This is a genomic window from Sinomonas notoginsengisoli (assembly GCF_021554725.1).
In the GTDB taxonomy this organism is placed as follows: domain Bacteria; phylum Actinomycetota; class Actinomycetes; order Actinomycetales; family Micrococcaceae; genus Sinomonas; species Sinomonas notoginsengisoli.
On sequence record NZ_JAIZDP010000004.1, the window covers coordinates 169439 to 224367 of the forward strand.

The following is a 54929-nucleotide window of genomic DNA, read 5'->3' on the forward strand; positions in this document are numbered from 1 at the left end:
ACCGGCCCGCGGGTGCGCGTCACAGGTCCGGACGGCTTCAGCTTCCTCGCCGAACCCACGAGCCACGCGGTCACCTCCACCGCGGCAGACCCGAACGTCACTGTGCACATGGAGTGGCTCACTCCGGATGTACCGGGCGCGGCCGCCGCCCTCGCCGCCATCGGGGGCCGCCCCCGCACCGACTCCCCTGGCCAGCGCGATCCCGCAGAGTTCACGGCGAAGAACGGCGGCGTCCTAGCCGCGCGCGGCCACCGCGTCCTCGGTGCGGGCGGGCTCTTCCTCGAGGACGACGGCGATCTGGGCGCCCTTGCCGACCGGCTTGCCTCCCACGGCTGGTCGCCCCAACCCGAAGCCGGGGGGAGCGGGGCGCCGGGGCGAGCAGACGGCGTCGTGCGTCTGCGCGTGCCGACCTCGGACGGAAGCGAAGTCACGATCCTGACCGCCCCCGGCGCCATGCGGTAGAACTGTAGGCATGGCAGTTCGCACCCCCGACCCGTATCCCGGCTGGCTCTCCCCGGAGGACCTCTACGAGGCACGGAATCGGCTGCCCATCCTGTATGTCGAGGCGCTGCCCGTGCGCCTCGACCCGCTCGGGTACGTCAATGAGGTGGGCCTCCTGCTCCAGGCCGACGACGAGGGCAACATGATGCGCAGCCTCGTCTCGGGGCGGGTGCTGTACAAGGAGACCGTGCGCGCCGCGCTCCTGCGCCACCTTGAGAAGGACCTCGGGCCGCTCGCGCTCCCGCAGCTTCCCGTGAGTCCCGTGCCGTTCACCGTGGTGGAGTACTTCCCGTCGCCGTCGCAGACAGGGTTCACGGACGAGCGGCAGCACGCCGTCGCCCTCGCGTACGTGATCCCGGTGGCCGGCGAGTGCCAGCCGCGGCAGGACGCTCTCGAGCTGACCTGGATGTCCCCCGCCGAGGCGCTCAGCGGGCCGGTGCAAATGGAGTTCGTGGGCGGAAAGGGCGAGCTCGTGCGGCAGGCCCTGGCCTTCGCAGGCATCGCCTTGTAGGTTCGCCTTCTGCCCCGCCTCCCGCGCGCCTGAGCCCGGCCGTTACCAACTGTTTATAAGGTAGAGGCGGACCGAAAGCCACCACGGAGGACCCAGATGCATGACAGCTCGGGGCCGCACGAGCGGCCCGGAACCCAGGAGTTCCACGAGATCGACGCCCACGAGCTCAAGCCTGGCCTGCGCCTGCTCCTGCCTGAGGGCGAGGACAGTGCCGAGATTGTCGAGGTGGACACCGTGCTGGACGACTACGGCCGGCCGGCGCTGTATTTTGCGGTCCTCGACAACCACACGAACCTCCGGGTGGCCCATGGGACCCGGGTGAAAATCTTCCGCGGCCGCGTCCCCCGGCCGGCTGATCTGCTATTCTCCGGGCCCACCGCCCCCGCCGAAGGCACCGCGCCAGAGCGCGCAAGCACCCCGCCTGACGCCGAGGCCGGCACGCCCGCGCACGAGGGTGAGCCCTCGCCGTCGCCCGCGGACGTCACCGTGCCTGCGCCGCAGCCACCCGCACCCCGGGCCCCGGCCGAGATCACCCTGGACACCGGGGACGTCGTCATCGTTCCCGGCTCCGCCCCAGCTGGTCCGGAGGGCGCGGACCCCGACCTTCTCAAGCGACTCCCCGCACCCATGGAGAAGCCCGAGGAGTTCATGCGGGCCATCGACCAGGCCCATCCGGGCCGCCAGGCCGTCCACGAGCTCACAGAACGCCTCGCGAAGGGCATCAACGTCAAGTCCGGAGCCTGCCTCAAGGACCTCAAGGACCTCGCGTACGAGCTGTACGTGGGCCAGTCGGACGTGGACAGCGCCCTCAAGGTCGCTGACATTCTGGCGGTGCTGCCCTACGACGGCAATCCTGCCCGCTGGTCCTCGATCGAGGCGGCGCTCGGCCTCGCATCACATCTGGCCAAGGAGCAGGGCAGCACCGAGCGTTCCGAGGTGTACGACGCCCTGCTGCGCAAGCCTGACACCGCGGAATCCGACCCCTTCCGCGCGAAGATGGCCGAGCGGGTGCGCGAACGCATCCTCAACGAGCCGAACCTGTACGACACGGAGATTTCGCGCGCGGTCGAAGCGAAGGACCACGGCGAGGAGCGCGCGTGGCGGATCCTGCGCCTCGCGAACCTCCTCCACCTGCGGGCGCACGGCGGCTCGAAGGCATTTCCCGACGATGAGCTCGACCGGCGCATCGAGGTCGAGCTGGGTGCCATCCGCGCCTAGCCCCACCGGAGCCCGGGAGCCAGAAGGGCGGTTGCAGGCCGCAAGGTGAGGGGTCATATCCCGTGACGCTCACGCCAGGGATATGACCCCTCAACTCAACGCCTGGGGCTAGGCGAGCGGGCTGGTCGGCCCTGCCGTCGCCTCGATCTGCCTCACCTTGGGATCCGTCTCGTCGGCGGCGTAGTCGGACGACCGGGTCTTGTCGATGCCCTGCGGCACCTTGAACGCCCGGAAGACCAGCGTGAGCACCACGGCCACGATCAGGTTGAGCGCGAACGCGGACACCGCGATGTACACAGGGAAGTCCGTGCCCGGGATCGGGGACACCGACCCGCCGAAGTGTGCGTGCGTGGTCGGGTTGACCACGTTGTACGCCGAGATGGTGCCGAAGGCGATGCCGATAGCCCATCCGATCAGCAGCGCCCACCTGTCGAACCAGCGCGTGTACAGGCCACCTACCACGGAGGGGAAGGTCTGCAGGATCCAGATGCCGCCGAGAAGCTGCATGTTGATCGCCGCTGACTGGTCCATGGCGATGACGAACACGAGCGCCCCGACCTTGACCACGAGCGAAACGATCTTGGAGATGTTCGCCTCGGTCTTCGGATCGGCGTCCGGCTTGAAGAAGTCCCGGTACACGTTGCGGGTGAACAGGTTGGCCGCTGCGATGGACATGATCGCCGCCGGCACGAGCGCGCCGATGGCGATGGCGGCGAGCGCGATGCCCGCGAACCACGAGGGGAAGTGATCCAGGAACAGCTGCGGCACCACGAGCTGCGGGTTGGTGGACCCGTCGAGGTCAATCGGTTTGGTCCCGGCCTTGATCGCCACGAACCCGAGCAGCGCGAGGAACCCGAGCATGAGCGAGTACAGCGGGAGGATCGCGGCGTTGCGGCGGATCGTGTTGCGCGCCTTCGAGGCCAGCACGCCGGTCACGGAGTGCGGGTACATGAAGAGCGCCATCGCCGAACCGAGGGCGAGCGTCCAGTACGCCGAGTAGCTGCTCTCGGACGGGATGAACACGCCAGCCGGCTTGCCGGTGGCCTGGCTCACGGTGCCGAGCTTGGTCTGCGCCGCGCCGAAGATCGTGTCCCACCCGCCGAATTTGATCGGCAGGTAGATCACGGCCACGATCACCGCGAGGTAGATCAGCAGGTCCTTGACTACGGCGATCATCGCGGGCGCACGCAGGCCGGACGTGTACGTGTACGCGGCCAGGACCACGAACGCGAGGATGAGCGGCAGGTCGGTCAGCAGGGCGTTTTCCGCGCTTCCCAGGCCCAGGACCGTCAGGACGGCCTTGATGCCCACGAGCTGCAGGGCGATGTACGGCATGGTCGCCACGATGCCCGTGACTGCGACGGCGAGGGACAGCGCGCGGCTCCCGTAGCGCCCACCCACGAAGTCTGCGCTGGTGACGTAGCCGTGCCGGTGCGAGACGGACCAGAGGCGGCTCATGATGATGAAGATGATCGGGTACAGCACGATGGTGTACGGCACCGCGAAGAAGCCGCTCACAGCGCCGGTGGCCCACATGGCGGCGGGCACGGCCACGAAGGTGTAGGCGGTGTACAGGTCTCCGCCTAGCAGGAACCACGTGATCCACGTGCCGAACCCACGCCCGCCCAGGCCCCACTCATCGAGGCTGTGGAGGCCGGTCTCCTCCTTCGACCTGCGCCACCGGGCGGCCATGAAACCCATCACGGCCACGATGAGGAACAGCAGGATCACGATGATGAGCGCGACCCAGTCGATTGAACGGCTGTTCATCGCTTCTCGCCTCCCTCGTCCGTCCGGTCATCGGACGACGCCGCGTGCTTGCCAGCCGCGGTCGAGCCATCTGCACTGGTGTCGTAACTACCGCCCACACCGGGCGAACCGCCGCGGACGACCTCGCGCCGTCGGCGGTCCTCCTTGGTGACGAGCCAGTAGGCGCTCCCGCTCAACGCCGCGGAGATGGGCACCCAGACGAGCTGGTACCAGTAGAAGAACGGCATCCCGCCCAAGCGCGGCTTGTCGAAGGAGTACAGCTGTGGCACGAGCGGGAGCACGATCGCCGCCGCGAGCAGGATGCCCGCCACGACGTAGGGCAGCGGTTTGGCCGGCCCGCGGGTCGGTGTAGCGCGGGTCGGCACGGTGGATCCGGACACGAGGCCTCCTCTGGTCCCGCCCGGCGGGCCCCCCGGGGTGGAGGATGCCGGACGTCGTTCACATGTCCCCCGGGGCATTTGTACCGCGCGACGTGCTGAAGGGGAAGGGGCTGGGCCTAGGAGAGGTTCCCAGGCCGGCTTCGAACTGCCTCAAAAGGGCAGCAGATCCGTTCGGCTGGGGCAGCCGCGTGTGGGCGAGGACCGCGACGGTGGTGCCCGAGGCTCAGCGCCGCCCGGCCTATCCCAGCCGCCGCAGCGCCTCCTCGGGATCGAGGCCAGCGTCTGCGGCAGCGAGCACCAGAAGTGACCGCGCCTCCTCCGCGCAGGCGGCACACGCAGTCAGATGGGCCCGGAGTCCGGGGAGCGTGTCCGTCTCGCCGTCGAGGAGCAGCTCGACGTACAGGTCAACCTGCTCGAAGCAGTCGTCGCAGGAGAGCCACGGCTCGGCGGCGACGGTGAGCCGCTGGAGGGTATCCGGGCTAATGTCCCGGCGGGGCGAAGTCATGGCGTCACCTTCGCAGGCGTGGGCGGTTCGGGCAGGTAACCGGCGGCGCTGAGGTGCCGTCGAAGCCGGGCCCGGGCGTCGTGGAGGGTCTTGTAGAGGGCGTTGCGGGTGGTGCCGAGCCGCTCGGCGAGGACGTCGATCGGCACCTCGTCGATGAGCAGGGCGATGACCACCCGTCGCTGGTGCAGGGTGAGGGCATCGCGAATCGCGGCGTTGACGGCGGCCGAGAGCTCGAGCCCCTCGGCCAGCTGCTCCGGCGAGGTCATCCGGGCCAGCGGCTCGGGCACCGACGTGAGTTCTACGTCCCGGTGCCGCCACAGGTTCCGCCGGACCCCGACCGCGGCGTACAGGATGCCGAACTTGTACGCCCAGGTCGTGAAGCGACTGCGGCCTTCGAAGGTGGGCAGCTTCGCGAGCACCGCCACCATCGCCTCGTCGGCGGCCTCGTTCACGATCTCCTCGACGCGCACGACGCCGATCGGCGGCAGATGCGCGGACATGAGCGAGATCTGGTGGCGGCACGCCTTCGTCAGGAGCGCGTGGAGCTGCGCGAGGGCCTCCTGGTGCCCCGGCCCGGGCGAGCCGAGTAGCGCGACCCAGTCGGCGCCGTCGTGCGCTCCCCCGGCATGGGACGGTGCTGTGCTGGGGGACCTGATCCCGTCCACAGCCTCACCTCTCGGGTCCGAGGTCGAGCGGCCCGGCGATCCGGACCGCGAGCTCCGGCGGGCATCCCCTGTCCACCAGGTTGAGGAGTTCGTGGATGTCGACGCCCCGCGAGGAGGCCATCCGTGCCGCCAGAGTAGCAGTGAACCCGGCCTCGCGGAGCAGGCGGGCGCGCCAGGCCACGATGTGCTGTCCCTCATCACGGGGCACCCCCGCCCCGCTGCGCGTTTCCGCGTCCCACTGAATGCTCATACGTCGTGAGTGTCACCCGGCGGCCATTTCTTACCCCGGTAAGACTGCGGCCTCGGGCGCCACTAAGGGTGCACGGGCGCGAGCCCCCTCAGAGAAGGAGAGCACTATGGAAACCAGAACATCGCGTGGGCGGCTGGGAGCCGTCGCGCTCGTCGCGGCACTGGCCCTCGGCGGCGGGCTCGCCGGCTGCTCGTCGGGCACGACGGCGGCGGGTCACCTCACCCACGATGCCGCGGCCGTGGCCTCGGTGGGTCAGGTGAGTGACAGCTCCGTCCCCGCGGCGCAGATGCGGTTCCGCATGGCGATGCGCCTGCTGTGGAACCAGCACATGGAGTGGACGCGCATGGCGATCACGGACTTCGCCGCCAGCTCAGGCGGCTTCGGCGCAACGGCCGCGCGGCTCCTGCAGAATCAGGCCGACATCGGCAACGCCATCAGGCCCTTCTACGGCGATGCGGCGGCAAACCGCCTGACCGGGCTGCTCGAGGAGCACATCAACGGCTTCGTCGCGCTCCTGCAGGCCGCCAAGTCCAATGACTCCGCGGGCGTGCAGACGGCGACCGCGGCGGTGTACGCGAACGCCAACGCGATCGCCGACTTCCTCTCCTCGGCCAACCCGAAGAACTGGCCGCAGGCGACCCTACGAGACATGATGAAGGGCCACATCGACCAGACCATCGTGTACGCGACCGACGAGCTCACCGGCAACTACGCGCCCGGGATCACGGCCTACGACCAGGCCGAGGCGCACATGCTCATGCTTGCAGACCTCCTGAGCACCGGAATCATCGCCCAGTTCCCGGGCGCGGTGCGCTGACGTCTAGCCCGAACCATCTGGCCAGCGCCTCCGTGAGCCCGGAACCGTTCGGTTCTCCGGTCCAAGCGGCGTAGCCGTCCGGCCGCACGAGCACGGCATCGGGAGCCTGGACTTCGCCGACCACGGGAAGATGCCACGCGCCGTGGTATGCGGCGTCGACGAGCTGGACCCCGTCCGGCCGCGGCGCCCCGTCCAGCGCGCCGCGCCCGGCGAGATTGAGCAGCACAGGGCGGCCCTCGCGGAGGAGTTCGAACATGCGGCACGGCCCGTCGGCCGTGACGAGGGCCAGGTCGGGCATGCGGCGCCCTACCAACGGATGCCCCTCGTCCGAGGCGCCCAGATCATAGCGGATGTCGAGACCGGACTGCAGGCCCGCGTAGCTCCGGCGAGGCTCATCCATGGCGAGCAGCTCAGTCATCGTGCCGCGGAGGGCGTCCATCCGCGCGTCGCGGCGGGTGAGTGCCGTCTGGGCCATCGTGGCCTGCAGGACGCGGGCCGCGACCGCGTGCCGCTCCGCATGATAGGTGTCCAGCAGGCTCTCCGGCGAGGTGCGCGTGACCACTTGTGCGAGCTTCCAGCCGAGGTTCACGGCGTCCTGCACGCCCAGTCCGAGGCCTTGGCCACCCACCGGGTAGTGCACGTGGGCGGCGTCCCCCGCGAGCAGAACGCGCCCCTTCCGATACGCCTCGGCCTGCCTGGTCATGTCTGTGAACCGGGAGATCCAGGTGGGGCTGTGGATGCCGAAGTCGGTGCCCCAGATCGAGGCGAGGGCCCCGCGGACGTCGTCGAGGGTCGGCTCATCCGCCTGCCCAACAAACTTCTCCGTGAGGACGACGCGTACCCGCGGGCCGCCGCCAATCGGCCCGATCGCCTGCGTTCCTTCCTCGGTGTACCGGATGCTGCGCTGAGGCTGTTCGTCCACCTCGGCCTCCGCGATGAGCGAGCTGACCGACGGGTCCCAGCCCGGGAACCCGATGCCCGCGGACTTGCGCACGAGGCTGCGGCCGCCGTCGCACCCCACCAGATAGTCCGCCCGCAGCTCCGCGCCGTCGGAGAGGCGCACGACGACGCCGCCCGACTCCTGGGTGAAGGCCGTTACCTTGCGCTCCCGGAGGGTGGGAACGCCGAGTTCTTCGACCCACTCGCCCAGGATGCGCTCGATCTCGCCCTGCCCAAGCGCCAGGCTGTAAGGGTGGCGCGTGGGAAAGTCGCTCACGTCGAGCGGGATCCCGGCGAAGCCCGTGATCTGCAGGGTCTGGCCGGCCTCGAGGAACCGCTCGACGACGCCGCGCATGTCAAGGACCTCGAGGGTCCGCGAGTGCAGGCCGCCGGCCCGGGAGCCCTCGACCTTATGGGTGGCGCGGAGCTCGACGATCACGGTGTCGACGCCCGCCAGGGCGAGCTCCGCCGCGAGCATCATCCCCGTCGGTCCGCCGCCCGCTATGACCACCTGATGGTTCTCCGCAGTGTCCACAGCCAGCATTGTCACTCCGCCGGGAGCCTCTGCGGGAAGCCCTGCCGCCGTGCCGCCAATAGTTTCAAAGTGAGGGCGCTGAGAGGTCAGCGGCGAGCGATCAAGTGATCTTCGCGCGGGGGACCTCGGTGGCAGACTAGACGGGTGCCAGATTCCGCCCCCGCGCCCGCCGTGCCTGTCCCGAGCCCCCGGGCCCACCCTCGCCAGTCCGAATTCTCCTTTGAGGTGGGCACACGCCTTGTTGGGCCGGACGGCGCACCCTCGCTCGGGCGCACCGGGACGATCACGACGCCGCACGGCACCGTCCAGACACCGGCGTTCATCGCGGTGGGCACGAAGGCGACAGTGAAGGCGGTCCTGCCGGAGTCGATCGCCGAGCTCGGCGCGCAGGCGGTTCTCGCCAACGCCTACCACCTGTACCTCCAGCCGGGCGCGGACATCCTCGACGAGGCGGGCGGGCTGGGGACGTTCATGAACTGGCGGGGCCCCACGTTCACGGACTCGGGCGGGTTCCAGGTCATGAGCCTCGGGTCCGGGTTCAAGAAGGTCATCGACATGACGGGCCCCCGGAGGGATGGCACAGCCCACGGCGCTGCCAGCGCCGATGATGCAGTCGCCCCGGGCAAGGAGCGTCTGGCCCACATCGACGACGACGGCGTGTGGTTCAAGAGCCACCTCAACGGGGACCGGCACCGGTTCACACCGGAGATCTCGATGCAGGTCCAGCACCAGATCGGCGCGGACATCATGTTCGCCTTCGACGAGCTCACCACCCTCCATAACTCGCGCGGCTACCAGGAGGAGGCGCTCGAGCGGACCAGGAAGTGGGCGGAGCGCTGCGTCGTGGAGCACTTCCGGCTCACCGACGAGCGCGCGGGCAAGCCGTACCAGGCTCTCTTCGGCGTGATCCAGGGCGCGCAGTACGAGGACCTGCGCCGCAAGGCCTGCCACGACCTCGGGGCGATGCCGTTCGACGGGTTCGGGATCGGCGGCGCCCTCGAGAAGGAGAACCTGGGCACGATCGTGGGCTGGTGCTCGGAGGAGCTCCCCGAGGACAAGCCGCGGCACCTGCTGGGGATCTCCGAGCCGGACGACATCTTCGTGGCCATCGAGGCCGGCGCCGACACGTTCGACTGCGTCTCCCCCACCCGCGTAGCCCGCAACTCCGCCTTCTACACCGCCGAGGGCCGCCTCAACCTCTCCGGCGCCAAGTACAAGCGGGACTGGGGCCCGCTCCAGGACGGCTGCGACTGCTACACGTGCGCCAACTACTCGCGCGCCTACATCCGGCACCTGTACAAGGCGTCCGAGATGCTCTCGCACACGCTCATCTCGATCCACAACGAGCGGTTCGTCGTCCGTCTGGTCGATGATGCCCGCCACGCGATCGAGGACGGAACGTTTCACGAGTTCAAGGCCGAGACCCTGGGGCGGTACTACCGCTGACCTCCCACCACCCCCGTTGAGGGGTCATGTCCCTGCGCGGGCCGTCCCGACCGTAGGAATGCCTGGCGCCACGCACGACGCCGGCCGGCGCACCCCCCGCCGCGCGCGCACCTCAGTGGTGCCGCGCCGCGGCCCGGACGGCAGCCGTCGTGCCGACGATGAACGCGAGCACCGACCCCGCCACCACCGCCAGCGGAAGCGTCCAAGACCCGGACGCGGAGTGGATCCACCCGAGCAGCGTCGGCGCCGCGGCCGCCAGGCCGTAGCCGGACCCCTGGACAATCGCGGACATTCGCCCGGCAGAGACCTGGTCCCGGGCGATCACATTGATCTCTGTGAAGATGAGGGTGATCCCGCCGCCCTGCGCGGCACCGCCGAAGGACGACCACAGGGGCCACAGCTCGGGTGCCACGAGGAGCCCCACGGGCACCGAGATCCAGAGGACACCGAGAAGCGCCACGGTCGTCATGGCCCCCGCATAGCGTGCGAGGAGCGGCGCGCCGAGGGCGCCGAGAATCGCGACGATCTGGAAGAGGGATGCGCCCGCACCGGCCGCGGACGGTGTCAGGCCGAGCTCATCGCTCAGGAGGCTCGGGAGCCAGGCCGTCAGCCCATAGTAGGAGAACGCCTGTCCCCCGAAGCCGAGGAGGAGGGCGATGGTCACGGCGGCGAAGCTGCGGCGCGCGGGCGCGGCGGCGCCGTCGTGTGCTTGGGCCTCGGATGCGACCGGCTCGGGCCTGAACGCGCGCAGCCCCGTGGCGGCGGCCCAGAACCCTGCCGCGACCGCCGCGAACACGGCGCTGCCCGCGAGCGCAACGCGCCAGCCGGTCGCCTCGGCCAAGGGCGCGGTCGCCACGGAGGTCACGAAGGAGCCGACGTTGAGTGCCGCCGTGTAGACGCCCATCGCCATGCCCTGGCGCTCCTTGGTGAAGTCGCGCCGGATGATGAGGGGCACCGCGATGTTCCCGATCGTAATGGCGACGCCGAGCAGCGCCGTTCCGAGCATCACCACCGCGGTGCCATCCACCGAGCGGATCACCACACCCGCCAGCACCCCAGCGAGAGTCAGCGTCACCGCCACCTCGGCCCCGAGCTTCCGCGCGGTCAGGGACGCCAGCGGCGCTGCGAGTGCGAAGCACAGCACGGGAATGCCCGTGAGCAGGCCGAGCTCACCCGGGGTGAGGGCGAGATCGGCGGACAGCGGCTTCGCGACTGGGGCCACCGCAACGAACGGGCCTCGCATGTTCACTGCGATGAGCCCGATGGCGACGAGGAGCAGCCAGACGGAGGATGCGCGCCTCACAGAACCAGTGCCGCTTCCCCCTGCGCGGCACCGTAGCTGGGCACGGCATGCTCGATGGCCATGGCCGCGAGGACGATGCCGTGGACGGGGCTGCCGATGGACGCGTAGCGCGGCGGGGAATTCACGGCAGGTATTCTCCCACGGCCAGCTGGAGCGCTGGTGATGCGTTGTCGAGCCGACGCACAGCCCCGCTCACGCGAGTGCCCGCGGCCCCCAGCAGCCGCGAGCACCCGGGATCTGGTGGGCACACGCCCAGGGTCAGCGGATCCGCGCGCCAGAGCGGCCGTCGTCGTCCGCTGGGGCGCCGACCGGATCGACAGGTGTGAGGTCCTCGTCGAGGTGCGTCTCCTTCTGCTTGTTCGGAAGGAAGAAGACGTACACGACCAGCGAGACGAGGATCGTGACCGTCACATAGGTGAACAGCCACTCCTTGTGTCCGGCGCTCGAGAGCCATTCGCCGATGAACGGCACCGTCCCGCCGAACAGGGAGTTAGCAATCGCGTAGCCGAGGCCCACGCCCAGGGCGCGGACCGATGCGGGGAACAGCTCGGCCTTCACGATCGCGCTGATGGACGTGTAGTTGATGACGATCATGAGCGCGGCGAGCATCAGCAGGAACGCGATGAACGGATCCTTGACCCCGGCGAGGGTGGACATGATGGGCCAGGTGAAGATCGCGCCCAGGACGCCGAACACGATGAGCTGTGCTTTGCGGCCGATCTTGTCCGAGAGCAGCCCGAACAGCGGGTGCAGGATCATGTAGACGAACAGCGCCCAGAAGTTGATCACCGAGGTCTGCGTCTTCGGGATGTGGGAGACGTTGTTCATGAAGCTGAGGATGTAGGTCGTGTAGAGGTAGAACGCACACGTTCCGCCCATGGTGAGGAACACGACGATCACGAACGGCTTCCAGTGCTTCGTGAAGAGCAGCTTGAGGGTGCCGGGCTGGATTGCCTCGAACTCCCCGCCCTTTGCCGCCGCCACCTGCTCCTTTGAGATCGTCTCGTCCATGGTGCGGCGCAGCCACAGGACGATGAGCGAGGCAACGGCGCCGATGAGGAACGGGATGCGCCAGCCCCAGCCCTTGAGGTCCGCGTCAGAGAGCACGTTCTGCAGGATCACGAGGGTCAGGAGCGCGAGCACCTGGCCTCCCACGAGCGTCACGTACTGGAAGCTCGAGAAGAATCCTCGCCGCTTGGCCGTGGCGACTTCGGACATGTAGGTCGCGGCCGTGCCGTACTCGCCGCCCACCGAGAAGCCCTGGAGGAGTCGCGAGAGGTATAGGAGCACCGTGGACCACACGCCGATCTGAGCGAGGCCCGGCAGCACGGCGACGAGGAGGGAGCCCACGCCCATGAGGCTCACGCTGAGGGTGAGCGCGGCCCTGCGGCCACGCCGGTCGGCGTACCGGCCAAAGAACCACGAGCCCACCGGGCGCATGAGGAAGGTCAGGGCGAACGTCAGGTACGCGTCGATCTGCGCCTGGACGGGATCCTTGGCGTTGAAGAAGTAGGTCGCGAAGTACGCCGAGAACGCGGCATAGACGTACAGGTCGTACCACTCGATGAGGTTGCCCGCGGACCCCTTCAGGGTGTTGGTGATGGCGCGCCGCGTCGCTGCGGCGCCACCACCGCGAGTCTGTGCAATGGTCATGCCCTCGACGCTAGGGGTGACGCCGGACACAGCCCAAGCCGGGCGGACAAGTCCTAACACTTCCTTAAGTCTTGGCCACAGCGGGTAGTCTCGGCCGTGGACAGCGGAGGGAAACGGGCTATGCGGGTGCTGATCGTCGAGGACGACGACGCCATGGCCTCGGCGCTGCTGGCGGCGGTGGCCTCGGCCGGCCACCGGGCCACCCGCGTGAGCCGGGGTGCGGATGCGCTGCTCTCCCACCGGGAGCATGACGCGATCCTGCTCGACCTGGGCCTGCCGGACATGGATGGCCTCGAGGTGCTGCGCAAGCTCCGGCAGGTGAGCCTGGCACCGATCCTGATCCTCACGGCGCGCGACGACGAGCGCAGCGTTGTGCTCGGCCTGCGCTCCGGCGCGGACGACTACCTCGTCAAACCGGTCAAGCTGGCCGAGCTCCTGGCCCGCATCGAGGCGGTGGGCCGTCGCGCGGCCCGGGCCGGCGGCACCGAGCCGCCTGGGTTCGAGGTCGGCGAGGTGAGCATCGACCTGCACAGGCGCGTGGCCGCCGTCGGCCGCCGGGAACTGAACCTCACCGCGACCGAATTCGAGCTGCTCGCGCTCCTGGCCCGCAACGCCGGCTCGGTCGTCACCCGCGAGCAGATCCTCGACACGCTGTGGGGTGACGCCTTCGTCGCCTCGTCGCGGTCCCTCGACGTCCACCTGACCGGGCTGCGCTCCAAGCTCAAGCTGCCGGGCTTCATCATCAACGTCCGCGGCGTCGGGTACCGGGTCGAGGGACCCCCGGGCCGGGGGCCCGAGGACCAGCCGTGAGGCTGCGGGTCTTGGGCATCCTGAGCCTTTTCGCGATCATCGTGGTCGTGGCAGTGTCTGCTGCGATCCTCGCCTCCGTGGGCCGCGAGCTCACGCAGGAGCTGCAGATCAGCCGGGTAGCGGCCCTGAACCGATTCGCGCAGGTGGCCGACGACGCCGCGTCCAGCGGAGACACCGTCCCGCTCCAGCGCGAGATGGACCGGTACTCGGAGCTCTACGGCGAAGGCGTGGTGGTGCGCACGCCGCAGGCCACGCTCACCTCCGCCGGCCTCAGCGCGGACCGGCCAGACGTCCGGGATGCCCTCGCCCGCGCCCGACTGAACCTCAACGACACCACGCTCGCATCAGTGCAGCCGCTCGGCCCGGGCTCCGAGGTGGTCGCGCGCTCGTTCGGCACAGCGAGCCAGGTCCTCGGGGAGGCCGCGCTCGAGGTCGATCTGAGGACCGCCCAGCAGACACTGCGGGAACGCTGGCTCCTCGTGGTCCTCGGGGCGATCGCGGTCGCGGCCCTCCTCGTGGCCGGCGCGGAGCGGGTCACCGTCTGGGTACTGCGGCCCGTGCACCGGCTCACGGCCGCTGTTGCCGATTTCGAGGAGACCGGGAGGCCCATGCGGCTGCGCGAGGAGGGTCCGCCAGAGCTGCAGCAGCTCTCGCGGGCCTTCTCGGCCATGGCCGAGCATGTCGGGGCGAGCATGGAGGCGCAGCGCCAGCTCATCGCGGACGCGTCCCACCAGCTCCGCAACCCCATCGGGGCGCTGCGGCTGCGCACCGACCTGCTGGGGCTCGCCCTGGAAACCCCGGCGCAGAAGGCCGCCGCCGCAGGCATGACCCGTGAGCTCGAGCACGTCGAGGAGATTCTCGACGGCCTCCTGCGGCTGGCCTCGGCCGAGCACCGGGCGCGCGAGGGCGCCATCCCCGGCGGCGGGACGCTCGGAGAGCGTGCGGGGGTGCTGGACGTGTGGGCGGTGCTCGCCGAGGCCGTGGAGCACACCATGCCCGCCGCGGAGCTCGCCGGCGCACGTCTCGAGCTCGCAGACGCGCCTGCGCAGCCGGTCCGGGTCCTCGCGAACCGTTCCGACCTGGCGGACCTCATCGGCGAGCTGCTCGAGAATGCCGTCAAGTACGGGACCATGGGCGGTGGCTCTCCGGCGCACGTCCGGGCCGCCGCCTCCCTGCACGGCACGAGCGCCGTGATAGAGATTGCTGACCGCGGCCCCGGCCTCACCCCCGAGGAGAGATCCGCCTCGACCACACGGTTCTGGCGCTCGCCGCGCCACCTTGGGACGCGCGGCACGGGCCTCGGCCTGTCCATCGTCGACCAGCTCGCGACCGCCAACGGCGGCCGACTCGTTCTCGCTGACGCGGAGCCCCATGGGCTCGTCGCCCGGGTCGAGTTCCCCGTCCTTCGCCGGGACGCTGCCCCGCACGACGCCGGCCCCTCCGGCGGCGCGGACCTCACCGGCGTCCAGGGGGAGGGAACCGATGCGTGAACTCCCCCGCTTCGCAGACACCGCCTCCTCCCCACCGAGGGTCCTCACGCGCAGGGCCATCCTGCGCACAAGCGTGACTGCGGGAGGCCTAGCCCTGGTCGGCGCCGCCACAGCGGCCTGTGCCCCGAGTCCCGTCCTTGACTCCATATCGGTGGCGGGAGGCGAGCAGGGCGGCTTCTACCTGGAGTTCGCCACACTCCTGGCCCACTCCCTCGAGCGCCATGGTGTGGCCGCACATGCCTCGGCAGTGGAGACCGGCGGCAGCCTGGACAATCTCGATCGCCTAGCCCAGGGCCGGGCCACGCTCGGGATCTCCCTCGCGGACACTGCGGCAGACCGCATTGGCGCCCACGCCTCGTCGTCTTCGCCCGGCACGCCACGGCTCGTGGCGCTCGGGAGGGTATACGAGAACTATGTGCACTGCTTGGTGCGCGCGGACAGCGGGATTGCGGCAGTCACGGACCTCGCCGGGCGCAGGGTCGGTGTCGGCGCGACGGGGGCAGGTACCAGCTTCACCGCGCATCGGCTGCTCGAGGCCGCCGGGACCGTGGTCCAGGAGAACACTCTCGGGCTCAACCAGGGGCTCGCAGCCCTGCGCGAGCGCGCCATCGACGCCCTGTTTTGGTCCGGCGGCGTGCCCACCGCCGCAGTCGCCGCCACGGCACGGGAGGTGGGCCTCGCCCTCTTGGACCTCTCAGCCCTGGTCGTGCCCACGCGCACACGATTCGGGGAGTACTACGAGCGGGTCCGTGTCCCCGCCGGCGCCTACCAGGGCATCCCGTCCACGTGGACGGTCGGCGCCCCCAACCTGCTGCTGTGCCAGGAAAGCCTCTCTGCAGACGCCGTCCGTGCCACGGTCGAGCTGCTGCTCAACCATGCGAGCGAGCTCGTGCCGACCTCAAGCCTCGGCGTGCAGTTCCTGAGCCCGGAGACCCTCATCAGCACCACCGGGATCCCGCTTCACTCCGCGGCAGCAGAGGCCTACCGGGCGTTCCACCGCTGAGCCGGAAACGAGCAGCGAGCGCAAAGACGTTATTGAACACGAGTGCCGCCGACGACGGCACCCGGCTGCCGCGCCCCGCTCACCCCCGCGTCGTGCGTGAGGAGGCGCACGACGTCGTCCTTCCGCGCTTCCGCGGCAATCACGACGGCGGCCTGGCCCGATGCCTGCTGCCTTCCCGTGCTCGGAGACGGCCACACGCGGGATCCCGCTGCCTCTCCCGCTCCCTGAATTCCGCGGTCTTTCGGCGTATGGTGAAGGTGCGAGATGAATCACATCGGGTTCCCCGGAATCCGTCGCCTGGGGAGGACATCATGGGCCTTTTCAAGAAGCACGAGCAGCCCGCGGTCGAGGCCGAGAAGGGTACAGGCACAGACGTTCCCTCCATGCATGCCGAGAGTGGGCCGGGAGGGCACCAGGCGGCGACCCGCAAGCCGAAGAGGGAAGCCCACGCCTTCAGGCAAGTGCCTCCGTGGGAGATGAACGAGGAACTCGCGGAACGTATCGCGATGCGCGCCTACGGCGACGAGGACCATGATGGAAAGCCGGATATCCCGGCACGTCCGTTCCCGGGCTTCTGACGAACACGATGATGACCAACACCGTGCTCTGATGCTCAGGCGCCCGAGTGCGCCTCGAGGAACGAGTAGACCTCTGTCTCGTCCACGCCCGGGAACGCGCCGGGCGGCATGGCAGCAAGCAGGTGGGAATGCGCCCGGGCGGACGGCCACGCGTTGCCGGCCCAGTGGTCGCTGAGCTCGGCCGGCGGGCGGCGGCAGCAGTCCGGATCTGGGCAGCGCGAGACGGCACGCGACGTGGTCTCCCGGCCGCGGAACCACTTCACGTGGTGGTACGGGACGCCGACGCTGAGGGAGAACTCGCCGCTCGCACTGCGCTCCGTACGTGCGGTGCACCAGAAAGTGCCATTGACCGTGTCGGTGTACTGGCTGTACGAGCTGAACTTGTCCGGCACGTCGAACACGGCGCGGCTCGTCCAGGCCTTGCAGGACGGCTGCCCCTCGATGGCACCTGTGTGGTCCATGGGGAAGTTGACCCCGTCGTTCTCGTAGGCCTTGTAGATGATGCCGGACTTGTGGGTCTTCTGGAAGTGAGTTGTGATGCCTAGGTGCTGGGTGGCGAGGTTGGTGAACCGGTGGGCGGCGGTCTCATAGCTCACGGAGAAGGCGTCGCGGAGGTCGTCGACCGAAATCTCCTTGGCGGCCTTGGCCCGCGAAAGGAACTCGACGGTGGTCTGCTCGGGGAGCAGGAGTGCTGCAGCGAAGTAGTTGGTTGCGACGCGTTGGGCCAGGAAGTCCCCGTAAGAGCGCGGGGTTCCGTGGCCCAGGACGTAGTGGCCGAGGGCCTGGAGCAGCACGGAGCGCGGATCGTGGTCGGAGCGCTGGTTGTGCGTGAGGTAGATCCGGCGGTTCTTCAGATCGGTCACGCTCCTCGTCGAGTGGGGCAGGTCCCCGACATGATGGAGGGTGAAGCCGAGGTGCGCAGCGATGTCGGAGATCGTGTGCTGGCTCAGCGGACCTGACGTGTGTCCGACCTGGGCAAGGACCTTCTGCGCCTCCGCCTCGTATTCCGCGAAGTAGTTGCCCCGCTCGCGCATCATCTTGCGCAGCTCCCCGTTGGCCCGTCGGGCCTCCTCAGGGGTGGCGATCTGCTCGTTCATCTTGCGCTCGAGCTCGCGCAGTAGCCCCAGCTGCGACTCGAGGACGTCGATCGGCATGCGCGAGCTGATGCGGATCTTGGGAAGGTTGAGGTTCTCGTACAGGGGGCTGCGCTGGTAGCGCTCGAGCTCGATCTCGAGTGCGGCGCGCCGGCTCGGCGGCTCGGTGCCGAGGAGGGAATCGATGCCGACGCCGAGAGCACCCGCGAGCTGCTGGAGCAGGCTCAGCTTCGGCTCGCGCTTGCCGTTCTCAATCAAGCTCAGCTGGCTGGCGGCGGCACCCACGGCTGCCCCGAGCTCGTCGAGCGTGAGCCCCGCGGCCTTGCGGAGGTGGCGGACGCGCCGGCCCAAGCTGATGACATCGACGCTGTTGCCCTTCCCAGGTGCGGGGGCGGCGGCCGCAGCGGGGCGGGCCCAAGAGGCTTGACGAGGCATTTCTTGAGGATACGTGAAGATTTGCATTTCTTTCCAGTGCTTTTCCCTGTTGATGTGCTTGCAGACACGGAAAAGTTGTTCTCACGAAGAACGAAACGGTGGTCGAGCGAAGCCGATACCACCACGGCCCGGAAGGGCCGAAGCATTGAGTCGAAGGAGACCTGCGATGACCGCACAGCCCGAGCCCCAGAACCAGACCCTCGAGCAGCAGGCCGAGGCCCTCACCCTCGAGTGGTCCGCCGACGCCCGCTGGGAGGGTATCCAGCGCGACTACACCGCCGAGGATGTGGTCCGCCTCCGTGGCCGCGTCCCCGAGGAGCACACGCTGGCCCGCCGTGGCGCCGAGAAGCTCTGGAAGGCCGTGACCGAGGGCCGTGCCGACGGCGAGGGATACATCAACGCCCTCGGCGCCCTCACCGGCAACCAGGCAGTGCAGCAGGTCAAGGCCGGTCTCAAGGCCATCTACCTCTCCGGCTGGCAGGTCGCCGCGGACGCCAACCTCTCCGGCAACACGTACCCGGACCAGTCCCTCTACCCCGCCAACTCGGTGCCGGCCGTCGTGCGCCGCATCAACAACGCGCTGCAGCGTGCGGACCAGATCGAGTTCTCCGAGGGCAAGCAGTCGGTCGAGGACTGGCTGGTCCCGATCGTCGCGGACGCCGAGGCCGGCTTCGGCGGCCCGCTCAACGCCTACGAGCTCATGAAGTCGATGATCCAGGCCGGCGCGGCTGGCGTTCACTGGGAGGACCAGCTGGCGTCGGAGAAGAAGTGCGGCCACCTCGGTGGCAAGGTCCTCATCCCGACCCAGCAGCACATTCGCACCCTCAACGCCGCCCGGCTCGCCGCGGACGTCTCGGGCGTCCCGAGCGTCATCATCGCCCGTACCGATGCCGAGGCGGCCACGCTCATCACCACTGACGTGGACGAGCGGGACCAGGAGTTCATCCTCCGCGAAGAGGGACGGCCGGTGCGCACGGCGGAGGGCTTCTACCGGGTCGCCAACGGCGTCGAGCCGTGCATCGCCCGCGCCAAGGCCTACGCGCCGTACTCCGACCTCATCTGGATGGAGACGGGCACCCCGGACCTGTCACTCGCCCGGAAGTTCGCCGAGGCCGTCAAGGCCGACTTCCCGGACCAGATGCTCGCCTACAACTGCTCGCCGTCGTTCAACTGGAAGAAGCACCTCGACGACGACACCATCGCCAAGTTCCAGCGCGAGCTGGGCGCCATGGGCTTCAAGTTCCAGTTCATCACGCTGGCCGGCTTCCACGCCCTCAACTACTCGATGTTCGATCTCGCCCACGGCTACGCCCGCAACGGCATGAGCGCGTACGTCGACCTCCAGGAGCGCGAGTTCGCCTCCGAAGACCGCGGCTACACCGCAACCAAGCACCAGCGCGAAGTGGGCACCGGCTACTTCGATCTGGTCTCCACGGCGCTGAACCCGAACGCCAGCACCCTCGCCCTCGTGGGATCCACCGAAGAGGGCCAGTTCCACTAACAGCCAGTTCGGCATAGGCACACGACGACGGGTGGGCTGGCTCGCCCAGCCGGCCCATCCGCCGTCGTACACCACCAGGAGACCGCCATGAACACTTTCAGCACCGACACCACGATCAACGGCGTGACCATCACCGCGCAGCCCATCGCACGCCAGCGCGAGATCCTCACCCCGGACGCCCTCGAGTTCGTCGCCCGCCTGCAGCGAGCCACCGCCGAGCGCCGCCAAGAACTCCTCGCGGCCCGCCACGCCCGCCGCGCCGAGATCGCCCGTGGCCACGACCCCCGCTTCCTGCGCGAGACGGCACAGATCCGCGACGACGCGGGCTGGCAGGTCGCCCCGCCCGCGCCGGGCCTGACGGACCGCCGCGTCGAGATCACAGGTCCCGTGGACCGCAAGTCGACAGTCAACGCACTGAACTCGGGCGCGAAGGTATGGCTCGCTGACATGGAGGACTCCCTCACCCCGTCGTGGCGCAACCTCATCCAGGGCCAGATCAACCTGTTCAACGCGCTCCGCGACACCATCGACTTCGCGACTGCCGAGGGCCGGGAGTACCGCCTCAAGCCCTTCTCCGAGCGCCCGACCACGGTGCTACGCCCTCGCGCGCTGCACCTACCCGAGAAGAACATGCTCGTGGACGGCAAGCCAATCGCTGGTGCGATCATGGACTTCGGCCTCTACTTCTTCCACAACGCCGCGCGGCTCATCGCGCTCGGCCACGGCCCATACTTCTACCTGCCGAAGATCGAGAACCGGCTTGAGGCCCGACTGTGGAACGACATCTTCGTCCTCGCCCAGGATCTGCTCGGCATCCCTCAGGGGACCATCCGCGCCACAGTGCTCATCGAGACGATCACCGCGGCCTTCGAGATGGAGGAGATCCTCTTCGAGCTGCGCGAGCATGCCGCAGGCCTCAACGCCGGGCGCTGGGACTACATCTTCTCGATCATCAAGAACTTCCGGACCCGCGGCCCGCGGTTCGTGCTCCCGGACCGCGAGCAGGTCACGATGACCCAGCCCTTCATGCGGGCGTACACCGAGCAGCTCGTGCGGGCCTGCCACCGCAGGGGTGCGATGGCGATCGCCGCCCCGGCTGCATTCGTGCCGAGCCGCAGGGACCCCGCTGCCAACGCAGAAGCGCTGCTGAAGACGCGTGCGGACAAGCTGCGCGAGGCCGAGGAAGGGTTCGACGGCGCTTGGGTGGCGCACCCTGAGTTCGTCTCGGTGGTGCGAGACGCGTTCGACACCGTGCTCGGCGACCGGCCGAACCAGCTCGACCGCCTGCGTGACGACGTGACACCCGACGACCGCGCGCTCATCGATCTGGGCACCTGCCGTGGCACGATCACCGAAGAGGGCATCCGCAACAACATCGAGGTGGGCATCCGCTATATCGAGACGTGGCTGCGGGGCAACGGCGCTGTGACGATCCACAGCCTCATGGAGGACGCCGCGACCGCCGAGATCTCCCGTTCGCAGATCTGGCAGTGGATCTATGCCCGGGCCGTCACCGACCAGGGCGAGATTGTGACCCGCCAGTCGGTGGAGGAGCTGCTCGACGAGGAGTTCCACAAGCTCGAGCGCTTCGATGGCGACCGCTTCCGCGACGCCCGCGAGCTGTTCGGCGAAGTGGCCCTCGGCGCCGACTTCCCGACCTTCCTCACCATGCCGGCCTACGCACGGTACCTGTGCGAGACCGCCGGCAAGGAGGACGAGTACGAGGCGGGGCTGCCCGAGCGCCAGTTCGCCGCAGCCTGAGAACTTCCCGGACCCTGCACGCCTCAATCGCAACAAGGCACCCCGAAGGACGGGGGCAGAGGCACCGGGGAACCCGTTGAGGGGCCGGTCCTACCGTAGTGGTGCTGCGGAGGAACGGCCCCTCAACCCCTGCCCGGGAAGGGCTAGTGCGTGAAGGCGAGCTCACCGGTCGCGAAGTACAGCGCGAACATTGCAGGCAGCAGGGTGATGAGAACCAGCACGGACCGCTCGGCCTGGCGGAACCAGGCCACGACGGCTGCGACGCCGGCCCCGACCATGAGCAGGATTCCAAGACCCGCCGGGATGGCGAGGCTCACGAGGGGCGCCTGGGCAGCCTCACGCAGGGCACCGATCGCCACCGGCACGAAGATGAAGACCGCCAGACCCGCCACCGTGAGCCCTAGGGACCACCACCCCAGTCTGGTCAGCGGCTTGGCCGTCAGCCTCTCGCTGCGCTCCCGGAGCCTGCCCACGGCGGCGAGCACAATGGCCGCCAGCGCCGCCAGGAACGCCGCCGTGTACAGCCGACCGGCCACCAGCTGGGCGGAGGCGAAGAAGAACATGGCGACGATGAGCACCACCGCGAGGATCCCCAGGCCAGCAGCGGCCAGCCGCATCCCGCTTCTTCTTGTCAGAACGGCCATGGTTCTCATCTCCTGTGAAGCTGCTCGGATCCTTCCGGGCACACCACCATCTTCCTACTTTTCTACGTTTTGTAGAAGAGACGGAATAGTTCTCGCTCCCCAGAACTTGTCGCTTGTATGAACGTTGACATCTGGTCCGACATCGCCTGTCCCTGGTGCTTCATCGGCAAGCGCCGCTTCGAGAACGCCCTCGCCGACTTCCCGCACAAGGATCAGATCACGGTCACCTGGCACAGCTATCAGCTGGACCCCACGCTCCCCGAGCACTACGACGGCAGCGAACTCGAGTACCTGAGCCAGCGCAAGGGCACGCCGGCGGACCGCGTCGCGCAGATGTTCGACCACGTCGCCCAAGCTGCGGCCGGCGAAGGGCTCGAGTATGACTTCGGCTCCGTCGTCGTGGCCAACTCCTACGCCGGGCACGAACTCCTCCACCTCGCCAAGGCGAAGGATGCGGAGGCTGGCACCAGCTTGGCCGACGCTGTCAAGGAGGCGCTGCTCTCGGCCCATTTCGAGCACGGGGAGGACATCGGCGCACGGGACGTCCTCGTGCGGATCGGCGCAGAGGCCGGCCTCGACTCGGCGGAGATCAATGCCGCCCTCGACGCCGGCACATACCGCGACTCGGTGGCCGCGGACATCCGCCGGGCACAGGCGCTCGGCATCCAAGGCGTGCCGTTCTTCGTCCTCGACAACAAGTACGGCGTCTCAGGCGCCCAGCCCTCAGAACTGTTTGCCCAGGCGCTCGACACCGCCTGGCGCGAGGCCAACCCGCTCGTCATGGTCAGCCAGCCCGCCGGCGCTGAGGGCACCGCGGAGGGGCTCGACGGCGACGTGTGTGGGCCGGACGGCTGCGCCTAGCCCGCAGCCTTCTCCACCGAGAAGTCGCCGCCCGGGAACACCACGGACTCGTGCCCGTCGTCGAACCGCACGAGGTACGGCGGTTCGCCATTCGCACCCTTGACCTCGATGATCTCCCCGTGCCGGTCCGCCGCGTCCACGGTCCGCCCGCGGATGACGATCCGGTCGCCCTGCGCTGCATTCATCGCGGATCACCTCCTGCTCACGAGGGTACGTAACCCGAGCATCAGGCGGGAAGGGCTCGCGCGGAGAGCGGGGCGGCGTCGTGCGTCAGGGCCTTGCGCGGAATGCGCGGGGGCGGATAGGAGTGGTGCATGGACACCGAACACAAGCCCGGCCCAAGCGAGTTCTGGGACGAGTTCTACAACGAGCGGCAGCGGGTCTGGAGCGGGAAGCCAAACGGCGCCCTCGTGCGCGAGGTCAGCATGGTGGCACCGGGGCGGGCCATTGACCTGGGCTGCGGCGAGGGGGCCGACGCGATCTGGCTCGCCGGGCGGGGGTGGACGGTCACGGGCGTTGATGTCTCCGCCGTCGCCCTCGGCCGGGCTGCCCTGCACGCCGAAGACGCCGGCGTCGCGGAACGCATCACTTGGCTCGCGCGCGATCTGGCCGAGTGGGAGCCGGAGGAGGCCTACGACCTTGTCACAGCCTCCTTCCTGCACTCTCCCATCGAGCTGCCGCGGGAGCACATTCTCCTGGCCGCCGTGCATGCCGTGGCACCCGGCGGGACCCTCTTCGTGGTCGGCCACACTGCGTTCCCGCCGTGGGCGCACCATCCGCTCGACGACGTCCACATGCCTTCCGCGGACGAGCTCGCCGGCGCTCTGGGCCTGCGCCCCGACGAATGGGAGATCGAGACGAGCACGTCCGAGGGCCGGGAAGCGACCGGTCCCGAGGGGCAGACTGCTGTCCTGACCGACGCGGTGCTGAAGGCGCGCAGGCTCGTCAAGGAGTAGCCACTCTGGCGTGATCCCTCCGGGCGGTGCAGACTTCGGCCCGGGAGCCCTCTCGAGTCAGCATGGATGGAAGGGAGAGCCGATGGGCGCTCGTCCCATTGCGGACTACGCGCTGCTCTCGGACTGCAGGTCCGCCGCACTCGTCAGCTCGGACGGATCCGTGGACTGGCTCTGCTTCCCGCACTTCGACGGCCCAGCAGTCTTCGGCCGGCTTCTCGGGGAGGATGCCGGCTTCTGGTCCATCCGCGCCGAACGCGAGACAGCGCGCAGCCGCCGCTACGCCGGGCGCACAATGGTGCTCGAGACCGCCTACCGCACAGAAACCGGGGCTGTGACGGTCACAGACGCGCTGGTGATGGGCGCTGGGATCCGAGGCCACGACTTGGGCACGGGCTCGCCCGGGGCGCTGGCCCGCTGGGCACACTGCACCGAGGGCACCGTCCAGCTTTCGGTGGTCTTCGCGCCGCGCCCGGAGTACGGGCTCGTGGAACCCACGCTGAGGGACGTCCCCGGCGGCCTGCTCGCCCGAGGAGGGGCTGACGTGCTGGCCCTCTCCAGCCCTGTGCCCTTCATTCTGGAGGGGGCCACGGCCAGGGCTGAGGCCGAGCTCGTCGCGGGGGACACGCTCGGGTTCGTGCTCCAGCACCGACCCAGCTGGGATTCATTTCCTCCACTCTGGGATCAGGAGCAGATTCTGGCTCGGCTGGCAGACACGCGCCAGGCCTGGGCAAGTTGGTCCGAGCAGCACCAGAACTATGCCGGTCCGTTCTCCGAGCTTGTCTGCACCAGCGGTCGGGTGCTGCAGGCGCTCACCTTCGCCCCGACCGGAGCCTTCGTCGCGGCCCCCACCACCTCACTGCCCGAAGAGGCAGGGGGCGTTCGGAACTGGGATTACCGCTATACCTGGATCCGGGATGCCAGCATGACCCTGCGGGCACTGTGGGTTGCGGCCTGTCCCCACGAGGCCTGGAGGTTTTTCGGTTTCATCGCGGCGGCAGGAGGCACCCAGATCCACGCCGGAGACCTGCAGATCATGTATGGCATCGGCGGCCAGCGCGATCTGTCCGAACGAGTGCTGGACCACCTGCCGGGGTGGGCTGGCAGCGCACCGGTGCGGGTGGGCAACGCCGCCTGGCGCCAGCGCCAGCTCGACGTGTACGGTGAGCTGCTCGGGGCGGCCGCCCGCCTGCCCGAGACGCTTGCGGACACGGAACCAGAGACGCGCCGATTCCTCGCCGACGTCGCCGACGCTGCGGCAGCCCGCTGGCAAGGCACCGACCTGGGCATCTGGGAAGTCCGCGGGGAACCGCGGCATTTCCTGCACTCGAAGCTCATGTGCTGGGTGGCGGTGGACCGGGCCATCGCCCTAGCTGAAGTCCTCGAGGCCCAGGACCGGGTTGAGCGCTGGAGCCGGGCCCGGTCGGAGATCGCCTCCGCGATCCGCGAGAAGGGGTGGAACGAGAAGGCCGGCGCCTACACCCAGGCCTTCGGCTCCGAAGACCTCGACGCCTCCGCCCTGATGCTCTCCCTCACCGGGTTCCTTCCTGGTGATGACCCCCGCATGCTGGCCACGATCGAGGCTGTGCAGCAGAATCTGACGGACTCCAGAGGGCTCGTCTTCCGTTACCGGAGCGCTGACGGGCTTCCCGGCCATGAGGGCACGTTCCTGCTCTGCACGTTCTGGCTCGCCCACGCCCTCGCCCTGGCAGGCCAGACGGATCGCGCACGGGAGGTCTTCTCGTGTGCCGCCGGGTTCGCCAACGACTTGGGCCTGCTGGCTGAGGAGGTGGCCTCGGGCAGCGGCGAGCTCCTGGGCAACTTTCCCCAGGCCTTCAGCCACATCGGCCTAGTCAACGCAGCCTGGGCAATCGGGGAAGCCGAGGCGAAGGGCCCGGATGCCCAGCGAGGGCAGCGACTCACGTAGCGGATGCCTGGCTCGAGGGGGCCTGACAGCCTGATCCTCATCGGGCACAGTGCCGGCTGTAAAATGGCATTTCGAATACTCAATTGAGCGGGCTTGGAAACACTCCTTCTTCTGAGGTGGTAGCGCATGGCTGTGGCGACAGCGGTCCTGGTGGCGGCGACGTTTGTGTGGCTGGGGATGGTGTTGGCCATCTCGTTCATCGAGGCGCCGTTGAAGTTCCAGGCCCCGGGCATCACCGTCGAGCTCGGCGTGGGCATCGGGCGGCTCGTGTTCAAGGCGCTCAACATCGTCGAATGCGTGCTCGCCGCCGTGGTGCTCGTGATGCTCGCGCTGGGCGGACGGGTGCCAGCGCCCGGGTGGGCACTCGCCGTCGTGCTCGCCGTGATCGTGATGCTCGACGTCGCCGTGCTGCGTCGGAGGATGGACCGCCGTGTGACCAGCGGGAATGTCAGCGACAGCATGCCGCGGAACACGCTGCACTTCACGTACGTGGGCCTCGAGGTCGCAAAGGTGGCCGGCCTGCTCTGGCTCGGGATCCTCGGGCTCGTCGCGTAGGCCGAGGACGGTCTCCGGATCGGTCAGAACCGCCCGCAGGAGTGCTGACGCCAGGCCCGCTCGGCCGAGCATCTCCTCCTCACATCTGCCGCACGCGTCGGGCACGCGCCCGTCACCCGCCCACGCCCGGCTCACCCCGGCTGCCCGCGGGGGCCTCCCGCTCGGGACGCCTGGGAGGCAGACTGGTTCCCATGGCCTACTCAGTCCAGCTCTACTCCGTCCGCGACGCGCTCGACGCCGACCTCCCGGGCACCATCACCCGGCTCGCCGAGATCGGGTACACCCAGGTGGAGCCGTACGACTTCGCCCCCCGTGCGGAAGAGCTCGCCGCGGCGTTCCGCGAGAACGACGTCACGGCGCCGACAGGGCACGCCCCGCTCCTGTCCGCGGACCAGGACGAGATCTTCGCCGCCGCCAAGAAGCTCGGCATCGGCACGGTCATCGAGCCCTACCTTCCGGCTGAGCATTGGCAGGATGTCGACACGATCCGCGATACCGCGGCCCGGCTCAACGCCGCCGCAAAGAAGGGCGCCGAGTACGGGATCCGTGTGGGGTACCACAACCATGACTGGGAGATCTCCTCGAAGGTCGAGGGCACCACGGCACTCGAGTTCTTCGCCGGTCTTCTGGACCCCGAGCTCGTTCTCGAGGTCGATACCTTCTGGGCCGCGGTGGGCGGCGAGGACCCGGCGGCCCTCCTGGCGCGGCTCGGCGACCGCGTTGTCGCGATTCACATCAAGGATGGCCCCGTGAACCACGACAAGCGGGCCCAGCTCCCAGCGGGGCAGGGCGATGTGGGCGTCTGGCGCGTGCTCGCCGCGGCGAAGAACCTCGAGGTCGGGGTCGTCGAGTTCGACGACTACGCCGAGGACATCTTCGACGGCCTCTCCGCCTCGCTGCACTACCTCGAGGCCGGCGCACCCAGCACGACAGACGGCGCCGGCACCGAGACCGCACGATGAGCCGCGGACCGGTGGGCGTCGCCGTCATCGGCGCGGGCGTCATCAGCAAGCAGTACCTCGACAACCTCACAGGATTCCCCGACATCACGGTCCACGTGATCGCTGACCTTTTCCCCGAAGCCGCCAAGGCCAGGGCCGAGGAGTACGGGATCGCCGAGTTCGGCACGCCCGAGCTCGCGCTCAACCACCCGGATGTCGAGATCATCGTGAACCTCACGATCCCGGCGGCGCACGTCGAGGTGGCCACCGCTGCGGTCCGTGCTGGCAAGCACGTCTGGAGCGAGAAGCCCTTCTCCCTCGACCGAGAGAGCGGCCTGTCCCTGCTCAAGGAGGCGCACGACGCCGGCCTCCGCCTCGGGTGCGCGCCGGACACCTTCCTGGGGGCTGGACTCCAGACCGCTCGGCGCGTGATCGAACGCGGGGACGTCGGCGTGCCACTCACCGCCCAGACGGTTCTCCAGACCCCTGGACCCGAGTCGTGGCACCCCAATCCGGGATTCCTCTTCCAGCCCGGCGCCGGTCCGCTCTTCGACATGGGCCCGTACTACGTCACGGCGCTCGTGCAGACCTTCGGCAGCATCCGCCGCGTGGCGGCGCTGGGGTCGAAGGCCCGGGCCACCCGCGTGATCGGGACTGGTCCGAAGGCCGGCGAGGAGTTCACGGTCGAGGTGCCCACTCACGTGAGCGCACTGGCCCAGTTCGAGGACGGCAGGTCCTCGCACAGCATCTTCAGCTTCGAGTCCCCCCGCACACGCATGGGCTTCGTCGAGATCACCGGATCGGAGGCCACGCTGTCCCTTCCCGACCCGAACTACTTCGACGGCGACCTACAGATCTGCCGCATCGGTGAGACCGACTGGACGTCGATTCCCACCGCCGGCCCGGCCAACGGCCGCGGCATGGGCGTGCTCGACATGGCGCGCTCCGTGCGCGCCGGCACGCCCCACCGTGCCACCGGTCAGCTCGCCTACCACGTGCTCGACACGATGGTCTCGGTCTCGGAATCCATCGACTCAGGCGAGTTCGTCGACGTCGCCAGCAACGCGCCGTCGTCCGCGCCCCTGCCTGTGGACTGGGCTCCCACTGACGCGACCCTCGACGGGGTCCGGGCATGAGTTCGACTTCGCCCCCAGCACCGCCTCCTTCGACGCCGCCTTCAGCAACCAGACCTGACTCTGCGCTCCGGTCACCCCTCGAGCAGGGAACGGCCCACGATCAGGCGCATGATCTCGTTGGAGCCCTCAAGGATCCGGTGCACGCGCAGGTCGCGGGCGATCTTCTCGACGCCGTACTCGTGCAGGTAGCCGTAGCCGCCGTGGAGTTGGATGGCCTGGTCTGCCACTGAGAACCCGGCGTCGGTGCAGACCCGCTTGGCCATCGCGCACAGCCGCAGGGCATCCGGGGCACCGCGGTCGAGGGCATCGGCGGCCACTCTGAGCAGCGCGCGAGCGGACTCGAGCTCCATCGCCATGTCCGCTACGGCGAACCTGAGGGCCTCCATGTCCGCCAGCCGCTCGCCGAAGGCGGTGCGGTCCTTGAGGTACGCGATCGTCTTCTCGAGGGCCGCCTGCCCACCGCCAAGGGAGCAGGCGCCGATGTTGAGGCGGCCTCCATTGAGCCCCTTCATCGCGATGCCGAACCCCTGGCCCTCGGCCCCGAGTCGGTTGGCCGCTGGGATGCGCGCATTGCGGAGCACCACCTGCGCGGTGGGCTGGGCGTTCCACCCCATCTTCTTCTCGTTCGCGCCGAAGGAGAGGCCGGGGGTGTCCGCCGTGACGAGGAATGCGGTGATGCCGCGGCTGCCGGCGTCTGACGTGCGCGCCATGACGAGGTAGAGCGCGGAGTGTCCTGCACCGGAGATGAACTGCTTGACACCGTTGAGCACATACTCGTCCCCGTCCAGGACGGCCTTCGTGCTGAGGGCGCCTGCATCGGAGCCGGCGCCCGGCTCGGTGAGGCAGTAGCTGCTGAGGTCCTCCATGGACACGAGGCCCGGGAGCCAGGTCAGCTTCTGCTCGTCGTTCCCGAACGTGTACACCATCCAGACCACCATGTTGTGGATGGAGATGTAGGCGGCCGTGGTGGGGTCCGCCTTGGCGAGCTCCTCGAAGATCAGCACGGCATCCGAACGCTGCAGCGCCGCCCCGCCGTGGTCCTCGCCGATGTAGACGCCGCCAAGGCCGAGCTCGCCGGCCTCGCGCAGCACGTCCACGGGAAAGTGCTTCTGGGTGTCCCATTCGAGCGCGTGCGGAAGAAGCCTGTCCGCCGCGAAGTCGCGGACGGTGTCGACGAGTGCGCGCTGGTCTTCCGTGAGTTCGAACATGTGCCCATCATGGCGGCGCTCAGCCCAGAAATCACGGGTCCGGCCATGGACGCGCGGGGCGCACGACGGCGCCAGTCGGGCCGCCGCCGTCGTGCGCCGCTCCCGCTGGGCTCCCCTACAGGTTCCGGCGCGCGCGGGTGCCTCGCAGTCCGACCGCTACGTTGTCGGACCGATGGAACATCCTGCGCCCCTCGACACCGCCGAACTGGACCCACAGGGTGGACACATCGCGGCTGAGGCCGTCCACGGTCCCTTCGCCGAGGTAGCGACCCTCGGCCACGATGTGCACGCGGGCCCCGCGGCGCAGCTGCCCCCAGGGCACACGCTGAGGGGCCTGGGGGCAACCCGGGGCGCCCGGCGGGATTGGACTCCGACCGATGCCACGGTCACCGGCCCTCGAAGCTGTTGAAGGTGAACAGGTGGATCCCGGCCACGCCCGTCCTTGGTGCTGAGAGGTCGCGCACGAGCGTCTCACAGGAGTACGCGTCCCCGCGCAAAAACCTGCGGGCCAGCGGGCCCTTACGGCTGATGAATTTCAGCGACGGCCCGACGCCGATCTTCGCCGCGAGCGAGATGAGCCGGGTGCGCGGAACTGGGCCGGTCACACCCGCCCAGACCGGCAGCTCCACGCCCTCGCTGCGCAGCAGCCCCACGTAGGCGGTGATCATGCGAGCCGAGAAGCACATCTGAGTGACGACGTTCGCGGCGAGGTGCTGCTTGGCCAGGAGTGCGTCGAGGAGCGCCACCGCACCGTGCGTGGGGTGGCCCTCGGGGTATCCGGCGACGCCGATGCTGAGGCGGCCTCCGGAGAGCTCCGCGATGTCCTCCATGAGTTCAAGGGAGTTCGCGTACGGGCCCGCCGCCTGGACCGCGTCCCCTCCGACCGCGAACACTTCCGTGATCCCAGCGGACTCGAATCGCCGGAGCACCCGCGCGAGCCGAGCCCGGTCGCCGATGCTGCGGGCGGCGAGATGCGGGACTACCTGATAGCCGAGCCCGGCGAGGCGGACGGACGTCTCGGCCGTCGTCTCGATGCCGTGGTGCGGCAGGCACGTCACGGTCAGGGCCGAGCCCTCCGGGACGGTCGTGGCGACCTGGGGGACGATGTCCTCGGTTGGCACGATCTCGAGGCGCATCGGCAGGGGCGCGCCGTCGGCCAGAGTGAGCGGGGCGGAGAGCGGATGGACGGCCATGGGGGATCTCCAGCGTTCGTGCGGCACGTCGGCGTGCCGCGATGGCTTTGGACCCTCCCCGCTCTGTCGTGGACCTGAGAGATTTCGCTTCGCCGCTGTGGCGGGTCGCTTGCACCGTCGGTGAGCCCAGACGAGCCGGGCTGCTTTCCAGAGTTGCCTGTCCGCGGCGGTACTTGGGCCTGAGAGATTCCTGGGGAGGAGTTGCTCCTACGGCACCTGCTGCAGTGGCAGGATTCTCCCGCTGCGGATGGTCGGCATGTTCATTTGTAGGCCGCGGTGGGCTGCGACCGGTCCAGTGTGGTCCGCGTCACGGGAGGGTGTCAAAGTGGCATGTCATACGGCGCCGCCGTGTGACATGAACGACTCTTACTGACACATCGACATAAAGTGAGGTATGCCCCGCATTCAGGCCGAGTCGAACGCAGCACAGCGGGCGGTCACCCAGCGCCGCATCCTCGATGCCTTCGGGCAGCTGCTCTTCACCCGGGGCCTCCCGGGCCTGACGATGACCGACGTGGCCCGCCAGGCCGGAGTGGGCCGCACCGCCGTCTACAACTACTACGCCGACATGGAGGAGCTCCTCATCGGCTACGCGCTCGACGAGACGGGCCGGTTCCTCACAGACCTCAAGGCGCAGTTGGCCGGACTGGCCAACCCGATCGACCGCCTCGCGGTGTACATCCGGGCCCAGGTCGAGGACCTCTCCCGCCGCCATCTGCCCCCAGGGCCGGCCATGCGGGCGGTGCTCTCCGCGCAGTCCTTCGCCAAGCTCGGCGACCACGTGGGTGAGCTCAACGCCCTCCTGGCCCAGATCCTGCGTGACGCGATGGCCGAGGGCTACCTGCCCGAGGCCGACGTCGAAGAGCTCCTCGGGCTGGTCCACGGCTCGCTCACGGCGAGCGCGGACCGCGGACGCGCGGAGGAGGAGGCAGAGGAGGCGGCGCACGACGCCGACACGGACCGGCGCACGGAAGCCACCGTCCGCTTCATCCAGCTCGGCGTCGGCGCACGCTTCGACGACCGGGGCCACCCGCTGCGGTGATAGGTGATGGGCGGCCGGAGCGCGACCGCACCTCTCCACATGTCCGGCAAGCAGACCTAGCATTGACAGCGGGGAAATTGGCACAACCCTTCCATCGCAGAAGTCAGCAGGAGGACATCATGGCCACGAACCAAGACAAGAGCGCGGCAGCTCAGACAGCCAATGAAGAAGAACACCGGGCAGCGGCAGCCGGGACCACGATTACCGTGCCATCGATCACTGGAGTTGCCGACGCTCTTGAGCCTAAGCACCTCCTCTGGTTCGGTGGTCTCGCCGTGGCCGGAGCGATCGGTGTCCTCGAATGGCCGGTCGTCGCTGCAGTTGGAGTGGGCACCTACGTCGCGGAGCGCTTCGCGCGCTCAGGCCGCAGGTAGTCGCACGCGTCCGTCAGCACGAGTTACCGACTAGCGAGGCTGCGGCCTCGGGCAGCCGCAGAAGGAGACGGCATGGCCAGCCTTGAAGCGAGCATCTTCATCGCGGCCACGCCGCAGGAGGTCTTCGACTACGTGCGGGACCCCGGGAACCTCGCCTCGCATCACGGAATCGTCCTGCACGCAGAGACCCAGGGCGACGGGCCGATACGGAGCGGCTCCCGTTTCAGGGGGACGAGCCAGATCCTCGGGCGGACCTACGACTGGACGGCGGAGATTGTCGATCACGAACGGCCGAGTATTATATCTTTCCAAGCCGTAGCGGGCAACATCAGCGTCACTATTTCTTACACGATGATTCCCGAGGGGTCTGGCACGCGGCTCGCCTACCGCGCGGACGCTCGCCCCAGCCCGGGGTCAAGCTTCAGCGTGGTCGCAGAGACGCTCGCTGTAGAGGGCTACCGCCGGCAAGTGCTTGTGGATCTCGCCACCCTCGACCGCATCCTGGCCGGGTCATCCTGACCAGCCGTCGGAGGCCACCAACGAGGCACAGCCGCGCCGCCTTGCCCTCTGAGCACTCGCCCCGCGGCTACCGCACGAGGGCCAGGGCGTCGCCCAGTCCCCGCAGGCCTGCGCTGCGCCTAGTGAGCGCCAGCAGACGAGCCACAACCACGAGCACCGCGAGAGGCCACTCGATCAGGCCGACGGCCGCCAGCAGGGCCGCGCCGCCGAGGAAGGCGAGCGTGTCGACCGGTGGCAGGGTTACGGTGCCGATTCCCTCGAAGTGGATGCGGATCGGCCCTGAGGACCAGGCCTCAGCCAGTTCATTCATGATGCGTTCCTAAGCAATGCGGTGGAGCGCTGGAACCGTACGCCTGTGCGTCGGGCAGTCGCCGTCATCAGTGTCACAAGGACGGTAGCGATCGCTCGTTGCCGCGAGGTTAACGGCTGTCAAACCCGAACCGAGGAAATCTCGTCCAAAGTATTCGCATCTGGCAGCGAGGGTGCCTACTATTGCGTGCTCCATTGATCCGACCGTCGACTAGGAGGATGACATGGCCACGAACACCGGCGCCGGTAACGAGAAGGAAGCATCGTCTACTGGGACTGCAGGCGAGAATCGTCCCGGGGGCCAGGAGATCACCTTCACAGTTCCGCAGGTCCCTGCCATGGCGGAACTGATGGAGCCCAAGCGGCTGCTGTGGTTCGGCGGCCTGGCGGCTGCGGGGGTGATCGGAGTGCTCGAGTGGCCCGTGGTCGCGGCCGTGGGTATCGGCAGCTACGTCGCGGAGCGGTTCGCCGAGTCAAACCGACGCGCGGCCGGCCGCTAGACCAGTAAGGGCGACGTGCCGTTCCTATCGTCGCTTCTGCAGGCGCTCGTCGAGCCAGCCCGGCAGCTGGGGGTGCCCTCGCTTCCACAGCGGCTTCTCGATGCAGTGGTCCCGGACCGCGTCGCGGGGAGGCGCGCTTGGGCCATCGAGGGCAGGGCTGCGATCGAAGCCAAGGGCGTGAACCGTCCAGGCAGCACCAGATACATCGCGGACCTCGAGAGGGCTCTCGAGGAGCATGCTGACGTCACGTGGGCCCGCGTCAATGCGCCGCTCGGGCGCGTCGTCATCTGCTTCCGCCCCAGCGCGGCCGGAGACGACCCCCGCGCCCATGCTCTGCTTACGGAGCTGGTCGCCATCGTCGACCGTGTCGAAGCTGAATTCACCGAATCCGCTGACAACGCTCCGCGGGGGCGAAATGCCCCTGTTGACCGCGTTGCGGTGGAGAGAGCCGCGGTTGAGCTGGCAGCGGACGTTGCCGGCTTGGCCGCGGCCGCAGCCTCGCACCTCCTGAGGCTCAGCGCGCTCCCGCAGGAGATCGCCGCGGCGGTGTCGGTGGTAGACAGCACGCCGCGCCTGCGGGGGGTCCTTGAGCGGCAGATCGGGGAGGGGCCCGCCGATCTCGTGCTGGCCCTGACGAACGCCGCAGCCCAGGCCATGTCCCGCGGTGTCGTAAGCCTGAGCGTCGACGCCGCCCAAAGGTACCTGATACTGGCCGAGGCCAGAGCCGAGTCCGCCGCGTGGAGGATGCACGCGGCCGGTCTGCTCGAATCCTCGGAGCGCGCACGCGCTGCTCCCATCGTCGTGGAACGCCCTCGCGAACTGCCACCCGGGCCTGTCGAGGTCTGGGCAGATCGTGCGGGGCTTCTGGGGGCAGGAGCCTTCGGCATCGCCCTGGCAGCGACACGCCACCCGAGGCAAGCTGTCGGCTTCGCGCTCGCCGCCCTCCCCAAGGCCGGTCGTGCCGGCCGCGAAGCCTTTTCATCCAGCGTCGGCAGGCACCTCGCGTCGCGGGGCGCGATCGTGCTTGACGCGGCAGCCCTTCGACGACTGGACCGCGTCACAGCGATCGTGCTCGACGTCGACCTCCTCACCACAGGCAGGCACCTGCTGGGGCAGATGAGGGTCCTTCCAGGCGCGGATCCCAAAGAGGTCGCCGAAAGGCTGCACGCCCTGTTCAGGCCCGACGACGCCCTTTCGGGGCACTCTGCGGATGGCTGGACCCTTGCTCCACTCGGCCCCGAGCTCTCCGAGCTCTCCGAACTCCCAGAGCAGCGCGGCACGCGGGAGCAGACGCACCGCGGAGACGGGACGGACCCAGTGCTCGGCCTGGTCCACGGTGGGCAGCTCAAGGCCATGGCCGCTGTGATCGACGAGCCTCATGAGTCGCTCGAGGCTCTTGCCGCCGCCGGGCACCGATCAGGCCACCGTCTCGTCCTCGCCGGACGCCCGGGGGCCAATCTGGCACTCGCCGCCGACGATCTCCTTCCCGGGGGACCCCGCCTCGTCTCAACAGTCCGCGACCTGCAGGCGCAGGGCGAAGTGGTGATGGTGCTCTCCGGCCGGTCGCACGCCCTCGCCGCCGCGGACGTGGGAGTGGGCGTAGTGGACCCGCGCTCAGCGGACAAGGCACCGCCATGGGGGGCGCACATACTGGCGGGGCAGGACTATGCCCTCGCCGCTCTCCTGATGGAGGCCTCGGCTGTCGCTGCAGACGTGAGCCGGCGCAGTGTCATGCTCGCACAGGCCGCGACTGCCATCGGGGGCGTCTCCGCGACCGCGGCCGCGGCAGGCTCGGCCGCCGCCCCGCGGTCCCTTCTCGCCGTGAACACCGCCGCAGCAATCTCCCTCGCGATGGGAGTCTGGTCCGCCTCGCGTCTCATCCGCGCACCCATGAGTCCTCCCATATCCCGGGTGCCATGGCATGCGATGCCGTCCGAGGCCGTCCTCGAGGCGCTGTCTACCAGCCGCGGCGGCCTCAGCTCGGACGAAGCGCGCCGGCGGCTGCGGGGCACACACGACGCCCGGCCCCCGATCCTCCGGCTCCCATCCGCGATTGCCGAAGAGCTGAACAACCCGCTGACTCCGATTCTCGGCGCCGGAGCGGCCCTCTCCGCGGCCATCGGCGCCGTCGTCGATGCCGGGCTAGTGGCCGCCGTGGCCCTCGCGAGCGCCGTGATCGGAGGGGTCCAGCGCTCTCGCACGGACCGCGCACTCGAGGACCTGCTCTCGAAGAGCGCCTTGACGGCGCGCGTTTTGCGGGACGACGCAGAGGCTCACGTGGCCGCCGAACAACTCGTCCCGGGAGACATCGTCCTCATCGGGCCAGGCGAAGTAGTCCCCGCAGACTGCCGCATCCTGGAGGCCATCGCGCTGCAGTCGGATGAGTCATCACTGACGGGCGAACCCTTCCCGCTGGCCAAATCCGCGGAACCGATCGTTGCCGAGAGCGTCGCCGAGAGGTCCTCCATGCTCTACGAGGGGACCACCGTGGCCGCGGGCCGCTGCACTGCTGTGGTGGTAGCGACCGGCTTCTCGACCGAGGCCGGCCGCAGCATGGCCGCCACAAGGTCGGGCTCGGCGACGGGCGGAGTTGAAGCTCGGCTGGCGCACATCACCGATGTCACGCTTCCGATCACCCTCGTGTCCGCGGTCGGGGTCATCGCTGCAGGTCTCCTCCGGGGTCGTCCGTTCAGGAGCACGGTGGGCGCGGGCGTGAGCTTGGCAGTCGCTGCCGTCCCCGAGGGGCTGCCCTTCCTGGTCAGCGCCGCCCAGCTCGCTTCGGCGCGCCGCCTCTCGACACGGGGGACCTTGGTGCGGAATCCGAGGACGATCGAAGCTCTCGGCCGAGTCGACGTCCTCGGCTTCGACAAGACGGGCACTCTCACGGAGGGACGCATCAGGCTGGAATCAGCGACCGGCGCTGACGGCAAGCTTGATTCCCTCCACGCGCTGCAGACGCGTAGCCGAGGAGTCGTGGCGGCTGGGCTGCGTGCCACGCCTTCAGCTCGGCGCCCGCTCGCTCACATGACCGACCGCGCCATCTCTTCCGCGGCCCGCGAGGCCGGCATCAGCCCAGACGAGGGAGCGCAGGGCTGGAAGAGGCTCAGCGCGCTGCCCTTCGAGCCATCGCGCTCCTACCACGCGACCCTGGCCAGCACCCACGAGGGCACCCTGCTCAGCGTCAAAGGCGCCCCCGAGACTGTTCTAGCACGCTGCACGGCCGTGAGGTCCGGCAACCGGCGACGAGGCCTCGACGAGGCTCGGCGCCGGCGGCTGACACGGCGCGTCGAAAAGCTCGCCTCAGAGGGGTACCGCCTCCTGGCAGTAGCAGAAGCGCGCCTCGATCAGTCCCCCCGGCAACTCGAGGACGATGACGTTGTGGGCCTGACGTTCCTCGGCTTCCTTGCCTTGACCGACCCGGTGCGCCCGGCGGCCGCGGCCTCTGTCGAAGCCCTCCGCGCAGCCGGTGTCCAGATCCTGATGATCACCGGCGATCACCCGGGAACCGCCGCGGCGGTCGCACAGCGGCTCGACCTTCTCGAGGACGGGGGCAGGGTGATCACCGGGACCGAGATCGATGCCCTCGGTGACGACGAACTAGCGCGGGTGCTCCCGCATGTTGCAGTGGTGGCCCGGGGCACCCCGGCGCACAAAGTACGCGTCGTCCAAACGCTGCAGGGCCTCGGCAAGACGGTCGCCATGACGGGCGACGGCGCGAACGATGCCCCCGCCATACGCCTTGCCGACGTCGGGATCGCCCTGGGGCGCAGGGGCACTCCGGCTGCGCGAGCCGCAGGGGACCTCGTGGTCACGGACGACAGGCTCGAGACGATCATCGCGGCGCTCGTCGAAGGACGGGCAATGTGGGGCTCGGTGCGTGAAGCGCTCGGCATCCTTGTGGGAGGGAACCTCGGGGAGATCGCCTTCACCCTGCTAGGAGCGCTGGCCACGGGCCTGTCGCCCCTGCGGGCACGGCAACTCCTGCTGGTGAACCTGCTCACCGACCTTGCTCCCGCTCTGGCCGTCGCCCTGCGACCGCCTCACGCGGCCTCGACCGAGGCTCTGCTGGCAGAAGGACCGGAAGCCTCACTCGGCTCGGCGCTGACCAGAGAAGTAGGGTTCAGGGCGGCCCTGACGACGGCCGGGGCCGGCGCCGGCTGGGCTCTCGCCAGACTGCTCGGGCTCCGCCGAGCGGCCCCGACCGTGGGACTCGTCTCACTCGTGGCGACCCAACTCGGGCAGACCATCACGGTCGGAGGCCCCTCTCGCGGCGTCGTTGTCAGCGGAGCCATCTCCTTGGCTGCCCTCGCCGCCGTAATCCAGACCCCTGGTCTGAGCGCCTTCTTCGGTTCGGTGCCCCTCGGCCCCCTAGGGTGGGGGATCGCCGCTGGAGCGAGCCTTGCCGTGGTCCTTCTCGGTGCCCTCGTGGCCAGGAGGAAGTTCTCCGAAACGCCCGAGTACAACGAGCGTATGCGGGCCGTTGAGGACTCGGCGTCCGCGGTCCCGGAGGTCGCATGAGCGCTGCAGCAGCAGACCCTACCCCTTCTGACATCTGGTTCTGACATCTGGGAGAGAGCGTGACTGAGACCGAAAGAGCCGCCAAGGGAACCTATTCCGCGGCTGCGAGCAAAGCGGGCAATCACCGCACCATCATTATCAACTTCGAAGGTGTCGGCACGGTGCGACTCCCGCCCACCGACGAGCTGGCCTTCCTCGGTGGAATCGGTGTGCTGGCCGCAGCAGGGATTATCGAGTGGCCGGTTGCCGGGGTCCTGGCTGCAGGGCATCTCATCTCGCGCATCTCGAGAAACAAGACCCTCAAAGCCTTCGGAGACGCCCTCGAAGAGGCCTGAGCGTAGAACCTGGGTCCGTCCACGTCCTGTAGGCCGAGCGCGGACTGGATTCGGCCACGGTGGAGGTTCGAAGCACGGTCATTCGCGGGATGTGGGCGCAGTGGAGCTCGCAGTCGGGAGTGTGCACGCGATCGGGCCGGGCGTCTGGTCAACCACGGCGGGGTCCGTGAGCACCTTGAAGGACGAGCCGAGGATGAGGTCAACGCTCGCATCCGAGCGGCCGTCCCGGATGTACACGCTCCCCGGCACATTGCGCTGGAGCGTGAACGCGGCGGCCTCTCCCCCGAACCCCCCGCGCACTACGGCGGGCGACTCCATCGCCGTCCGCTCGTTGCCCACGGCCCTCACGATGAACTTGCGCGCCTTGAGCTGGTCCGCCACCTCGGCCGCGAGGCCTTCCTTGCCTGCGCCGTTGAGCACGTTGACGGTGACCTTCTCGGGCGGCAGGTAGTCGTAGGTGCCGGACGGGCAGGTCGTGGGGTGCGTGGGCTTGCTCCCCGGTTCCGGGATCGTGAGACGGCCCGACAGGACTTCCAAGGCCGCGCCGACTCCTGCGAACAGGAGGGCCGCGAGGAGGCCGATCGCAACGGCATGGCGGGCCTTCCTCCACTGGCGGGAGCGCTGCCGCGCATCGGCATCCTCCTCGAACTGCGTGCGCAGCTGGCTGCCGCTCACCACGTGGTGTCCGTGGTACCGGGTCAAGTCCTGGGGCTTGCGTGCCATCGGGGGCTCACGCGTCGAGGTCGAGGACGCGCGCGTGGATCGCAGTGCGCTGGTGGAGGGCCGTGCGGACCGCACGATGCAGACCGTCCTCGAGATAGAGGACGCCCTTGTACTGGACGACGTGCGGGAACAGGTCTCCGAAGAAGGTGGAGTCCTCGGCGAGGAGTGCCTCAAGGTCGAGGGTGCGCTTGGTGGTGACGAGTTCGTCCAAGCGGACGGGGCGCGGCGCGAGGGCTGCCCAGTCCCTCGGCGTCACGTAGCCATGGTCCGGGTAGGGGCGCCCCTCGCCCACCGCTTTGAAAATCACGTTTCAAGCCTAGGCTCGCGGGAGTCGTCGCGGGAGCGCGTGCGGGCGGGCACCGCGCATTGTGGCCAAACGGTTATTCGCCACCCTTTTGCAAGAATGGGCCCATGCAGACCGCCCCTCCTTTTGCCCTGCTCCTCGACGTCGACGGCCCGATCGCAAGCCCGGTCACGCGCACCGTGATGCCGGAGGTCATTGCCCTGCTGAACGAGCTGGGCGGAGCGGGGATTCCCATCATCTTCAACACTGGGCGCTCGGACACGTTCATTCGGGAGCGGGTCATGGACCCGATGATCGGCGCCGGCATGCCGAAGGACCTCACGGTCCACGCGGTCTGAGAGAAGGGCGCCACCTGGTTCTCGTTCACACCTCAGGATGCCGGCGTGGTGCACGTGGACCGGGAGCTCGCCGTCCCGGGCGATTTCGCCGACGACGTCCGCAAACTCGTCGCGGCGAAGTACGCGGATCACATGTTCTTCGACGAGACGAAGCGTGCAATGGTCTCGGTCGAGCAGCGCGTCGATGTCTCCAACCGGGACTACCGTGAGGAGCAGGAGCACTTCGACGCCGATGCGCTGGAGCTCATGGCCCGGCACGACCTCGGCGCCACGCGCCTGGACCACCACCGCCCCGGGAGCGACGACACGGTGGACTACCGCGTCGATCCGACCATCATCTCCACGGACATCGAGTCGGTCCGCCTCGGCAAGGACCTCGGCGCCGCCCGCGCGTGCGAGCGCCTGCGCCGGGACGGAGTCGTCCCGGCGGCCTGGTACACGATGGGCGATTCCCGCACCGACTACGCGATGGCTGATTGGCTGCACCACAACGACCACACTGTGGCCCACGTGGACGTACGCCCTGCCGACGGTGTGCCCTCGAAGCCGTACGAGGTCTACACCTCCGCATACTTGGGCCTCGGCCCGGAGGTCATCCACGATGACGCTGGCCTCGCCTTCCTCACCGGCTGGCGGGACGCCCTCGCCCTCGCAGACTGAGCCGCCAGATCACCCCGCGCAACGCCGACGTCGCCCCCTGTGACGTCGAGGTCACCCGTACGGGTGGCGACGTTGACGCACGACGCCGCCACTCGCCGTCGTGCGTCAGGCCGCACCGGCGGTGCGAAGCCGCTGACGAGCGGTATTGAGCCCGTCGCTGACCGGGACGTGTCCGATGGCCCGCGCCAGGCCGAAGCGCGGCATTCCGCTGTAGACCGTCTCGATGCCGGAGCCAGGCGTCTGGTACGTCTCATGCCATACGCCGACGTCCCCGCTGCCCGCCACGGTTCGCATGAAGTCACGCCAGGGGGCGAGGTGCGGCGCGTCGCGGTTGGCGGCGAAGCGCTGGAGGTGCTCTGGGCTCTCCCAGTAGCTCACCAGCATTGTGGTCCGCCCGAGCCACTGGTGGAATCCGAGCATGCCCGCCTCCGGATTCTGCGACAGATGGCGCAGCATGGTTCCCATCGCACTCCCGACACGCAGCACCGTGCCGAGCTTCCACCAGCGGTTGGCCCGCATGCCGATGAGGAACACGGTGACGGGCCGGCCCGGCGTCGCCGTGTACCTGCCTGCGAAGACTTCCTGTCCCATGACTGCCACTCCTGTTTCATAACGATGTTACAAAACAACGTTACGTATACAATCCCATCATGGCAAGACCCACGGTCCACGATGCGGCGCTCCGCGATCGGCTGCTCGAAGTCACCGCCGACCTAGTCGACCGGGACGGGCCGGCGCGATTCTCGCTGCGCCAGGTCGCCGCGGAGGCAGGGACGTCAACGACTGCCGTGTATTCGCTGTTCGGCAGCAAGGCGGAACTGCTGTCCGCGGTGCTCGATGGCGCGTTCGCATCCTTCGGCGCCTCACAGCGCGCAGCCGCGGGCGCAGGCCTGTTAGGTCTCGGTCTCGCGTACCGTGAATGGGCGCTTGCACACCCGGCGCTCTACCGGCTCATGTTCGGCGGAGCGCTCTCCGCGTACGCCGACTGCACGCCGGACCCCGAGGTCGCGGACGCTTCCATGGCTCCGCTGCGCTCTGCCGTAGCGGCCGGACAAGCTTCCGGGGAGCTCAGGGACGGCCTCGTCGAGGTGGTTGCGGTGGGAATCTGGGGCCAGGTCCACGGCCTCGTGAGCCTCGAGCTGGCCCACATGGGACCTTCCGACGCCGACTGGGACGTCGCGTACCGGGCCGCGCTCGAATCCGTGCGGCGCGGCTGGGCGGGCTGACGCGGTCGCCGACCACGGCCCCGAGCGGACTGGGTCCAGGATCAAGAGGCGATGGGCACCGATGCCGGAAGGACCGCCTCGATCACGGCAATGAACTCCTGGTCATCCGGCTCCACGGCCGAGCGGAACCGGCCCACCACCCCGCCCTGGGGGCTGACCAGGAACTTCTCGAAGTTCCATTTGACCTTCTCACCCAAGCCATCCTCGGCTGGAAACCGCGTCAGCGAGGCGTACAGGGGATGCTGGTCCTTGCCCAGGACGTTGACCTTGGCAGCGAGCGGGAACGTCACCCCGAAGTTCACCCGGCAGAATTCGACGATCTCCGCATCGCTCCCGGGCTCCTGCCCGGCGAACTGATTGCAAGGCACCCCGAGCACCGTGAATCCACGGTCCTTGAACCTGCGGTAGAGGGCCTCGAGGCCTTCGTACTGGCGGGTGTAGCCGCACTTGGAGGCGACATTCACGACAAGCACAGCGCGGCCAGTGAACTGGCCGAACGTTGTCTCGGTGCCGTCGTTCAGGGTTAGGGCAATCTCGTGCAGGCTCACCCGGCCAGTCTAGGCCTGGCCCGGTCGAGGCCCGGCGAGGCCTAGGAGACGGGCCTCAGCAGCCCGGCGGGGCGGTTGCCGTAGGAGACGCCGTCGCCGTAGGGCTCGCCGCGGCTGTCGCCGTGGGGCGGGCCGCGGCTGTAGCCGTCGGGCTGGCCGTGGTTGTCGCCGTCGGGCTCGCCGCGGCTGTCGCCGTCGGAGACGCTGTAGCCGTCGGGGTCGCCGTGGCTGTCGCCGTCGGGCGGGCGCATGTCTGCGTGGGCGCGGGCGCGGCCGTTGTGGCCACTGTGGGGCTTGTCGTCGCGGTGGTGAAGGACGTCGGCGCCGGCTGGTCCGCCGTCGCGCTCGGGGTGGGAGTCGGCGTCGTCCCTGCGGTCGGGGTTGGGGCAGCCGTAGCCGGGGCGGGATCAGTCGGCGTCTGGCTCGGGGTTGGAGTCGCCGCAGGCGCAGGCGGGAGCGCCGTTGTGCCTGCTGCAGGCGACGGTGACGGCCCGGACAACGTTGGGCCGGCGGCCGGCACCTGCGACGTGGTCGGCGGGGCTGCCGGCGGACCAGCGGGAGTCGGGTCAGTGAGCGCTGGAGGAGTCGGCGCCGACGGAACGCGGGTGACGGTATCGCCCGGTGCAGGCTCCTCGGCCACCACTGGAACGGCCCAGTTCTGCCGCTCGCTCGTGGACTTGCCGTCCTTCGGGGAGTAGTCAGTGATCTGGATGGCGGCCAGGGGGTCCTTCTGCGCTATCGGGATGAACGTGAACATCATCGGGTCGATGTGCCGTCCGTCCTTGATGGTCTCGAAGTGGAGATGGCAGCCGGTCGATGATCCGGTGGACCCGACCAGGCCGACCACCTGGCCCGCCTCAACCGATTCGCCCGTCCTCATGGCAGCGCCGAGCATGTGGTTGTACGTGGTGATGATCCCATTGCCGTGATCGATCTCGACCCGGTTCCCGCCGCCCCACGGATGCCATCCGGCGGCGCGGACCACGCCGGCGTCCGCCGCATAGACCGGGGTGCTGCAGGCTGCGGCGAAGTCCTGACCCCAGTGGAACTCACCGATCTGGCCGGTCAGGGGGCTTGTGCGATACCCGAACCCCGAGGTGGGGGTTAGGCTCGTCAACGGCGCGTACAGCTTTCCCGCTTCGGGCCGAGGGAGATCGGCCTGGGCAACCGCGATGGGCGAGATGTGGCCAGCCGCGAGGGAGCCGACCGCGGTGCGGTAGAACTGCACGACCGCGCCCGGATCCGCTGTGATGGGATAAAGGTCCCCCGCGAGAGCAGGTGAGGCGCTCATCATGACGGCGGCCGTCAAGGCTGCCATCACTGCGGTCACACGAGCCCGCACACGGGACAGTGCGCGGCTGACGGCAGGTGCCATCGGACTCCCCAATCAGTCGCGGCGCCGCCGCAGCCCGGCGCACGGTCTCATTCTGGCGACCTCGGCGGGATTTGAACAGGGGCGGAAGCTGTGAGAAATGTGGGCTGCCCCGCTCGCGCTCAGCTTGGGGCCATGGCGGCGCGAACGAACAATGCCCCGGTCCGAAGACCGGGGCATCGAGGTGCGGAGGATGGGGGATTTGAACCCCCGAGGGCTGTTAACCCAACACGCGTTCCAGGCGTGCGCCATAGGCCGCTAGGCGAATCCTCCAGGTGCGCTCGTCAAGAGCAGGTACCAGAATACCCGACCGGGGCGGATGCTCCGAATCGGCCCCTCGCGCTCATCACGCCGAGGGGAATCGGAGGGAGAACTGCGCGCCTCCCTCCGGCGCCCGGCCCGCAGTGATCGCGGCGCCGAGGCGTGCAGCCAGCCGGACAGCGATCGAGAGGCCGAGCCCGGTGCCCACCTTCCGCTCCCCGGCGTAGCGGTCCCTAAGCGCCCCGCGCTCGAAAGCCTGGCGGAGGTCCTCGTCGCTCAGCCCGGGACCGCCGTCGCGCACCTCGACCACCACGTCCGTGCGATCCCGTCGTCCGGCCACCACGAGCGGCGAGCCTCGCGGCGTCGCCCTGAGTGCGTTTTCGACCAGCCCGTCCAGCAGCTGTCGCAGTCTCCGGGCATCCGTGACAACCGGGAGTGGGCCGGCAACGTCGGCCCGTGCGGCAACGCCCGCCGGCTCCCACACGCCGCGCCATGCCTCCACGACTGCGGGCAGCAGCTCCGCGGCGTCGACCGGCTGGGCATCGATCCGGAAGTCGTCCGCCTCGAGCCGGGCGAGCTCGAGGAGGTCCCGCACAAAATGGTCCAGGCGTTCGGTCTCGGTGCTGAGCGTCCGGCCCACGCGCGCCACCTCCTGGTCGGGAATCAGCCCATCGGCGAGGGCCTCGGCGTAGCCGCGGAGCGCGGTCAGGGGCGTGCGCATCTCGTGGGAGACGGAGAGCAGGAACTCTCGCTGGCGCGCCTCGCTGGCGGCCAAGGACGCATCGAGGCCCGCGAGCGCCCGGGAAACCTGCGCCACCTCACCCGGCCCGGCGGCGTCGACCGCCACACCCCGCTCGCCGCCGGCGAGTCGACGCGCTGCCGCGGCCACCCGCACAAGGGGCCCGGCGACCCACCGCGCCACGAGCGCTCCGCCGAGCGCCGCGGCAATGAACCCGATGAGCAGTGCCCATAGGAGCCGCGTGACGAGGGGCCCGGCTGCCCGGGTGACGGCAGCGACGGGTTCGGCAAGGACCAGGCCGCCCCCCGCCGCGATGGGCCGCGCCTCGACGACCACGGGCACGTCCGCGACGGTCTCCGTCTGTGAGACAGACTGGCCTGCCAGGACCTTCTTCACCGCGCCCGAGCTGACGAATCGCCGACCGGCACCAGTCACGGCGCCGTCCGGCAGGATCAGGGCAATGCGGCCAGACTCACCGAACGCGAGTTCGCGAAGCGATGCGAGGTCCGTGACATTCCCCGAGGCGCTCAAAGCCGTCGCCTCGCGGGACAGGCTCGAACGGGCCTGATCCACCGCCGCAGACTGGATGAGCTGGGCTCCCACGAGACCCGCCACGACCGTTGCAAGGGCTGCCACGGCCACCATCACGAGCGTGACGCGCGCGTGCAGCGACCGGAACCAGGCCATCATCCCCGCGCCGGACCCGGATCCGGCGACACGCTGTATCCGACGCCCCTCGTGGTGCGCAGGGGGCTCGCGTCGCCGAGCTTGGCGCGCAGCTGTGCCACGTGCACGTCGACCGTGCGCCCACCGCCGTAGTCAGCCTGGCCCCACACGGCCGCGAGGAGCTGTTCGCGGCTGAACACTCGTCCCGGCTGGGACATGAGGTGCGCGAGAAGGTCGAACTCCATCGCGGTGAGCTGCACGCGGCGCCCGTCCGCCTCCGCGGTGCGCTGCGCAAGATCCAGCCGGATGTGCCCCACGCGCAGGGACTCCGGCGCCCACGGCCCGGCGGCGCGGCGCACGAGGCCCTTCACCCGCGCCACGAGCTCACGCGGGGAGAACGGCTTGGTCAAGTAGTCGTCGGCCCCCAACTCGAGGCCCAGCACGCGGTCCACCTCGTCGTCCCGGGCGGTCACGAAGATCACGGGCGTCCAGTTGCCTGCCTCGCGCAGGCTGCGGCAGACCTCCACGCCGTCGAGTCCCGGCAGGCCCACATCGAGGACGACCGCCACGGGCTTGAGCCGCCTGATCTGCTCGAGCGCGGCGACGCCGTCCCGCTCCACGTGCACGCCGTATCCCGCCCGGGCGAGGTACAGGCGCTCGAGATCAGCGATCGCGTCCTCGTCCTCGGCCACGAGCACCAGCCCGCGCGCCCCGCGGGCGTTGCGCTCTTCCACCCCTTTATTCAAGCGCACGACGGCGCCGCCCCGCCCGGGCGCGCGCCCACGCCTTACATTCCCCGAACATTGGCCGAACCGTACGCTTGCGCTGCGCCGGAACCATGGGTGGCATGACGACGAAAGGCAACGCCATGCAGCCCCAGGACCCCACTACCGCCATTCCCGCTCCCTCTCGCCGGCGCCGCTGGGCGGTCGGCGCCGCCTCGGCCGTCGCAGCCGCCGTGCTCGTGGGGGGCGGGGCCGCGGCCGCCGAGGCCGCCTCGACTCCCTCCATGACCTCGGCGCGGCCGGCAGCGGCCATCGCCCCGGCGGCGGCAAGCACCCCGTCGCCGTCTGCCACCCCGGGTGCGGGAGCGAAGGCCTCCGCGAAGCAGCCCGCGAGGGCCGCGCTGCGGCGGCTGCTCGCCGTCGTGATCCGCCAGGACGGCACGTCACAGTACGGCCAGCACGCGCAGGCAGCGGCGCGGACGGCGATCAATGGGCACCCGGCGGCTTTCCGCCACCTGCCGCAGAAGCTGCGGGACGAGCTCTGGCCCCTCGCTGGCGCCCCATCCGGTCAGGAGGCCGCGGCCGCCCAGACCGTCAAGGGGCACGCCCTCGACGGAACCTACGGCGACGCTGTGAAGAAGCTCGCCGAGGCGATCCAGAAGGCGCCCGCGAAGGCGTCCCCTGCGCCGTCGTCCGCACCCGCGACACCATCGCCGGCCCCGTCCGCAGGGAGCTGACCGCCTGCGATTCGAGGCCCGGCCCGGACTCCGCTAAGATGATTTGCAGCCCCTCATGTGGCGTCATCCTGCTGAACTCCCCCAGGACCGGAAGGTAGCAAGGGTAAGTGGGCTCTGGCGGGTGCATGAGGGGCCTTTTCATACCTGTGGATAACCCGGGCTCCGCTCCGGCCCCGATTGGTAGGGTTTCTTACGTGACTGCTCCAGCTGCCCTCTACCGCCGGTACCGGCCGGACACGTTCCAGGACGTGATCGGACAGGAGCACGTCACTGAGCCGCTCATGACGGCGCTGCGCAAGAACCGCGTCAACCACGCCTACCTCTTCTCCGGCCCGCGCGGCTGCGGCAAGACCACCTCGGCGCGGATCCTCGCCCGCTGCCTCAACTGCGAGAAGGGCCCCACGCCGGACCCGTGCGGCGCGTGCCCGAGCTGCGTCGAGTTGGCCCGCGGCGGCGCCGGCTCACTTGATGTCATCGAGATCGACGCCGCGAGCCACGGCGGTGTGGACGACGCCCGTGACCTGCGGGAGCGCGCTACGTTCGCGCCGGTGCGTGACCGGTACAAGATCTTCATCATCGACGAGGCCCACATGGTCACGTCAGCCGGCTTCAACGCGCTGCTGAAGATCGTCGAGGAGCCTCCGGAGCACATCAAGTTCATCTTCGCGACCACGGAGCCGGACAAGGTCATCGGCACCATCCGCTCGCGCACGCACCATTACCCCTTCCGGCTCGTCCCGCCGGAGCCGCTGCTGAAGTACCTCGAGCAGTTGTGCGCGTCCGAGAACGTGCGCGTGGCGCCTGGGGTGCTCTCCCTCGTGATCCGCGCCGGCGGCGGGTCCGTGCGAGATTCCCTCTCGGTGCTGGACCAGCTCATGGCCGGCGCTGGCCCCGAGGGGATCGACTACGAGCTGGCCGTCGCCCTGCTCGGATACACGCACGCGACGCTGCTCGACGACGTGGTCGATGCAATGGCAGCAAACGATTCGGGGACGGTGTTCCGCGCCGTGGACCGTGTGATCCAGACCGGGCACGATCCGCGCCGCTTCGTCGAGGACTTGCTCGAGCGGTTCCGCGACCTCATCATCGTCCAGGCGCTGCCCGACGCCGCCGAGTCGATCCTGCGCGGCGTGCCCGCCGACCAGCTCGCGCGGATGCGGGTCCAGGCGCAGAACCTCGGGGCGGCTGAGCTCTCCCGGGCCGCGGACGTCACGAACGAGGCCTTCAACGAGATGACCGGCGCCACCTCGCCGCGCCTGCACCTCGAACTCCTCTGCGCGCGGCTCATGCTCCCCGCCGCGGACGCGGTCGAGCGGGGCTGGGCCGCCCGGGTCGACCGGCTTGAGCGCCGCCTCTCCTTCGCGCACGACGGCGCGGGGTCGCCACCCGTGGCCGAGCAGCGTCCGTCGAGCAGCGAGGAGCGCCGCCCGGACACGGGAGCAGAATCGACAGCGCCCCGCGAATCCCGGGTGACCCAGCGGAGCGAAGCGGAGTCGAATCCCCAGGCCACTCCCCCTTCGGCTGCGCAGCCCACACCCGCGCCGGTTGAGCAGCCCGGACCCGCGCCGGTTGACCGTCCGGTGCCCACGGTGACTGAACGGAGCGAGCCGCCAGCCGGTGAGCGCAGCGAAGCGGAGCCGAGACCGCGTCCAGAAGCCCAGACCTCGGCGCCCCCGACCCCGACCTCGGCCTCACGCCCTCCGGCGCCGGCGCAGGGCGGCGGGGCAGGCAGCGTGGAGATGTTCCGCCGCGCGTGGCCGGAGATCCTCGACGCCCTCGCGAAGGTCAAGCGCAGCACGTGGGCACTCGTGGGGCCCAACGCCTCGGTCGCCGGCTTCGACGGACGCACCCTCGCGCTCGCGTTCGGAACCTCCGGCCTCGCGGCCGCCTTCACCCGCGGCGACCATTCCGCCAACCTGCACCAGGCGATCCAGAGCGTGCTCGGTGTCGACTGCCAGATCGACGCCGTCACGGGCGGCAACGGCCCAGGTCCCTCGCCTCTGGTCGGAGGCGACGCCCGCCCAAAAGCATCGGCTGAGCCGTCCCAGGGCACGTCCGTGCCCCGCGTGGGCGCCCCCTCCCAGCCAACGGCTGCACAGCAGCCCGACCGCTCACTGGCCCCCGCGCAGCAGCCGGCGCCTTCACCTGCGTCCGCCCCGAGGCCCGAGCCGCCTCAGGAAGCGACACCGCGGCCCGCACCCTCCCCGGCTGGCCCCACGGCTCCCTCCGCGGCAGACGTCGCCTGGGGCCTCACCCCCGGCCTCGCGCCTCAGCCCGCCGCAGCAACCCCCCAGGAGGAGCCGCCTCCGCAGGGCCAGCATTCCGCGAAACCGGCCACGCAACCTCAGGCACGCGGGGAGGCGAAGGGACCCGCGCCCCAAGCCACCGCGCCTCAAGCACCCGCGTCCCAGGAGCCCCAGACCTCTGGGGGACCATTCGACGGCATCCCGTACTCGGACGAGGAACCACCTGGCGAATGGGACGAACCGTACCCCGACGATGCTGGCTACGGCGCGCCCAGGCAGAACCCCGTCAAGCGGCAGCCCCCCGCGCCAGCAGCCCCCGGCCCGCAGGGCTCACCGACCGAGGCGAACGAGAACACGCCGGAGGAGAAGCGACTGAAGGACCCATGGTCGTACGCCCGCGAGAGCACGCCGGGCGTATGGAGCGTGGGCACCGAACCGAACGTGCGCCCGGACACCATCGCCGGCTCGGCACCCTCGGCGGTCAAACCCCCCGCGCCCGCAGAATCTGCCGAGTCCGCCGAGACCGGGGCGGCCAAGCCCGAGGAGCCAGCGGCAGCAGCGCCGTCGTACGAGCCGGCTGCGGCCCAGCCGCCCCAGCGCGCACCCCAGCCTCCCACCGACGGCGCGTCCCGCCCGCCGCACGATCCGGGTCGGAAGCTGAGCATGTACGAGCGCCTGAGCCGCAAGGCTGCCCAGGAACGCTCGCAGGCCCAGAAGCCTGAGCCCGTGCAGAACCAGCAGTACGTCGAGGACATCCCGAGCGCGGACGACGAGACGATCGAGCAGTCGAGCGTGTTCGGCCGGACCGCGGTGGAGAGGATCCTCGGCGGCAAACTCATCGAGGAGCGGTCTCTGGACGGGACTGTCATACCGCCGCGGTAGCGTAGTGGGGTGTATGAAGGCGCAGTCCAAGACCTGATCGATGAGCTCGGCCGGCTCCCGGGCATCGGGCCCAAGTCGGCCCAGCGGCTCGCCTTCCATGTCCTTGAGGCGGATGCGGCGGACATGAAGCGCCTCGCGGCGGCGATCATCGGCGTCAAGGAGCGCGTCAAGTTCTGCCAGATCTGCGGCAACGTCACGGAGCAGGACACGTGCGCCATCTGCCGCGACACGCGCCGCGACCCGAGCGTGATCTGCGTGGTCGAGGAGTCCAAGGACGTCATGGCGATCGAGCGGACCCGCGCCTACCGGGGCCGATACCATGTGCTGGGCGGCGCGATCAACCCCATCGCCGGCATCGGGCCCGACCAGCTGCGCGTCCGCGAACTCCTCACGCGCCTCAATGACGAGACAGTCACCGAGATCATCCTCGCCACGAACCCCAACCTCGAGGGCGAGGCCACGAGCACCTATCTGGCCCGGATGCTCAAGACGATCGGCGTCACCGTGACGCGCCTGGCATCAGGCCTTCCGGTGGGCGGAGACCTCGAGTACGCAGACGAGGTCACCCTCGGCCGCGCGTTCGAGGGCCGCCGCAGCGCCATCGGCTAGCCGCGACCGACGGCGTGCTCCCACCCTCACCGAACATCTCACCGCGGGATTTGTGACAGATTGTTAAGCGCCCGCGCACGGCGGGGGCATGCTGGATTCATGAGCACTGCACGCACGTCCATTCCGGTCCTGGACCTCTCGACGGCGAGGGACGCGGATGGCCAGTTCACCCCCGGATTCCTCGATGCACTGCGCGACGCCACGCACAACGTGGGCTTCTTCCAGATCGTCGGCTATGGCGCCCGGCCCGGCCAGGACCAGGAGCTCCTGGACACGGTGGCGGAGTTCTTCCGGCTCCCCCTCGAGGACCGCCTCGCCCTGGACAACCGCAACTCGGCCCAGTTCCGCGGCTACACCCGTCTAGGCACCGAGGTGACCCGCGGCCGGGCGGACGCCCGCGAGCAGATCGACTACGGCCCCGAGCGGCTCCCCCTCGAGGATGTGCCCGCGGACCAGCCGTACCTGGGCCTGCAGGGCCCGAACCAGTGGCCGGCCGGGTTCCCCGCGATCGAGAAGGCGGCCATGGAGTGGGCCGCACTGATGTCCACCGTCGGCGCCGAGCTGCTCTCCGCCATCTCCGTCTCCCTCGGCCTGCCCGAGGACCACTTCGCCGAGCCCTTCGCGGGCACGCCCGCCTGGATGGGCAAGCTCGTCCACTACGTGGGCACGGGCATTGTCCCCGAGGCCGGAAAGCAGGGCGTAGGCCTGCACGCGGACTACGGCTTCGTCACGCTCCTCCTGCAGGACCAGGTGGGCGGACTCGAGGTCCAGCCGTACGGGCAGGAGGAGTGGATCGATGTCCCGCCCACGCCGGGCGCGCTCGTGGTCAACCTCGGCGAGATGCTCGAGGTGGCCACCAACGGCTACCTCATGGCCACGATCCACCGCGTCACCGCCCCGCCCGCCGGCGTGGACCGCTACTCTGTGCCGTTCTTCTGGTCACCGCGCCTCGATGCAGTGATCGAGCCGGTCGAGCTGCCGGCCGACCTCGCAGCCCAGGCCCGCGGCGTCTCCGACGATCCGGAAAACCCGATGCTCGCCTCCTACGGGCAGAACGTCCTCAAGGGTTGGCTGCGCGCGCACCCGCAGACCGCGAAGATCCACTACCCGCAGCTGGTCGGCTGACGGCACGGCTCACGGCGCCGGCTCAACCCCAGCGAACGACGGCGGGCTGCACCCAAGCGGGCCGCTCGCCGTCGTGCGTACCGGCCCCGGGACCGGAAGTGCCGCTTTCCCCAGGAAGTGCCCGTGACAGCGCCTTCTGGCTGAGAACGGCACTTCCCGTGCTGATGCCTATGCCTCGCCCAGGGCCGCCCGCGGGGCGGACACAATTCACCCGCCGAGAGGGCCGGGGCGTAAACTGCTTGGGACCCCCGTAGTGTCTAACCCCCTGTGAGCGTGCCCGCATGTCGTTGCCCCTCGAATTGCCTGACCGGCAGCTGATCGTCCAGAAGTTCGGCGGCTCGTCCGTCGCGGACGCGGCCGGGATCAAGCGGGTAGCCGAGCGCGTCGTGGACACCCAGCGGGCCGGGCACGAGGTCGTGGTCGTGGTCTCGGCGATGGGGGACACCACCGATGAGCTCCTCGATCTCTCCGCGCAGATCACGGACGAGGCCCCGGCTCGCGAGATGGACATGCTCCTCTCCGCCGGCGAGCGCATCTCGATGGCCCTGCTCGCGATGGCCATCAACAAGCTCGGTGCGAAGGCCCGCTCGTTCACGGGCTCGCAGGCCGGAATGATCACGGACGGGATCCACGGCAAGGCACGCATCATCGACGTCGACCCGCACCGCGTCCGCACGGCGCTGGACAAGGGTGCGATCGCGATCGTCGCGGGCTTCCAGGGGGTGAGCCGCGAATCGCACGACATCACCACGCTGGGCCGTGGCGGTTCCGACACGACCGCCGTTGCCCTCGCTGCTGCGCTCGACGCAGACGTGTGCGAGATCTACACCGACGTGGACGGCGTCTACACCGCGGACCCGCGCGTGGTGCCTGCCGCGAAGAAGATCGACCGCATCTCCAGCGAGGAGATGCTCGAGCTAGCCGCCTCCGGCGCCAAAATCCTCCACCTGCGCTGCGTCGAGTACGCGCGCCGCTTCGGGGTGCCGCTGCACGTGCGCTCCTCGTTCAGCCAGCACGAGGGAACCTGGGTGCTGCCCAGCCCCGAAGACAAGATCACCATCAGCGAGGGAGTCGCTTTGGAACAGCCCATCATCTCCGGCGTTGCACACGACCGCTCCGAGGCCAAGGTCACTGTGGTGGGCGTCCCGGACATTCCCGGCAAGGCCGCCGCCATATTCCAGGTCATTGCCAAGGCGCATTCGAACGTGGACATGATCGTGCAGAACATCTCCACGTTCGGCCGCGGCAAGACGGACATCTCGTTCACCCTGCCGATCGTCGAGGGCGCCGAAGCCCTCACGGCGCTCAAGGCCGCCCAGAACACGATCGGCTTCGAGGACATCGAGTACAACGCCGAGATCGGCAAGCTCTCCCTCATCGGCGCCGGCATGCGCTCCAACCCGGGCGTCTCCGCGACGTTCTTCCAGGCACTCTCGGACGCGGGGATCAACATCAACATGATCTCGACCTCCGAGATCCGCATCTCCGTGGTGACCCGCGCCGATCTGCTCGACGACGCCGTCCGCGCGATCCACTCCGCCTTCAACCTTGACGCCGAGGCTGAGGCAACCGTGTACGGCGGCACGGGCCGCTGATCCCACCACGACGGCCGGCCACCCTCCGCTGGGGGTGGCCGGCCGTCGTCGTGCGTGCTGCGCTGGGCGCGGTGCTAACGGCGTCTTCGGGGCGCGGGCTCCCCCTTGCGGACAGCGTAGTGGTGTCCCTCGCTGTCGGTCTCTACCTCGAAGCTGCGCAGTTCGTCCTCGGACGCCTGTTCGAAGGCGTCGTGCCTATGGACGATCGGCGCCTCCGGATCACTGTGCGCGGCGGGACCCCAGACGGCCTCGGCACGTTCAGCGACTCGCATGAAGGTGTCGAGTACCCTGTGCTTCTCGGGCATCTCTCATCACCCCCTTCCGGTAGCGTCATTGTACGCGCGGGGTGACGCAGATCTCAGGGGTGGATGAGCGCTTCGATGAGGCTCAGCGCAGGGACTGGTCCTCGGGGTCCTTGGGAACAACATAGGTGCTGCCGTCCGGGCGCGTGACCGTCTCGAACTGCTGCGCCTCTGCCTCGCGCTGGAGCAGCAGGCGCCTGTTGGCCTCCGTCATCGCGTGGGTGGACGAGCTGCGGTGCGCGGGCCCGAAGAAGTAACGGAGCTTCCCCGTGGTCCGCATGAGCTTCTGTGCGAAGTTCTCCCCCGACATTGCGATCCTTCCGTCCTCAGGTCCTTCATCGGATAGTACCCTCATTATTAGTGCACTAACTAATGGAGGAATGCCATGAGCGACGCCAACGACGATCTTCTCCTCGAGCGGCAGCTGTGCTTCGCCCTGAGCGTCGCGAGCCGCTCGGTCATTACCTCTTACAGGCCTGTGCTGGACAAGCTGGGGATCACCCATCCGCAGTACCTCGTGATGCTGGCCCTGTGGGAACGGTCACCCCGCACGGCGAAGGAGATCAGCGACGTGCTGCTCCTCGAGCCCGCGACCGTGACCCCGCTGCTCAAGCGGCTCGAGGACGCGGGGCTGCTGACCCGGTCCCGGCAGCGGGGCAACGAGCGCGCCCTCGACGTCGCCCTCACCCCGCGCGGCGCGGCCCTGCGCGGGCAGGCGCTCTCCGTGCCGACCACGATGATGGACCGGCTGAACATCACGCGGGACGAGGCCGCCGAGCTGCATGCCTCCATGATGCGGCTCATCGCCGCCGCCCAGGCCAGCCGTGCCGCTGACGCTGAGGCTGCCGAGTCCCTGACGGCACGTTGAGGAGTCACTGCGCGCGGTTGCGGGGCCTCAGGCGTACAGGATGCGCCCCTATGCGACAGTGGAGGCAAGGACCTGCGGACAAAGGAGTGCCCATGCGGCGTCGGGCCGATCTCTGGCTTCCCGTCCTGCTCACGGTCGCGGCATGCACGGCGGTCCTGACAGCATGCGCAGCGGGACCGGGGGCATCCCAGCCGAATCGATCAGAACCACGGACGACGGCGCCGCCCAACCCAGGTGCCGCAGCCAGCTCCCCTTCTGGGTCGCCGAGCGGCACCCAAGGTGCGTTCACGGCGGATCTGGAGGTCCTCGTCGTGCGCGCGCCAGGCGAGGCCGAGCAGCGCTGGACGCTGAGGTGCTCGGGCTCGCAGCCCCTGGCTGGCAGCACCCATCCCGCCGCGGCGTCCGCCTGCGCCCTCGTCGCCACGCGGCCCGAACTGCTGGCCCCGCCGGCCGAGGACCGGCTCTGCACCCAGCAGTACGGCGGGCCGGAGGTCGCGACGGTGACGGGGACGGTCAACGACAGGCCGATTGATCGGCGCTTCGCGCGCACCGACGGTTGCGGGATTGGTGAGTGGGCCGCCGCTCAAGATCTTCTGGGAGCCCCGGGCGGGGCTGTGTGACCGGTCAGCAGGGGCGCGGACAGAGGCGCGTGCCTTCGTGCTCAGGTCACCCGCGCTGCTTCGGCGTGTCGGCGGCAACACCCCGAGAGATCACCTCCTCCCACGAGCCATCCTGAGCAGGAAGGCACGCCCCGAGCTCCCGCAGACCATAGCGCAAGCGGGCATCTGAGCTGTTTCGGGGATAATCGAGGGGTGCCCTTGCC

57 protein-coding genes, 1 tRNA gene, 1 other RNA gene, 1 pseudogene and 2 riboswitches (2 of these 62 running past the window's edge) are annotated in these 54929 nt (G+C 69.4%); of the genes and pseudogenes, 34 read left to right on the forward strand and 26 right to left on the reverse strand.

Annotation, left to right across the window (positions count from 1 at the left end; all coding sequences use genetic code 11):
- The 3 genes from LF262_RS09565 to LF262_RS09575 all read left to right on the forward strand — a co-directional run.
- Positions 1-462: the 3' portion of a YbhB/YbcL family Raf kinase inhibitor-like protein gene (locus LF262_RS09565; RefSeq protein ID WP_235780071.1), read on the forward strand. The gene continues 264 nt to the left of window position 1, outside the view; 462 of the gene's 726 nt are visible here — the last part of the coding sequence; the start codon falls outside the window, past its left edge; its stop codon occupies positions 460-462.
- 10 nt (positions 463-472) lie between these two features.
- Positions 473-1012 (forward strand): NUDIX hydrolase family protein, encoded by a 540-nt coding sequence (locus LF262_RS09570; protein WP_235780072.1) that lies wholly within the window; start codon positions 473-475, stop codon positions 1010-1012.
- Between the two features lie 96 nt (positions 1013-1108).
- A complete protein-coding gene (locus tag LF262_RS09575) occupies positions 1109-2230 on the forward strand; it encodes a DUF6707 family protein (protein ID WP_235780073.1) in 1122 nt (373 codons plus the stop codon).
- Between the two features lie 108 nt (positions 2231-2338).
- On the opposite strand, the gene mctP is transcribed toward LF262_RS09575, so the two are convergent.
- The 5 genes from mctP to LF262_RS09600 form a co-directional block, all read right to left on the reverse strand.
- A complete protein-coding gene (mctP, locus tag LF262_RS09580) occupies positions 2339-4000 on the reverse strand; it encodes a monocarboxylate uptake permease MctP (protein ID WP_235780074.1) in 1662 nt (553 codons plus the stop codon).
- Positions 3997-4380: a DUF3311 domain-containing protein gene (locus LF262_RS09585; RefSeq protein ID WP_235780075.1), complete on the reverse strand. Its 384-nt coding sequence runs from the start codon at positions 4378-4380 to the stop codon at positions 3997-3999. Before LF262_RS09585 ends, mctP begins: the two co-directional genes overlap by 4 nt.
- A 238-nt stretch (positions 4381-4618) precedes the next feature.
- Complete coding sequence (locus LF262_RS09590) at positions 4619-4885, reverse strand: hypothetical protein (protein ID WP_235780076.1); 267 nt, start codon at positions 4883-4885, stop codon at positions 4619-4621.
- Positions 4882-5550 carry an RNA polymerase sigma factor gene (locus LF262_RS09595; RefSeq protein WP_235780077.1) on the reverse strand — a complete coding sequence of 223 codons (669 nt, stop codon included), beginning with the start codon at positions 5548-5550 and terminating at the stop codon, positions 4882-4884. Before LF262_RS09595 ends, LF262_RS09590 begins: the two co-directional genes overlap by 4 nt.
- Before the next feature lie 4 nt (positions 5551-5554).
- Positions 5555-5800: a hypothetical protein gene (locus LF262_RS09600; protein ID WP_235780078.1), complete on the reverse strand. Its 246-nt coding sequence runs from the start codon at positions 5798-5800 to the stop codon at positions 5555-5557.
- A 106-nt stretch (positions 5801-5906) separates the two neighbouring features.
- Here LF262_RS09600 and LF262_RS09605 point away from each other — a divergent pair, with 106 nt between their 5' ends.
- A complete protein-coding gene (locus tag LF262_RS09605) occupies positions 5907-6617 on the forward strand; it encodes a hypothetical protein (RefSeq protein ID WP_235780079.1) in 711 nt (236 codons plus the stop codon).
- On the opposite strand, the gene LF262_RS09610 is transcribed toward LF262_RS09605, so the two are convergent.
- Complete coding sequence (locus LF262_RS09610) at positions 6586-8091, reverse strand: FAD-dependent monooxygenase (RefSeq protein WP_235780080.1); 1506 nt, start codon at positions 8089-8091, stop codon at positions 6586-6588. The two genes, LF262_RS09605 and LF262_RS09610, sit on opposite strands and share 32 nt — an antisense overlap.
- A gap of 144 nt (positions 8092-8235) precedes the next feature.
- Between LF262_RS09610 and tgt the strand changes: the two genes are divergently transcribed.
- Positions 8236-9537, forward strand: coding sequence for a tRNA guanosine(34) transglycosylase Tgt (gene tgt / locus LF262_RS09615; protein ID WP_235780081.1), 1302 nt, complete (start codon positions 8236-8238; stop codon positions 9535-9537).
- Between the two features lie 112 nt (positions 9538-9649).
- Here the strand turns inward: tgt and LF262_RS09620 are convergent, their stop codons facing one another.
- From LF262_RS09620 to LF262_RS09625, 3 genes are all read right to left on the reverse strand, one after another.
- A complete protein-coding gene (locus LF262_RS09620) occupies positions 9650-10780 on the reverse strand; it encodes an MFS transporter (RefSeq protein ID WP_235780180.1) in 1131 nt (376 codons plus the stop codon).
- Positions 10781-10836: 56 nt separating this feature from the next.
- Complete coding sequence (locus LF262_RS16950; protein WP_268933735.1) at positions 10837-10965, reverse strand: hypothetical protein; 129 nt, start codon at positions 10963-10965, stop codon at positions 10837-10839.
- Between the two features lie 133 nt (positions 10966-11098).
- Positions 11099-12493, reverse strand: coding sequence for an MFS transporter (locus LF262_RS09625; RefSeq protein WP_235780082.1), 1395 nt, complete (start codon positions 12491-12493; stop codon positions 11099-11101).
- 120 nt (positions 12494-12613) lie between these two features.
- Between LF262_RS09625 and LF262_RS09630 the strand changes: the two genes are divergently transcribed.
- The 4 genes from LF262_RS09630 (at position 12614) to LF262_RS09645 (ending at position 16374) form a co-directional block, all read left to right on the forward strand.
- Positions 12614-13303, forward strand: a complete 690-nt coding sequence (locus LF262_RS09630) for a response regulator transcription factor (protein WP_235780083.1) — start codon at positions 12614-12616, stop codon at positions 13301-13303.
- The gene (locus LF262_RS09635) at positions 13300-14793 is read left to right on the forward strand and encodes a sensor histidine kinase (RefSeq protein WP_235780084.1); all 1494 of its coding nucleotides are present in this window, start codon (positions 13300-13302) and stop codon (positions 14791-14793) included. Before LF262_RS09630 ends, LF262_RS09635 begins: the two co-directional genes overlap by 4 nt.
- Positions 14786-15796 carry a TAXI family TRAP transporter solute-binding subunit gene (locus LF262_RS09640; protein ID WP_235780085.1) on the forward strand — a complete coding sequence of 337 codons (1011 nt, stop codon included), beginning with the start codon at positions 14786-14788 and terminating at the stop codon, positions 15794-15796. The genes LF262_RS09635 and LF262_RS09640 overlap by 8 nt, the downstream gene beginning before the upstream one ends.
- Positions 15797-16107: 311 nt before the next feature.
- Positions 16108-16374, forward strand: a complete 267-nt coding sequence (locus LF262_RS09645; protein WP_235780086.1) for a hypothetical protein — start codon at positions 16108-16110, stop codon at positions 16372-16374.
- A 35-nt stretch (positions 16375-16409) separates the two neighbouring features.
- Here LF262_RS09645 and LF262_RS09650 read toward each other — a convergent pair whose 3' ends face one another.
- Entirely contained in the window at positions 16410-17930 is a 1521-nt protein-coding gene (locus LF262_RS09650; protein ID WP_235780087.1) for a helix-turn-helix transcriptional regulator, read from the reverse strand.
- 139 nt (positions 17931-18069) lie between these two features.
- On the opposite strand from LF262_RS09650, the gene aceA reads away from it, so the two are divergent.
- Together aceA and aceB are read left to right on the forward strand one after the other, a co-directional pair.
- Positions 18070-19404 carry an isocitrate lyase gene (gene aceA, locus LF262_RS09655; protein WP_235780088.1) on the forward strand — a complete coding sequence of 445 codons (1335 nt, stop codon included), beginning with the start codon at positions 18070-18072 and terminating at the stop codon, positions 19402-19404.
- Positions 19405-19491: 87 nt separating this feature from the next.
- Positions 19492-21165, forward strand: a complete 1674-nt coding sequence (gene aceB, locus LF262_RS09660; RefSeq protein ID WP_235780089.1) for a malate synthase A — start codon at positions 19492-19494, stop codon at positions 21163-21165.
- Positions 21166-21308: 143 nt separating this feature from the next.
- Here aceB and LF262_RS09665 read toward each other — a convergent pair whose 3' ends face one another.
- Positions 21309-21809, reverse strand: a complete 501-nt coding sequence (locus LF262_RS09665) for a hypothetical protein (RefSeq protein ID WP_235780090.1) — start codon at positions 21807-21809, stop codon at positions 21309-21311.
- A gap of 117 nt (positions 21810-21926) precedes the next feature.
- On the opposite strand from LF262_RS09665, the gene LF262_RS09670 reads away from it, so the two are divergent.
- A complete protein-coding gene (locus LF262_RS09670) occupies positions 21927-22670 on the forward strand; it encodes a DsbA family oxidoreductase (protein ID WP_235780091.1) in 744 nt (247 codons plus the stop codon).
- Here the strand turns inward: LF262_RS09670 and LF262_RS09675 are convergent.
- Positions 22667-22855, reverse strand: a complete 189-nt coding sequence (locus LF262_RS09675) for a DUF1918 domain-containing protein (RefSeq protein ID WP_235780092.1) — start codon at positions 22853-22855, stop codon at positions 22667-22669. The genes LF262_RS09670 and LF262_RS09675 overlap by 4 nt on opposite strands.
- A gap of 129 nt (positions 22856-22984) precedes the next feature.
- On the opposite strand from LF262_RS09675, the gene LF262_RS09680 reads away from it, so the two are divergent.
- The 5 genes from LF262_RS09680 to LF262_RS09700 all read left to right on the forward strand — a co-directional run bounded on the left by LF262_RS09680 (position 22985) and on the right by LF262_RS09700 (position 28182).
- Complete coding sequence (locus LF262_RS09680; protein WP_235780093.1) at positions 22985-23626, forward strand: class I SAM-dependent methyltransferase; 642 nt, start codon at positions 22985-22987, stop codon at positions 23624-23626.
- 82 nt (positions 23627-23708) lie between these two features.
- Entirely contained in the window at positions 23709-25550 is a 1842-nt protein-coding gene (locus tag LF262_RS09685) for a glycoside hydrolase family 15 protein (protein ID WP_235780094.1), read from the forward strand.
- 126 nt (positions 25551-25676) lie between these two features.
- A complete protein-coding gene (locus tag LF262_RS09690) occupies positions 25677-26105 on the forward strand; it encodes a hypothetical protein (protein WP_235780095.1) in 429 nt (142 codons plus the stop codon).
- A gap of 191 nt (positions 26106-26296) precedes the next feature.
- Positions 26297-27067 (forward strand): sugar phosphate isomerase/epimerase family protein, encoded by a 771-nt coding sequence (locus tag LF262_RS09695; RefSeq protein WP_235780096.1) that lies wholly within the window; start codon positions 26297-26299, stop codon positions 27065-27067.
- Positions 27064-28182 (forward strand): Gfo/Idh/MocA family protein, encoded by a 1119-nt coding sequence (locus LF262_RS09700; RefSeq protein WP_235780097.1) that lies wholly within the window; start codon positions 27064-27066, stop codon positions 28180-28182. The genes LF262_RS09695 and LF262_RS09700 overlap by 4 nt, the downstream gene beginning before the upstream one ends.
- Positions 28183-28253: 71 nt before the next feature.
- Here LF262_RS09700 and LF262_RS09705 read toward each other — a convergent pair whose 3' ends face one another.
- The 3 genes from LF262_RS09705 to LF262_RS09715 form a co-directional block, all read right to left on the reverse strand.
- Positions 28254-29390 (reverse strand): acyl-CoA dehydrogenase family protein, encoded by a 1137-nt coding sequence (locus LF262_RS09705; protein WP_235780098.1) that lies wholly within the window; start codon positions 29388-29390, stop codon positions 28254-28256.
- Positions 29391-29505: 115 nt separating this feature from the next.
- Positions 29506-29712, reverse strand: a complete 207-nt coding sequence (locus LF262_RS09710; RefSeq protein ID WP_235780099.1) for a hypothetical protein — start codon at positions 29710-29712, stop codon at positions 29506-29508.
- Between the two features lie 64 nt (positions 29713-29776).
- Positions 29777-30583 (reverse strand): methylenetetrahydrofolate reductase, encoded by an 807-nt coding sequence (locus LF262_RS09715; RefSeq protein WP_235780100.1) that lies wholly within the window; start codon positions 30581-30583, stop codon positions 29777-29779.
- A 53-nt stretch (positions 30584-30636) separates the two neighbouring features.
- A riboswitch (glycine riboswitch) is annotated at positions 30637-30740 on the reverse strand.
- Positions 30741-30834: riboswitch (glycine riboswitch) on the reverse strand.
- 143 nt (positions 30835-30977) lie between these two features.
- Between LF262_RS09715 and LF262_RS09720 the strand changes: the two genes are divergently transcribed.
- The 3 genes from LF262_RS09720 to LF262_RS09730 all read left to right on the forward strand — a co-directional run bounded on the left by LF262_RS09720 (position 30978) and on the right by LF262_RS09730 (position 32518).
- Positions 30978-31625, forward strand: a complete 648-nt coding sequence (locus LF262_RS09720; protein WP_235780101.1) for a TetR/AcrR family transcriptional regulator — start codon at positions 30978-30980, stop codon at positions 31623-31625.
- 119 nt (positions 31626-31744) lie between these two features.
- Positions 31745-31999, forward strand: coding sequence for a hypothetical protein (locus LF262_RS09725; RefSeq protein ID WP_235780102.1), 255 nt, complete (start codon positions 31745-31747; stop codon positions 31997-31999).
- 72 nt (positions 32000-32071) lie between these two features.
- Positions 32072-32518, forward strand: coding sequence for an SRPBCC family protein (locus LF262_RS09730; RefSeq protein ID WP_235780103.1), 447 nt, complete (start codon positions 32072-32074; stop codon positions 32516-32518).
- Between the two features lie 67 nt (positions 32519-32585).
- Here the strand turns inward: LF262_RS09730 and LF262_RS09735 are convergent, their stop codons facing one another.
- Positions 32586-32828, reverse strand: a complete 243-nt coding sequence (locus LF262_RS09735; RefSeq protein ID WP_235780104.1) for a hypothetical protein — start codon at positions 32826-32828, stop codon at positions 32586-32588.
- 223 nt (positions 32829-33051) lie between these two features.
- Between LF262_RS09735 and LF262_RS09740 the strand changes: the two genes are divergently transcribed.
- The 3 genes from LF262_RS09740 to LF262_RS09750 are packed head-to-tail and all read left to right on the forward strand — an operon-like array spanning position 33052 to position 38180.
- Positions 33052-33327 carry a hypothetical protein gene (locus LF262_RS09740; RefSeq protein ID WP_235780105.1) on the forward strand — a complete coding sequence of 92 codons (276 nt, stop codon included), beginning with the start codon at positions 33052-33054 and terminating at the stop codon, positions 33325-33327.
- Between the two features lie 15 nt (positions 33328-33342).
- Positions 33343-37845: an HAD-IC family P-type ATPase gene (locus tag LF262_RS17120; protein ID WP_235780106.1), complete on the forward strand. Its 4503-nt coding sequence runs from the start codon at positions 33343-33345 to the stop codon at positions 37843-37845.
- A 59-nt stretch (positions 37846-37904) separates the two neighbouring features.
- Positions 37905-38180, forward strand: coding sequence for a hypothetical protein (locus LF262_RS09750; protein WP_235780107.1), 276 nt, complete (start codon positions 37905-37907; stop codon positions 38178-38180).
- Positions 38181-38258: 78 nt separating this feature from the next.
- On the opposite strand, the gene LF262_RS09755 is transcribed toward LF262_RS09750, so the two are convergent.
- Together LF262_RS09755 and LF262_RS09760 are read right to left on the reverse strand one after the other, a co-directional pair.
- Positions 38259-38903, reverse strand: coding sequence for a LytR C-terminal domain-containing protein (locus LF262_RS09755; protein WP_235780108.1), 645 nt, complete (start codon positions 38901-38903; stop codon positions 38259-38261).
- Between the two features lie 7 nt (positions 38904-38910).
- Positions 38911-39210, reverse strand: coding sequence for a type II toxin-antitoxin system VapB family antitoxin (locus LF262_RS09760; RefSeq protein ID WP_235780110.1), 300 nt, complete (start codon positions 39208-39210; stop codon positions 38911-38913).
- Between the two features lie 104 nt (positions 39211-39314).
- On the opposite strand from LF262_RS09760, the pseudogene LF262_RS09765 reads away from it, so the two are divergent.
- Positions 39315-40205: pseudogene (locus tag LF262_RS09765) on the forward strand (hypothetical protein).
- Between the two features lie 105 nt (positions 40206-40310).
- Here the strand turns inward: LF262_RS09765 and LF262_RS09770 are convergent.
- The gene (locus tag LF262_RS09770) at positions 40311-40796 is read right to left on the reverse strand and encodes a DUF4188 domain-containing protein (protein ID WP_235780111.1); all 486 of its coding nucleotides are present in this window, start codon (positions 40794-40796) and stop codon (positions 40311-40313) included.
- 59 nt (positions 40797-40855) lie between these two features.
- On the opposite strand from LF262_RS09770, the gene LF262_RS09775 reads away from it, so the two are divergent.
- Positions 40856-41431, forward strand: a complete 576-nt coding sequence (locus LF262_RS09775) for a TetR/AcrR family transcriptional regulator (protein ID WP_235780112.1) — start codon at positions 40856-40858, stop codon at positions 41429-41431.
- A 41-nt stretch (positions 41432-41472) separates the two neighbouring features.
- Here LF262_RS09775 and LF262_RS09780 read toward each other — a convergent pair whose 3' ends face one another.
- The 5 genes from LF262_RS09780 to LF262_RS09800 form a co-directional block, all read right to left on the reverse strand.
- A complete protein-coding gene (locus tag LF262_RS09780; protein WP_235780116.1) occupies positions 41473-41979 on the reverse strand; it encodes a glutathione peroxidase in 507 nt (168 codons plus the stop codon).
- Between the two features lie 55 nt (positions 41980-42034).
- A complete protein-coding gene (locus LF262_RS09785; protein WP_235780117.1) occupies positions 42035-43297 on the reverse strand; it encodes a M23 family metallopeptidase in 1263 nt (420 codons plus the stop codon).
- A 241-nt stretch (positions 43298-43538) separates the two neighbouring features.
- A tRNA-Ser gene (locus tag LF262_RS09790) sits at positions 43539-43624 on the reverse strand.
- A gap of 73 nt (positions 43625-43697) precedes the next feature.
- Positions 43698-45038, reverse strand: coding sequence for a sensor histidine kinase (locus tag LF262_RS09795; protein WP_235780119.1), 1341 nt, complete (start codon positions 45036-45038; stop codon positions 43698-43700).
- Positions 45038-45751, reverse strand: a complete 714-nt coding sequence (locus tag LF262_RS09800; protein ID WP_235780121.1) for a response regulator transcription factor — start codon at positions 45749-45751, stop codon at positions 45038-45040. Before LF262_RS09800 ends, LF262_RS09795 begins: the two co-directional genes overlap by 1 nt.
- 113 nt (positions 45752-45864) lie before the next feature.
- Here LF262_RS09800 and LF262_RS09805 point away from each other — a divergent pair, with 113 nt between their 5' ends.
- The 6 genes from LF262_RS09805 to LF262_RS09830 all read left to right on the forward strand — a co-directional run bounded on the left by LF262_RS09805 (position 45865) and on the right by LF262_RS09830 (position 52936).
- Positions 45865-46479: a hypothetical protein gene (locus LF262_RS09805; RefSeq protein ID WP_235780122.1), complete on the forward strand. Its 615-nt coding sequence runs from the start codon at positions 45865-45867 to the stop codon at positions 46477-46479.
- Between the two features lie 44 nt (positions 46480-46523).
- Positions 46524-46620: signal recognition particle sRNA small type (gene ffs, locus LF262_RS09810), an RNA gene on the forward strand.
- Positions 46621-46673: 53 nt separating this feature from the next.
- A complete protein-coding gene (locus LF262_RS09815) occupies positions 46674-49607 on the forward strand; it encodes a DNA polymerase III subunit gamma and tau (protein ID WP_235780123.1) in 2934 nt (977 codons plus the stop codon).
- A gap of 9 nt (positions 49608-49616) precedes the next feature.
- Positions 49617-50216, forward strand: a complete 600-nt coding sequence (recR, locus tag LF262_RS09820) for a recombination mediator RecR (protein ID WP_235780124.1) — start codon at positions 49617-49619, stop codon at positions 50214-50216.
- Positions 50217-50315: 99 nt separating this feature from the next.
- The gene (locus LF262_RS09825) at positions 50316-51341 is read left to right on the forward strand and encodes an isopenicillin N synthase family dioxygenase (protein ID WP_235780126.1); all 1026 of its coding nucleotides are present in this window, start codon (positions 50316-50318) and stop codon (positions 51339-51341) included.
- Positions 51342-51622: 281 nt separating this feature from the next.
- Entirely contained in the window at positions 51623-52936 is a 1314-nt protein-coding gene (locus LF262_RS09830; protein ID WP_235780127.1) for an aspartate kinase, read from the forward strand.
- A gap of 74 nt (positions 52937-53010) precedes the next feature.
- On the opposite strand, the gene LF262_RS09835 is transcribed toward LF262_RS09830, so the two are convergent.
- Both LF262_RS09835 and LF262_RS09840 read right to left on the reverse strand, forming a co-directional pair.
- The gene (locus LF262_RS09835; RefSeq protein ID WP_235780128.1) at positions 53011-53241 is read right to left on the reverse strand and encodes a hypothetical protein; all 231 of its coding nucleotides are present in this window, start codon (positions 53239-53241) and stop codon (positions 53011-53013) included.
- 82 nt (positions 53242-53323) lie between these two features.
- Positions 53324-53548 (reverse strand): hypothetical protein, encoded by a 225-nt coding sequence (locus LF262_RS09840; protein WP_235780129.1) that lies wholly within the window; start codon positions 53546-53548, stop codon positions 53324-53326.
- A gap of 75 nt (positions 53549-53623) precedes the next feature.
- Between LF262_RS09840 and LF262_RS09845 the strand changes: the two genes are divergently transcribed.
- The 3 genes from LF262_RS09845 to LF262_RS09855 form a co-directional block, all read left to right on the forward strand.
- Entirely contained in the window at positions 53624-54106 is a 483-nt protein-coding gene (locus LF262_RS09845; RefSeq protein ID WP_235780131.1) for a MarR family winged helix-turn-helix transcriptional regulator, read from the forward strand.
- 92 nt (positions 54107-54198) lie between these two features.
- Positions 54199-54726 (forward strand): serine protease inhibitor, encoded by a 528-nt coding sequence (locus tag LF262_RS09850; protein ID WP_235780132.1) that lies wholly within the window; start codon positions 54199-54201, stop codon positions 54724-54726.
- A 192-nt stretch (positions 54727-54918) separates the two neighbouring features.
- On the forward strand, positions 54919-54929 hold the 5' portion of the coding sequence (locus tag LF262_RS09855) for a 3-methyladenine DNA glycosylase (protein WP_235780133.1). The gene runs 958 nt beyond the window's last position; only the first 11 of its 969 coding nucleotides appear in the window; it begins with the start codon at positions 54919-54921; its stop codon lies beyond the right edge, outside the window.

Excerpts from the sequence above, each read along its gene's own strand:
- LF262_RS09720 (WP_235780101.1), top strand. The coding sequence starts at position 30,978 with ATGCCCCGCATTCAGGCCGAGTCGAACGCAGCACAGCGGGCGGTCACC.
- LF262_RS09665 (WP_235780090.1), bottom strand. The coding sequence starts at position 21,809 with ATGGCCGTTCTGACAAGAAGAAGCGGGATGCGGCTGGCCGCTGCTGGC.
- mctP (WP_235780074.1), bottom strand. The coding sequence starts at position 4,000 with ATGAACAGCCGTTCAATCGACTGGGTCGCGCTCATCATCGTGATCCTG.
- LF262_RS09630 (WP_235780083.1), top strand. The coding sequence starts at position 12,614 with ATGCGGGTGCTGATCGTCGAGGACGACGACGCCATGGCCTCGGCGCTG.
- aceA (WP_235780088.1), top strand. The coding sequence starts at position 18,070 with ATGACCGCACAGCCCGAGCCCCAGAACCAGACCCTCGAGCAGCAGGCC.
- LF262_RS09770 (WP_235780111.1), bottom strand. The coding sequence starts at position 40,796 with ATGGGACAGGAAGTCTTCGCAGGCAGGTACACGGCGACGCCGGGCCGG.
- LF262_RS09845 (WP_235780131.1), top strand. The coding sequence starts at position 53,624 with ATGAGCGACGCCAACGACGATCTTCTCCTCGAGCGGCAGCTGTGCTTC.
- LF262_RS09805 (WP_235780122.1), top strand. The coding sequence starts at position 45,865 with ATGACGACGAAAGGCAACGCCATGCAGCCCCAGGACCCCACTACCGCC.
- LF262_RS09670 (WP_235780091.1), top strand. The coding sequence starts at position 21,927 with ATGAACGTTGACATCTGGTCCGACATCGCCTGTCCCTGGTGCTTCATC.
- LF262_RS09695 (WP_235780096.1), top strand. The coding sequence starts at position 26,297 with ATGGCCTACTCAGTCCAGCTCTACTCCGTCCGCGACGCGCTCGACGCC.
- LF262_RS09600 (WP_235780078.1), bottom strand. The coding sequence starts at position 5,800 with ATGAGCATTCAGTGGGACGCGGAAACGCGCAGCGGGGCGGGGGTGCCC.
- LF262_RS09680 (WP_235780093.1), top strand. The coding sequence starts at position 22,985 with ATGGACACCGAACACAAGCCCGGCCCAAGCGAGTTCTGGGACGAGTTC.
- LF262_RS09620 (WP_235780180.1), bottom strand. The coding sequence starts at position 10,780 with ATGCGAGGCCCGTTCGTTGCGGTGGCCCCAGTCGCGAAGCCGCTGTCC.
- LF262_RS09690 (WP_235780095.1), top strand. The coding sequence starts at position 25,677 with ATGGCTGTGGCGACAGCGGTCCTGGTGGCGGCGACGTTTGTGTGGCTG.
- LF262_RS09640 (WP_235780085.1), top strand. The coding sequence starts at position 14,786 with ATGCGTGAACTCCCCCGCTTCGCAGACACCGCCTCCTCCCCACCGAGG.
- LF262_RS09715 (WP_235780100.1), bottom strand. The coding sequence starts at position 30,583 with ATGGCCGTCCATCCGCTCTCCGCCCCGCTCACTCTGGCCGACGGCGCG.
- LF262_RS09570 (WP_235780072.1), top strand. The coding sequence starts at position 473 with ATGGCAGTTCGCACCCCCGACCCGTATCCCGGCTGGCTCTCCCCGGAG.
- LF262_RS09755 (WP_235780108.1), bottom strand. The coding sequence starts at position 38,903 with ATGGCACGCAAGCCCCAGGACTTGACCCGGTACCACGGACACCACGTG.
- LF262_RS09705 (WP_235780098.1), bottom strand. The coding sequence starts at position 29,390 with ATGTTCGAACTCACGGAAGACCAGCGCGCACTCGTCGACACCGTCCGC.
- LF262_RS09590 (WP_235780076.1), bottom strand. The coding sequence starts at position 4,885 with ATGACTTCGCCCCGCCGGGACATTAGCCCGGATACCCTCCAGCGGCTC.
- LF262_RS09740 (WP_235780105.1), top strand. The coding sequence starts at position 33,052 with ATGGCCACGAACACCGGCGCCGGTAACGAGAAGGAAGCATCGTCTACT.
- LF262_RS09830 (WP_235780127.1), top strand. The coding sequence starts at position 51,623 with ATGTCGTTGCCCCTCGAATTGCCTGACCGGCAGCTGATCGTCCAGAAG.
- LF262_RS09840 (WP_235780129.1), bottom strand. The coding sequence starts at position 53,548 with ATGTCGGGGGAGAACTTCGCACAGAAGCTCATGCGGACCACGGGGAAG.
- LF262_RS09675 (WP_235780092.1), bottom strand. The coding sequence starts at position 22,855 with ATGAATGCAGCGCAGGGCGACCGGATCGTCATCCGCGGGCGGACCGTG.
- LF262_RS09850 (WP_235780132.1), top strand. The coding sequence starts at position 54,199 with ATGCGGCGTCGGGCCGATCTCTGGCTTCCCGTCCTGCTCACGGTCGCG.
- LF262_RS09575 (WP_235780073.1), top strand. The coding sequence starts at position 1,109 with ATGCATGACAGCTCGGGGCCGCACGAGCGGCCCGGAACCCAGGAGTTC.
- LF262_RS09625 (WP_235780082.1), bottom strand. The coding sequence starts at position 12,493 with ATGACCATTGCACAGACTCGCGGTGGTGGCGCCGCAGCGACGCGGCGC.
- LF262_RS09795 (WP_235780119.1), bottom strand. The coding sequence starts at position 45,038 with ATGGCCTGGTTCCGGTCGCTGCACGCGCGCGTCACGCTCGTGATGGTG.
- LF262_RS09605 (WP_235780079.1), top strand. The coding sequence starts at position 5,907 with ATGGAAACCAGAACATCGCGTGGGCGGCTGGGAGCCGTCGCGCTCGTC.
- LF262_RS09785 (WP_235780117.1), bottom strand. The coding sequence starts at position 43,297 with ATGGCAGCCTTGACGGCCGCCGTCATGATGAGCGCCTCACCTGCTCTC.
- LF262_RS09645 (WP_235780086.1), top strand. The coding sequence starts at position 16,108 with ATGGGCCTTTTCAAGAAGCACGAGCAGCCCGCGGTCGAGGCCGAGAAG.
- LF262_RS09835 (WP_235780128.1), bottom strand. The coding sequence starts at position 53,241 with ATGCCCGAGAAGCACAGGGTACTCGACACCTTCATGCGAGTCGCTGAA.
- LF262_RS09825 (WP_235780126.1), top strand. The coding sequence starts at position 50,316 with ATGAGCACTGCACGCACGTCCATTCCGGTCCTGGACCTCTCGACGGCG.
- LF262_RS09685 (WP_235780094.1), top strand. The coding sequence starts at position 23,709 with ATGGGCGCTCGTCCCATTGCGGACTACGCGCTGCTCTCGGACTGCAGG.
- LF262_RS09735 (WP_235780104.1), bottom strand. The coding sequence starts at position 32,828 with ATGAATGAACTGGCTGAGGCCTGGTCCTCAGGGCCGATCCGCATCCAC.
- aceB (WP_235780089.1), top strand. The coding sequence starts at position 19,492 with ATGAACACTTTCAGCACCGACACCACGATCAACGGCGTGACCATCACC.
- LF262_RS09775 (WP_235780112.1), top strand. The coding sequence starts at position 40,856 with ATGGCAAGACCCACGGTCCACGATGCGGCGCTCCGCGATCGGCTGCTC.
- LF262_RS09650 (WP_235780087.1), bottom strand. The coding sequence starts at position 17,930 with ATGCAAATCTTCACGTATCCTCAAGAAATGCCTCGTCAAGCCTCTTGG.
- LF262_RS09730 (WP_235780103.1), top strand. The coding sequence starts at position 32,072 with ATGGCCAGCCTTGAAGCGAGCATCTTCATCGCGGCCACGCCGCAGGAG.
- LF262_RS09700 (WP_235780097.1), top strand. The coding sequence starts at position 27,064 with ATGAGCCGCGGACCGGTGGGCGTCGCCGTCATCGGCGCGGGCGTCATC.
- LF262_RS09725 (WP_235780102.1), top strand. The coding sequence starts at position 31,745 with ATGGCCACGAACCAAGACAAGAGCGCGGCAGCTCAGACAGCCAATGAA.